General features: G+C 47.3%; 56 protein-coding genes, 1 tRNA gene and 1 other RNA gene (1 of these 58 running past the window's edge). 38 read left to right on the forward strand and 20 right to left on the reverse strand.

Going from position 1 to position 56,951, the window contains the following annotated elements; translation table 11 throughout:
* Positions 1-358: 358 nt before the first annotated feature.
* Entirely contained in the window at positions 359-3,733 is a 3,375-nt protein-coding gene (locus tag RBK99_RS12090) for a translocation/assembly module TamB domain-containing protein (protein WP_317504856.1), read from the reverse strand.
* Complete coding sequence (locus tag RBK99_RS12095) at positions 3,730-5,457, reverse strand: autotransporter assembly complex protein TamA (RefSeq protein ID WP_317504857.1); 1,728 nt, start codon at positions 5,455-5,457, stop codon at positions 3,730-3,732. The genes RBK99_RS12090 and RBK99_RS12095 overlap by 4 nt, the downstream gene beginning before the upstream one ends.
* An 86-nt stretch (positions 5,458-5,543) precedes the next feature.
* Here RBK99_RS12095 and RBK99_RS12100 point away from each other — a divergent pair, with 86 nt between their 5' ends.
* The 9 genes from RBK99_RS12100 (at position 5,544) to RBK99_RS12140 (ending at position 13,232) form a co-directional block, all read left to right on the forward strand.
* Positions 5,544-6,401: an HDOD domain-containing protein gene (locus tag RBK99_RS12100; RefSeq protein WP_317504858.1), complete on the forward strand. Its 858-nt coding sequence runs from the start codon at positions 5,544-5,546 to the stop codon at positions 6,399-6,401.
* Between the two features lie 95 nt (positions 6,402-6,496).
* Positions 6,497-6,573: transfer RNA gene (locus tag RBK99_RS12105), tRNA-Trp, on the forward strand.
* 67 nt (positions 6,574-6,640) lie between these two features.
* A complete protein-coding gene (locus RBK99_RS12110) occupies positions 6,641-6,961 on the forward strand; it encodes a hypothetical protein (RefSeq protein ID WP_317504859.1) in 321 nt (106 codons plus the stop codon).
* Positions 6,948-7,391: a ribosomal protein S18-alanine N-acetyltransferase gene (rimI, locus tag RBK99_RS12115; RefSeq protein WP_317504860.1), complete on the forward strand. Its 444-nt coding sequence runs from the start codon at positions 6,948-6,950 to the stop codon at positions 7,389-7,391. Before RBK99_RS12110 ends, rimI begins: the two co-directional genes overlap by 14 nt.
* 16 nt (positions 7,392-7,407) lie before the next feature.
* Entirely contained in the window at positions 7,408-8,154 is a 747-nt protein-coding gene (deoC, locus tag RBK99_RS12120; protein ID WP_317504861.1) for a deoxyribose-phosphate aldolase, read from the forward strand.
* Between the two features lie 4 nt (positions 8,155-8,158).
* The gene (deoA, locus tag RBK99_RS12125) at positions 8,159-9,499 is read left to right on the forward strand and encodes a thymidine phosphorylase (RefSeq protein ID WP_317504862.1); all 1,341 of its coding nucleotides are present in this window, start codon (positions 8,159-8,161) and stop codon (positions 9,497-9,499) included.
* A complete protein-coding gene (locus RBK99_RS12130; RefSeq protein WP_317504863.1) occupies positions 9,496-10,695 on the forward strand; it encodes a phosphopentomutase in 1,200 nt (399 codons plus the stop codon). Before deoA ends, RBK99_RS12130 begins: the two co-directional genes overlap by 4 nt.
* Before the next feature lie 144 nt (positions 10,696-10,839).
* The gene (gene prfC / locus RBK99_RS12135) at positions 10,840-12,429 is read left to right on the forward strand and encodes a peptide chain release factor 3 (protein WP_317504864.1); all 1,590 of its coding nucleotides are present in this window, start codon (positions 10,840-10,842) and stop codon (positions 12,427-12,429) included.
* Positions 12,430-12,434: 5 nt separating this feature from the next.
* Positions 12,435-13,232 (forward strand): TatD family hydrolase, encoded by a 798-nt coding sequence (locus RBK99_RS12140; RefSeq protein WP_317504865.1) that lies wholly within the window; start codon positions 12,435-12,437, stop codon positions 13,230-13,232.
* Here RBK99_RS12140 and RBK99_RS12145 read toward each other — a convergent pair.
* Positions 13,189-13,740, reverse strand: a complete 552-nt coding sequence (locus RBK99_RS12145) for a YtjB family periplasmic protein (protein ID WP_317504866.1) — start codon at positions 13,738-13,740, stop codon at positions 13,189-13,191. The genes RBK99_RS12140 and RBK99_RS12145 overlap by 44 nt on opposite strands.
* 108 nt (positions 13,741-13,848) lie before the next feature.
* Here RBK99_RS12145 and serB point away from each other — a divergent pair, with 108 nt between their 5' ends.
* Complete coding sequence (gene serB, locus RBK99_RS12150; RefSeq protein ID WP_317504867.1) at positions 13,849-14,511, forward strand: phosphoserine phosphatase SerB; 663 nt, start codon at positions 13,849-13,851, stop codon at positions 14,509-14,511.
* Here serB and RBK99_RS12155 read toward each other — a convergent pair.
* Positions 14,485-16,989: a PilZ domain-containing protein gene (locus RBK99_RS12155; protein ID WP_317504868.1), complete on the reverse strand. Its 2,505-nt coding sequence runs from the start codon at positions 16,987-16,989 to the stop codon at positions 14,485-14,487. The two genes, serB and RBK99_RS12155, sit on opposite strands and share 27 nt — an antisense overlap.
* A 64-nt stretch (positions 16,990-17,053) precedes the next feature.
* Here RBK99_RS12155 and radA point away from each other — a divergent pair, with 64 nt between their 5' ends.
* Positions 17,054-18,418, forward strand: coding sequence for a DNA repair protein RadA (gene radA, locus RBK99_RS12160; protein WP_317504869.1), 1,365 nt, complete (start codon positions 17,054-17,056; stop codon positions 18,416-18,418).
* A 45-nt stretch (positions 18,419-18,463) separates the two neighbouring features.
* On the opposite strand, the gene ettA is transcribed toward radA, so the two are convergent.
* On the reverse strand, positions 18,464-20,128 hold the full coding sequence (gene ettA, locus RBK99_RS12165; RefSeq protein ID WP_317504870.1) for an energy-dependent translational throttle protein EttA: 1,665 nt from the start codon (positions 20,126-20,128) through the stop codon (positions 18,464-18,466).
* 159 nt (positions 20,129-20,287) lie between these two features.
* Between ettA and glyA the strand changes: the two genes are divergently transcribed.
* The 4 genes from glyA to ribBA are packed head-to-tail and all read left to right on the forward strand — an operon-like array spanning position 20,288 to position 24,279.
* A complete protein-coding gene (gene glyA / locus RBK99_RS12170) occupies positions 20,288-21,544 on the forward strand; it encodes a serine hydroxymethyltransferase (protein ID WP_317504871.1) in 1,257 nt (418 codons plus the stop codon).
* Positions 21,545-21,580: 36 nt separating this feature from the next.
* The gene (gene nrdR / locus RBK99_RS12175) at positions 21,581-22,030 is read left to right on the forward strand and encodes a transcriptional regulator NrdR (protein WP_317504872.1); all 450 of its coding nucleotides are present in this window, start codon (positions 21,581-21,583) and stop codon (positions 22,028-22,030) included.
* Positions 22,023-23,150 carry a bifunctional diaminohydroxyphosphoribosylaminopyrimidine deaminase/5-amino-6-(5-phosphoribosylamino)uracil reductase RibD gene (gene ribD / locus RBK99_RS12180; RefSeq protein ID WP_317504873.1) on the forward strand — a complete coding sequence of 376 codons (1,128 nt, stop codon included), beginning with the start codon at positions 22,023-22,025 and terminating at the stop codon, positions 23,148-23,150. The genes nrdR and ribD overlap by 8 nt, the downstream gene beginning before the upstream one ends.
* A gap of 13 nt (positions 23,151-23,163) precedes the next feature.
* Positions 23,164-24,279: a bifunctional 3,4-dihydroxy-2-butanone-4-phosphate synthase/GTP cyclohydrolase II gene (gene ribBA, locus RBK99_RS12185; protein WP_317504874.1), complete on the forward strand. Its 1,116-nt coding sequence runs from the start codon at positions 23,164-23,166 to the stop codon at positions 24,277-24,279.
* Here the strand turns inward: ribBA and RBK99_RS12190 are convergent.
* From RBK99_RS12190 to RBK99_RS12205, 4 genes are read right to left on the reverse strand one after another with little or no spacing between them, the layout of a single operon-like run.
* The gene (locus RBK99_RS12190) at positions 24,276-25,181 is read right to left on the reverse strand and encodes a ketopantoate reductase family protein (protein ID WP_317504875.1); all 906 of its coding nucleotides are present in this window, start codon (positions 25,179-25,181) and stop codon (positions 24,276-24,278) included. The two genes, ribBA and RBK99_RS12190, sit on opposite strands and share 4 nt — an antisense overlap.
* The gene (locus tag RBK99_RS12195; RefSeq protein ID WP_317504876.1) at positions 25,168-26,511 is read right to left on the reverse strand and encodes an AmpG family muropeptide MFS transporter; all 1,344 of its coding nucleotides are present in this window, start codon (positions 26,509-26,511) and stop codon (positions 25,168-25,170) included. The genes RBK99_RS12190 and RBK99_RS12195 overlap by 14 nt, the downstream gene beginning before the upstream one ends.
* Positions 26,512-26,516: 5 nt before the next feature.
* Positions 26,517-27,101 (reverse strand): peptidylprolyl isomerase, encoded by a 585-nt coding sequence (locus RBK99_RS12200; protein WP_317504877.1) that lies wholly within the window; start codon positions 27,099-27,101, stop codon positions 26,517-26,519.
* 2 nt (positions 27,102-27,103) lie between these two features.
* On the reverse strand, positions 27,104-27,649 hold the full coding sequence (locus tag RBK99_RS12205) for a YajG family lipoprotein (RefSeq protein ID WP_317504878.1): 546 nt from the start codon (positions 27,647-27,649) through the stop codon (positions 27,104-27,106).
* Between the two features lie 129 nt (positions 27,650-27,778).
* On the opposite strand from RBK99_RS12205, the gene RBK99_RS12210 reads away from it, so the two are divergent.
* The 3 genes from RBK99_RS12210 to ffs all read left to right on the forward strand — a co-directional run bounded on the left by RBK99_RS12210 (position 27,779) and on the right by ffs (position 29,817).
* Entirely contained in the window at positions 27,779-28,870 is a 1,092-nt protein-coding gene (locus RBK99_RS12210; protein ID WP_317504879.1) for a ketoacyl-ACP synthase III, read from the forward strand.
* Between the two features lie 17 nt (positions 28,871-28,887).
* Entirely contained in the window at positions 28,888-29,637 is a 750-nt protein-coding gene (locus RBK99_RS12215; protein WP_317504880.1) for an enoyl-CoA hydratase-related protein, read from the forward strand.
* A gap of 83 nt (positions 29,638-29,720) precedes the next feature.
* An RNA gene (gene ffs, locus RBK99_RS12220) (signal recognition particle sRNA small type) lies at positions 29,721-29,817 on the forward strand.
* Between the two features lie 18 nt (positions 29,818-29,835).
* Here ffs and RBK99_RS12225 read toward each other — a convergent pair.
* Genes RBK99_RS12225 through RBK99_RS12235 form a run of 3 tightly spaced genes read right to left on the reverse strand, consistent with a single transcriptional unit; the run spans position 29,836 to position 31,567 of the window.
* Positions 29,836-30,111 (reverse strand): late competence development ComFB family protein, encoded by a 276-nt coding sequence (locus tag RBK99_RS12225; RefSeq protein ID WP_317504881.1) that lies wholly within the window; start codon positions 30,109-30,111, stop codon positions 29,836-29,838.
* Complete coding sequence (locus RBK99_RS12230; protein WP_317504882.1) at positions 30,112-31,050, reverse strand: histone deacetylase family protein; 939 nt, start codon at positions 31,048-31,050, stop codon at positions 30,112-30,114. It lies immediately after the preceding gene.
* Complete coding sequence (locus tag RBK99_RS12235) at positions 31,037-31,567, reverse strand: primosomal replication protein (RefSeq protein WP_317504883.1); 531 nt, start codon at positions 31,565-31,567, stop codon at positions 31,037-31,039. The genes RBK99_RS12230 and RBK99_RS12235 overlap by 14 nt, the downstream gene beginning before the upstream one ends.
* Before the next feature lie 465 nt (positions 31,568-32,032).
* Between RBK99_RS12235 and RBK99_RS12240 the strand changes: the two genes are divergently transcribed.
* The 18 genes from RBK99_RS12240 to RBK99_RS12325 all read left to right on the forward strand — a co-directional run bounded on the left by RBK99_RS12240 (position 32,033) and on the right by RBK99_RS12325 (position 48,201).
* The gene (locus RBK99_RS12240; RefSeq protein ID WP_317504884.1) at positions 32,033-32,821 is read left to right on the forward strand and encodes a DUF3450 domain-containing protein; all 789 of its coding nucleotides are present in this window, start codon (positions 32,033-32,035) and stop codon (positions 32,819-32,821) included.
* On the forward strand, positions 32,818-34,185 hold the full coding sequence (locus RBK99_RS12245; protein ID WP_317504885.1) for a MotA/TolQ/ExbB proton channel family protein: 1,368 nt from the start codon (positions 32,818-32,820) through the stop codon (positions 34,183-34,185). Before RBK99_RS12240 ends, RBK99_RS12245 begins: the two co-directional genes overlap by 4 nt.
* Before the next feature lie 3 nt (positions 34,186-34,188).
* A complete protein-coding gene (locus RBK99_RS12250) occupies positions 34,189-34,713 on the forward strand; it encodes a MotA/TolQ/ExbB proton channel family protein (protein ID WP_317504886.1) in 525 nt (174 codons plus the stop codon).
* Positions 34,714-34,725: 12 nt separating this feature from the next.
* Positions 34,726-35,127: an ExbD/TolR family protein gene (locus RBK99_RS12255; protein WP_317504887.1), complete on the forward strand. Its 402-nt coding sequence runs from the start codon at positions 34,726-34,728 to the stop codon at positions 35,125-35,127.
* Position 35,128: 1 nt separating this feature from the next.
* The gene (locus tag RBK99_RS12260; RefSeq protein WP_317504888.1) at positions 35,129-35,740 is read left to right on the forward strand and encodes an energy transducer TonB; all 612 of its coding nucleotides are present in this window, start codon (positions 35,129-35,131) and stop codon (positions 35,738-35,740) included.
* A gap of 3 nt (positions 35,741-35,743) precedes the next feature.
* The gene (locus RBK99_RS12265) at positions 35,744-37,042 is read left to right on the forward strand and encodes a tetratricopeptide repeat protein (RefSeq protein WP_317504889.1); all 1,299 of its coding nucleotides are present in this window, start codon (positions 35,744-35,746) and stop codon (positions 37,040-37,042) included.
* A gap of 71 nt (positions 37,043-37,113) precedes the next feature.
* Positions 37,114-37,923 (forward strand): HvfB family MNIO-type RiPP peptide maturase, encoded by an 810-nt coding sequence (locus RBK99_RS12270; protein WP_317504890.1) that lies wholly within the window; start codon positions 37,114-37,116, stop codon positions 37,921-37,923.
* A complete protein-coding gene (locus tag RBK99_RS12275; protein WP_317504891.1) occupies positions 37,916-38,671 on the forward strand; it encodes an HvfC family RiPP maturation protein in 756 nt (251 codons plus the stop codon). The genes RBK99_RS12270 and RBK99_RS12275 overlap by 8 nt, the downstream gene beginning before the upstream one ends.
* Positions 38,672-38,895: 224 nt before the next feature.
* Positions 38,896-39,273 carry a response regulator gene (locus tag RBK99_RS12280; RefSeq protein ID WP_317504892.1) on the forward strand — a complete coding sequence of 126 codons (378 nt, stop codon included), beginning with the start codon at positions 38,896-38,898 and terminating at the stop codon, positions 39,271-39,273.
* Between the two features lie 14 nt (positions 39,274-39,287).
* Positions 39,288-39,821, forward strand: coding sequence for an adenine phosphoribosyltransferase (locus RBK99_RS12285; RefSeq protein ID WP_317504893.1), 534 nt, complete (start codon positions 39,288-39,290; stop codon positions 39,819-39,821).
* Between the two features lie 25 nt (positions 39,822-39,846).
* Positions 39,847-41,763 carry a DNA polymerase III subunit gamma/tau gene (gene dnaX, locus RBK99_RS12290; RefSeq protein ID WP_317504894.1) on the forward strand — a complete coding sequence of 639 codons (1,917 nt, stop codon included), beginning with the start codon at positions 39,847-39,849 and terminating at the stop codon, positions 41,761-41,763.
* Between the two features lie 31 nt (positions 41,764-41,794).
* Positions 41,795-42,121, forward strand: coding sequence for a YbaB/EbfC family nucleoid-associated protein (locus tag RBK99_RS12295; RefSeq protein ID WP_011235080.1), 327 nt, complete (start codon positions 41,795-41,797; stop codon positions 42,119-42,121).
* A gap of 18 nt (positions 42,122-42,139) precedes the next feature.
* Positions 42,140-42,745: a recombination mediator RecR gene (gene recR, locus RBK99_RS12300; RefSeq protein WP_317504895.1), complete on the forward strand. Its 606-nt coding sequence runs from the start codon at positions 42,140-42,142 to the stop codon at positions 42,743-42,745.
* A 65-nt stretch (positions 42,746-42,810) separates the two neighbouring features.
* Positions 42,811-44,724 carry a molecular chaperone HtpG gene (gene htpG / locus RBK99_RS12305; RefSeq protein ID WP_317504896.1) on the forward strand — a complete coding sequence of 638 codons (1,914 nt, stop codon included), beginning with the start codon at positions 42,811-42,813 and terminating at the stop codon, positions 44,722-44,724.
* A gap of 118 nt (positions 44,725-44,842) precedes the next feature.
* Positions 44,843-45,490, forward strand: coding sequence for an adenylate kinase (gene adk / locus RBK99_RS12310; RefSeq protein WP_317504897.1), 648 nt, complete (start codon positions 44,843-44,845; stop codon positions 45,488-45,490).
* 88 nt (positions 45,491-45,578) lie between these two features.
* On the forward strand, positions 45,579-45,986 hold the full coding sequence (locus tag RBK99_RS12315; protein ID WP_317504898.1) for an MAPEG family protein: 408 nt from the start codon (positions 45,579-45,581) through the stop codon (positions 45,984-45,986).
* Between the two features lie 9 nt (positions 45,987-45,995).
* A complete protein-coding gene (locus RBK99_RS12320) occupies positions 45,996-46,784 on the forward strand; it encodes an alpha/beta fold hydrolase (protein WP_317504899.1) in 789 nt (262 codons plus the stop codon).
* 28 nt (positions 46,785-46,812) lie between these two features.
* On the forward strand, positions 46,813-48,201 hold the full coding sequence (locus RBK99_RS12325; protein ID WP_317504900.1) for an MATE family efflux transporter: 1,389 nt from the start codon (positions 46,813-46,815) through the stop codon (positions 48,199-48,201).
* Here RBK99_RS12325 and hisIE read toward each other — a convergent pair.
* From hisIE to hisG, 8 genes are read right to left on the reverse strand one after another with little or no spacing between them, the layout of a single operon-like run.
* Positions 48,198-48,806 (reverse strand): bifunctional phosphoribosyl-AMP cyclohydrolase/phosphoribosyl-ATP diphosphatase HisIE, encoded by a 609-nt coding sequence (gene hisIE, locus RBK99_RS12330; protein ID WP_317504901.1) that lies wholly within the window; start codon positions 48,804-48,806, stop codon positions 48,198-48,200. The genes RBK99_RS12325 and hisIE overlap by 4 nt on opposite strands.
* Entirely contained in the window at positions 48,803-49,600 is a 798-nt protein-coding gene (gene hisF / locus RBK99_RS12335) for an imidazole glycerol phosphate synthase subunit HisF (protein ID WP_317504902.1), read from the reverse strand. The genes hisIE and hisF overlap by 4 nt, the downstream gene beginning before the upstream one ends.
* Entirely contained in the window at positions 49,582-50,319 is a 738-nt protein-coding gene (gene hisA / locus RBK99_RS12340; protein WP_317504903.1) for a 1-(5-phosphoribosyl)-5-[(5-phosphoribosylamino)methylideneamino]imidazole-4-carboxamide isomerase, read from the reverse strand. Before hisA ends, hisF begins: the two co-directional genes overlap by 19 nt.
* Positions 50,313-50,903 carry an imidazole glycerol phosphate synthase subunit HisH gene (hisH, locus tag RBK99_RS12345; protein ID WP_317504904.1) on the reverse strand — a complete coding sequence of 197 codons (591 nt, stop codon included), beginning with the start codon at positions 50,901-50,903 and terminating at the stop codon, positions 50,313-50,315. Before hisH ends, hisA begins: the two co-directional genes overlap by 7 nt.
* Positions 50,900-51,994 carry a bifunctional histidinol-phosphatase/imidazoleglycerol-phosphate dehydratase HisB gene (hisB, locus tag RBK99_RS12350; RefSeq protein ID WP_317504905.1) on the reverse strand — a complete coding sequence of 365 codons (1,095 nt, stop codon included), beginning with the start codon at positions 51,992-51,994 and terminating at the stop codon, positions 50,900-50,902. The genes hisH and hisB overlap by 4 nt, the downstream gene beginning before the upstream one ends.
* Positions 51,991-53,049, reverse strand: coding sequence for a histidinol-phosphate transaminase (gene hisC / locus RBK99_RS12355; protein ID WP_317504906.1), 1,059 nt, complete (start codon positions 53,047-53,049; stop codon positions 51,991-51,993). Before hisC ends, hisB begins: the two co-directional genes overlap by 4 nt.
* Positions 53,046-54,359, reverse strand: coding sequence for a histidinol dehydrogenase (hisD, locus tag RBK99_RS12360; protein WP_317504907.1), 1,314 nt, complete (start codon positions 54,357-54,359; stop codon positions 53,046-53,048). Before hisD ends, hisC begins: the two co-directional genes overlap by 4 nt.
* Before the next feature lie 2 nt (positions 54,360-54,361).
* Positions 54,362-55,255, reverse strand: a complete 894-nt coding sequence (gene hisG, locus RBK99_RS12365) for an ATP phosphoribosyltransferase (RefSeq protein WP_317504908.1) — start codon at positions 55,253-55,255, stop codon at positions 54,362-54,364.
* A gap of 331 nt (positions 55,256-55,586) precedes the next feature.
* Here hisG and RBK99_RS12370 point away from each other — a divergent pair, with 331 nt between their 5' ends.
* Positions 55,587-55,865, forward strand: coding sequence for a hypothetical protein (locus RBK99_RS12370; protein ID WP_317504909.1), 279 nt, complete (start codon positions 55,587-55,589; stop codon positions 55,863-55,865).
* A gap of 49 nt (positions 55,866-55,914) precedes the next feature.
* Positions 55,915-56,951, forward strand: partial view of a DNA repair helicase YoaA gene (yoaA, locus tag RBK99_RS12375; RefSeq protein ID WP_317504910.1) — the 5' portion only. 916 nt of this gene lie beyond the right edge of the window; only the first 1,037 of its 1,953 coding nucleotides appear in the window; its start codon is at positions 55,915-55,917; its stop codon lies off the right edge, out of view.

Below are 56,951 nucleotides of genomic sequence, written 5' to 3' on the forward strand. Positions count from 1 at the left end.
TTTCCCCATGCGAGAGTAGGTCACCGCCAGACTACAAATAAAACGACCCCGGTGCTAACGCGCCGGGGTTTTTTTATTTCTGGTTGTGACCTACGGCGACAAAATCGCCGGGAGCGGTTTTGAACGCACTTTAGTGCGACCCGAAGGGCGGAGGGCAGGAGCCCGGAGTAAAGTAGGGTGAAGCGGGTTCCTGGTAAAGCCAACCGTTTGGCTTTGCCCCGCTGAACAGGTTGAGCTCTGCGAAACCTTGCCAGACTACAAATAGAGAACCCCGGTGCTAACGCGCCGGGGTTTTTTTATGCCTGTCGGGAATTTGGTAGCCTGGTTAAGCACGATAAACACTGCTTAAACTTGGTCGTTAGTTCTCTATTGTATAAATCAAATCGCCGCCTTGACTCTCGGTTGTTGATTTTGACTCGAACAATAGGTTTTCAGTTAATGAGTAACGTATAATAAAAGTAGAAGTGGACTCCAGTAATCCAATCCCATACTTGATATATAGGCGTGGTGACAGGTACTTACCAATATAGAGTGAAGTGTCATTGATATCATTGGTTGTGGACTCTAGAGCCACTTCATCCAAATCAAATGTGCTTTTTATTTCTTCAGTCAGGAATTCAGTACCGCGACCTCCGACTAGAAGTGCAGCCTGAAGTTCTAAGTTGTTTACGTCTCCCTGGCTGCCGGGAGGTTTTCCGAATAACAGGTAAGAAAGAATCGTGCTATCAGGTAGTGGTGGTGTCGAGAATAGAGTTAACTCTGGCTGCTCTATTGTGCCTGTAACGCGTGCGCCAATTTTCTCTGGGACGTCTTGCTGGAAAGCCGTTTGCTCGATATTGCGAGTGACTCGTAAGTTTAAAGAGGGTGAGTACAAAGGACCGCCATTAAAAATAAGGTCACCATTTTCTATGGTTAATTTTTGCCCATAAATTTCATATTTACCCGACACAACCCCAATACGGCCAGTGCCTCTGGCTATTGAGTTAGGTTGCCGTGTGATTTGTAATTTTCCTTGTAAATTTCCCGTGAAACCAAGGGCTTCTAGCCGAACGTTTTTCCCCAAATTCACCGTCACATCAACTTTTGTTTTTAATAAAGACTTCTGTCTTTCTTCATTTTTCAAAACGACATCGTCGGATACCGTGACGGCCTGGTTGAATTCGAGTGGGGTCACTAACGCTTTTGGCACCGTTAGATCACCAGTAACACTAATGAGATCCTTTTCTAATTCGACGCTGATATCTGGGGAGGCCATCAACATAAGGCTTGGTGTGTCTAAAACCAATAAATCATTTCCACGGATAGTAAGTAACCCAGTTTGGCTAAAAGCATTCAGCTGGCCTTGTATAACAACGTCACCTGCTCCAACCTTCCCGTCTGCGTTAATAGTGAACTGCCCTGCATTAGCATTTGCGGTTAAATTTGCTTGTAGATCACTTATTAAGGTTCCAGTAGGCAATAGAACGACTTGGTTCGCTGAAAGAGTTATTTCGCCTGATACAGAGGGGTTATTTAGTCGACCCGCTATATCGAGCACAGTGTTTGCGTGACCGTCCTCAATATCCACTTGAGGAAAGAGTAAGTTAAAGGGCTCCAGGCTTTTAGAGCTAAAGTGTACATTTCCTGATATTGGACTATCAGAAGCAATATGTGCGATGTCGAGTTGTCCGTCGAGGTTTAAACCTAGTTCGTCCGCTTTAGCGAATAGTTGAAGTGTGATACCACGCTTGTCTTTGCTTTCAGCGGTAGCCTTAAGTTGATCAAAAGTAATGCTTTCCCCTGCCGCGTTAACACCGCTGTTATCGGCATTAATGAAGCCGGATAGCTCCTCTAAAGCCATTTCCCGATAATTAAATGCCCCGTCAATATTAATCGAAAGATGGCCATTAAGTTTGTAAGGCGCATTAGGCAGAGTGAGGGACTGTACTAGACCCAATGGCACCTTATCGGCATTAGTCTGAAATATTACGAGAGCCCCTTGTTGTTCAGCCTTCAGGCAAAACGGCGCGGAAAGTCCTGTGTAGGTCATGCAAACAGGACTAATTTGAAAGGTGAAATCTTGATAGTTTATGCTGGCAGTGACTGGCTGTTTTAAACTTATGGGTTCGTAATTAGCAGGTTGCAGCTGGAATTGGTTAACGTCGACTTTTAGTTCTGATCGATTTAAAGCCCCAGCAATACTTCCAGCAGCGGATGCGCTGCCATTAATGGACGAGATAGTGCCTAAATTGTCAGATAGCAGCTTCCAGTTTAATTGATTGCCAGGGCTTAAAGAGCCCTGAGCAGTCAGCGATTGTTTCCCCCAGCGAGCACTGAATTGCTCCACAAATAAATAAGGGTTTACTATGCGGAAATCAATGTCACCATCGACCGGCTTTTGTTGGTAATTACCTGAAAACTGGCTCGATACAGCGATTCCATCTTGCCAGTTTATTACGGCTGTGCCCTTAACTTGCTCCTTTTGCTGAGAAAGTTTCCAGCCGGAAATACTGAGTTTATCAGATTTCAATTGGGCGTCAGCAACCACCGAGATTTCTTGTTCTAAAAGACCTGAGACCTTACTACTTAACTGAATAGCCAAATTATCTAATGAGCCTGCCGCTATTAACTTGCCATTATCACTAGTGATTTCACTTGGTTGATAGGTAACTTCATTCCAGGCCAAAGTGGCATTGACAACGGGAGACGTGGTAAGCGACGAAACATTTCCTGTTAAGGTGAATTCGCCGGTCACCTCACCCTTAGGTTTTATGAGAATAGGATCAAAGGTTATCGCGTGGTTCTGATAATGCAGGTCACCATTAACGTCAGTGCTTCGGCCGTTAACTCCCACGGTAAGGTCGGGATTTAAATCTGCCCGGTTTAAGGTGCCGTGGCCTTTTAATGAGCCGTTGAAGCTAATTGTAAGCTCATTCTCATCAATCGCTTTTAGCCAGCCATTTAGCTGGTTTTGCTGCCATTGACTATCTATTCGCCAACGGAGTTCTTTTAACGGGTTATTTATCTTACTTTTAAGGGTCCCATTTAAGCTTTCGGAAAATGTACTCTCGGTAATGAGGGTTTCAATGTCACCAGATATCTGGCTGACGATAGTAAGCTTAGGATAGTCTGGCGAATGGAACTGTGTGTCGTTCTTTAGTTTACTTTTAAAAGGGTAAGCTAATTGCGTTGTGCCTGAAATAGAAGTGGTTAGATATTGATGCTCAAGGTGAAACCGTTTTAGGTTTAATCGGCCACTAGCGCTCGCTATGGCAGACGCGGAAATGTCGAGCTCTTGTGCTGGATTACCTAAGATAAAAAAGCGACTGTCGCGAATGAGCAGTTGTGTTAACTCTATTCTCAGCGGTAATTCAATATTGATATTCTTAATTGAGTCAGAGTCAGCAGCGCTGCTTTGTTTTTCCGAGGCTCTTACTCTAACTTCCCCCTGGATACTTTCAATTTTATTTATGTGTAGAGTACCGGATAGCAACGCGAGCGGCTGCCAATCTACTTTTAGTCTTTTGGGGGTGTATGAAAAACTGTCAGCTTCAAAGACAAATCCCTCGAACTGGAATTCGTTCAGCAGTGTGCCGCTAAACTCATCGTAACGAATGTCGACTGGGAGGTATTTTTGTCCCTGTGATAATAACCAACGGCTTCCGGTTTCGCTAGCGACAAGACTGATCGCGATTGCGGGAATAATAAAAATTAAAATAAGAATGATACTGGCGAACCAACGATAAAAACTCATAAGTCAGGGCCTAAAGTGAAATGCAGTCTCCAGGGTTTATCCGGCTCGTCGATGGCCTGGGCTAAATCAAGTCGAACTGAACCAATCGGTGAAATCCAGCGAATACCCAAGCCGATGCTTTGTTTCAGTTTTTCATTGGGCTCAATCATGGCATTACCGATATCTGTAAATAACGCGATACGCCAATTCTCTTTAAAGCGGTAATCGACTTCTGCACTGGCAACTGCAAGGTATCTGCCACCGATAACGGTCCCGGTGCTGTCTACAGGACCTAATTGTTCATAAGCATACCCCCTGACACTATTGTCGCCACCGGCAAAAAAGCGTAAGGAAGGGGGTAATTCACTAAAATCATTTATATAAGTCGCTCCTGCCTCTGCCCGGCTAAGAAAGCGTATATTGTCTGTTATTGGTATTATCGCTTTAAAACCTAACTCCAGACTGGCCATGTCGGCATCGGAGAGCAATGTTTCATTCGCGGCTTTTATGGTGAGATCAAAACGGAAGCCGCTGTCGATGTTAAGCTGGCCGTCTGTGGTCATAAAGTTCCAACTAGCCTGAGGAATAAGAAATTGGCTTGTTCCAACACTTTCCCCAATTTCAAACTTATCGCGTTGCCAGTGTATACCGTATTCGCGCCGCCATTTCCCGAAAGCAACAATACTTGATGCCCCAAGTTGGTAGAGTCGGTTATTTTGTCCTTCATTATTTTTGTCTGAGGCTTCCACACGAATTTGATAAAAGTCGGTTTGCGGATCTTTGCCCGGAATAATGTAGTCTGCGCCAACTTGGCTCTCAACTTCCGATAGTTGCATGAGACCACGCAGCTGGTGACCCTGAGTGTTCACCCAGCGCCTATTCAGACTCGCACTGATGCGCGCACCTGTGTCCGTACCATAGCCAATACCATACTGATATTGATTCCTGGAATTGGGCTCAGAGTCGACGTTGATGGGGACGAATTGATTTTCTTTTTCATTCCACTGTGGGCTGACCTGAACATGAGAAAAATATCCGCTATCACCTAATGCAATCTGCAGCTGGCTAAGTTCTGTTGTACTGTATCCTTCGCCGTAGTCAAAAGGGACATAACGTTCCAGTAAGTCGTTATCGAGTATGTCCTGTTCAAAAGTCACCTCGCCAAATTTGTAACGAGGCCCCGAGTCGAAGATAACTTCGATTTCAGCACTGTTTTTGTCGACATCAATTTCGACGCGACTTTTTACGAAGTTCGCATCATGGTAACCGCGCTGAACTGCGAGTGATAGCAAGCGTGACTTTACCTTTTCGTACGCACTGTGAATAAACCGCTGCCCTTTATCTAGATTACTTTTTTCAATAACGTTCCGGAACACGGCATCATTTGCTGCATCTCCATTGATCTCCCAATTGTTTTCCGAAATTATTACCGGTTCATTCAAGTTAACTTGATAAGAGGCGGACCAACCGTAGTCGACAGTTTCTAGTTGAGCATTCACCTCAACCTGATAATATCCGTAGGGGCGCAGTGCTTTTTTGATATCTTCTGGTGCTTGCCGATGCAAATACCTGACTCGATAAGCGGCGTAACTTTGATTTTTGTTCAGACGAGCGATTTGCAAAAGCGCCATGACATTGGCGTACTTGTCCCCCTCAACACCGGAGACCTCAACTTCTACGGAAGCCTGAGCCAAGGTGCTAAAAATTAAAGTACAGCAAAAAAGAATACGTCTAAAGTAATGCATTGAAATGTTACACCAGCTAAAAGATAAGAGCATAATCGCATGCTTTAAGATTTAGTGTAAATCATTAGGTTCAACTTGGAGATACTATGGCGATAGAAATTACGACAGCAGAAAAACAGTTGTTACAAAGGGTTAGTATTCCACCACGTCCACAAACACTGTTAACTGTCAGTAGTGAAGCCAAAAAAGATGAGCCTGATGTTGCCGTAATTGCCCAATCTATTTCTGCAGATATGAGCATCGCTGCGGCAGTTTTGCAGGTCGTTAACTCCGCTGCTTATCGTCGGGCAAAAGAAGTCGACTCAATACAACAGGCGGTCATGACGCTGGGTTTCCGACGAGTATTTCCTATTGTTCGTGCGGTAGCGCTTAAATCAGCGTTAACTTCCGATTACGACCTCAATGAATTTTGGCGCTATAACGAGTGGGTTGCCAGTGCATGTGTGTTGGTGGCGGAGTCTATTGGGCGCCCGGAGCTTAGAGATCACGCATATATGCTGGGTTTATTTCAGAGCTCCGGAATTCCTGTGATGTTGACTGAGTTTGAAGATTACGCTGACCTGCTGAACGCCTCAGCCAGCACGCCATGGCCCAAAGTGCAGGAGCAAGAACTCAAGTTATTTAATACCACCCACACCACGATAGGTGCACTGCTGGCACAGCAGTGGAAGTTGCCAAAAATTGTCGTTGAGGTCATTTATTACTTATTTGAAGACAGCTCGATATTCACTCACTCGAATGAGCTAGATAGTTTAACGCTCGATTTGCTGGGAATACTAAAAATAGCGCGTTATTCCGTTGATATGAGGACGCGGAGCCTGGCGGGAGAAGAGGAGTGGCAACAAGTTCAGGATGGAGTGCTCGAGCACTTTCAAATTGATGAGTTTAAGGTGGAAGATATTATGCAAATTGTCCACGAAGAGCTTTTTGATGCGGAAACCTAGCAAGAATTGTCTAATTTATCCGCAAACGGTCAGTTAACCCGTAAATATCGCTTGTCTGAATAGTGGGTGTCGGTATAATTCTTCGCTCAAGCGTTAGGGGCGTAGTTCCAATTGGTAGAACAGCGGTCTCCAAAACCGACGGTTGGGGGTTCGAATCCCTCCGCCCCTGCCAGTTTCTGACTGGCTATCCTTCCTAAGCTTGAGTAAACTGCCTATATCTGTTTTCAACGGTAATCGCTATGCTCCCAGAATGGACCAGTCAACAACGCGCTGCATTGCAGGTTATGGGTATTCCCGTTTGGGAAAGAAAAGCCGAGACCCCAACGGTATTCTACTACCGCCTGGGCCCACTCTACCTCTGCGGGCCGAAAGAATTACCAGTTCCTGTGCCTAATTGGTTGAATGATCTTTGCCTTTATTTTGAGCAAAGGCCCGTCGCGGTTAAAGCGCCTGCCCAAACACCGGATTTTTGTTTTAATTATGCTGATTGGTTGGAAAGCCCCATTACCGCACAAATGAAGCAAACGTTCTGGCAAACGCTAGTAAATGCAGAACGTTAGTCTCGAAAATTTTCAACCAGGAGCACTTGAGTTTGCGGTTGAAGAAAAGGCACACGGTAAGCCTTGGTCTTGGCCGGTATTCTCTCAAAGCTACGGCGGTCAGTATCGCTGTCGTCGGCTCATGGCGGATGGTCGGGTTATCGGTTTCACTATCAGCCAGTTAATAGTTGATGAGTTGACGTTGCACAATATTGCAGTGGATCCTGCCTACCAAGGCCGGGGCTTTGGCAACTTCCTCATAAAGGACTTACTAGACTACGCTAAAGAAAAGCAGTGTATTGTTTTTCTTGAGGTTCGTGCATCGAACCTCTCTGCTATTCGCTTATACGAGCGCAACGAATTTGATACGGTAGGGCGCAGAGTGAATTACTATCCAATGGAAGGCGGGCATGAAGACGCTTTAGTCATGCGTTGGGCCTGCCAAAAATAATAGGAATGGAGTGATTATGCCATCAACGCAACACGTACGAGCGCTACAAGTTTTGTCTCTTATGGACTTAACCACGTTAAATAACAATGACACCCGAAAAGTTATTGAAGACTTATGTCACAAGGCTTCTGTTAGTGGGCAGAGCGTGGCTGCGGTTTGTGTTTTTCCAGAGTGGGTGGCGTTAGCTAAACAGTTTATCGACGAGCAGGGCCTGAGTGCCAAAGTCGCTACGGTTACTAACTTCCCGGATGGCAGTGGCAACGTGGAAAGAGCCGCAGCTGAAACTGAACGTGCTATAGCCGCGGGTGCTGACGAAGTTGACGTAGTGTTGCCTTATAGAGCACTGCTGGAGGGCGACGAAAGTACACCCGCTGAACTGGTGCGAGAATGCAAAGATATCTGCGGTGACTCTGCTCAGTTAAAAGTTATTATTGAGTCTGGTGCGTTAGAGCAGCATGACAAAATTGTTTTGGCCAGTGAGCTGTCCATTGCCAATGGCGCCGATTTTATTAAGACATCCACTGGCAAAGTCTCGGTCAATGCCACGCTAAAGGCTGCGGAAGCTATGTTGGGCGTCATAAAAGCCAGTAAAACGAATTGTGGTTTCAAAGCTGCCGGTGGTGTCCGGACGGTTGAGGATGCGGTGGAGTATATCGAGCTTGCCGAGCAGTTGCTGGGTGAGGACTGGGTCACTCCGGATAATTTCCGGATTGGAGCAAGTAGCCTGCTGCAGGATATTCAAAGCCTGCTCGTTAAGGCTTAATCGGATGTTTCTGGCTCAGGAAGTTATTCGTAAAAAACGTGATGCCATTGATTTGTCCGATAGTGATATTCAACAGTTTGTCAGCGGCATATGCGATGAGAGTGTCAGCGAAGGGCAAATTGCGGCACTGGCCATGGCGGTTTATTTTCAGGGAATGTCGGCTCGCGAAAAGACCGCGCTGACCGTCGCCATGAGGGACTCCGGTGATGTTATGGACTGGTCTCAGGAAAATCTGAATGGACCGGTGCTGGATAAGCATTCAACGGGTGGGGTTGGCGATGTAGTCAGTTTAATGCTGGGTCCTGTTGTGGCCGCTTGTGGCGGTTATGTTCCGATGATTTCAGGAAGAGGGCTTGGACATACCGGCGGTACGTTAGATAAGTTTGACGCCATTCCGGGTTATCAGACGACTCCGGACAATCAGCGTTTCCGCGATACGGTAAAGCAGGCTGGCGTTGCTATTATCGGACAGACCGGGCGTCTTGCGCCGGCCGACAGCCGCTTTTATGCAACTCGAGACATCACGGCAACAGTTGAGTCTATTCCTTTAATAACAGCCTCTATTTTGGCAAAGAAGCTAGCTGAAGGCCTGGACGGCTTGGTAATGGACGTAAAGTCTGGTAACGGTGCGTTTATGTCGACGCACGAAAAGTCGCGGGAATTGGCACAAAGTCTGGTGGGTGTTGGCAGTGAGTTAGGAGTGAAAACAACGGCGCTTATTACTGATATGAATGAACCTCTCGCATCAGCGGCTGGCAATTCGGTAGAAGTTCAGCTCGCTGTCGACTACCTGACCGGAAAACACAGAGATCCCCGTTTACATCAGGTAACAAAAGCGTTATCGGCCGAGCTGTTGGTGTCGGGTAAGCTGGCGGACACGGCTGAGGCTGCCGAAACTATGGTGGAAAACGTGTTGCAAAATGGCCGCGCCGCCGAGTGTTTTGGAAAAATGGTCCGAGCTTTGGGAGGACCGGGTGACTTTTTGGAAAGAAGCGGCCAACACCTGCCTAAGGCAAGTTTGGTCAAACCACTGATAACGCCCGCTGAGTATCATGGGCAATATTTGTCCGCAGTGGACACACGTGAGCTGGGGATGGCCGTTGTCTGTCTGGGCGGAGGCAGGCGTAAAGCGGATGACAGACTAGACTTGAGCGTTGGCATTACGGATATCTTAACCCGCGGCAAGAAAGTGGAGTCGGGTACGGTTTTAGCAACTATACATGCAAGCAATGAAACCGGCTGGAGAGAAGCCGCTGAGCGTGTGTTGAGTGCCTTGACTTTCTCTGCCGACAAATCGGAAAAGACCGCTGTTATTTATGAGCGCATAGCCGGAGAAACAAAATGAGCAGAGCCATTGTTCTCGTTTTAGATTCATTTGGTATTGGTTCCGCTCCGGATGCCGCAAAGTTCGGCGACGAGGGGGCTGATACCTTTGGCCATATTGCTGAGTACCGGCAGCAACAGGGACGGCCTTTGCAGGTACCTAATTTGACGCGTTTAGGCTTGGTAGAAGCGCATAAGGGCGCAACGGGTGTGCAAGCTAAAGGTGTTAACCAAGCTGCAGTGAACGGCGCCTATGCCTATGCCGCAGAAGTCTCTTCTGGGAAAGACACACCGTCAGGTCACTGGGAGTTAATGGGCGTGCCGGTTCACTTTGAGTGGGGATATTTTAGGGATAAGGAAAACAGCTTCCCTGATGAGTTGCTGGCTGAAATTACTGAAGCTTGTGAGCTGGAAGGATACCTCGGGAACTGCCATGCATCGGGAACGAAGATTATAAAGCAGTTAGGTGAACAGCATATCCGCAGTGGGCGCCCTATTTTTTATACTTCCGGCGATTCCGTTTTTCAAATAGCCGCGCATGAAAAGTATTTTGGCTTAGATCGTTTATATAAGGTGTGTGAAAAGGTTCGTGCGCTGTTAGAACCCTATAACATTGGTCGTGTTATTGCTCGTCCGTTTCTGGGAGAGGATGCCGGCAGCTTTGAGCGTACCGGCAACCGCAAAGATTACTCCGTTTTACCACCGAAGCCCACGGTTTTAGACAAGCTGCAGGAAAAAGGCGGGGAGGTTATCGCTATAGGCAAAATAGACGATATATTTGCCAGTCAGGGAGTAACTCAGGCGATCAAAGCGTCCGGTCTGGACGGGCTGTTAACGGCTACATTAGCGGCAATGGGCAAGGCCCCGGATAAGACCTTAGTTTTTACAAACTTGGTCGATTTTGACACGCTTTATGGGCACCGGAGGAACATAGAAGGTTACGCAAAAGAGCTGGAAGCGTTTGATCAGTGGCTGCCGAAAATTGAATCAGCAATGAAACCCAACGATGTTCTGGTATTAACGGCTGATCATGGTTGTGACCCGACCTGGGAAGGGACCGACCATACGCGCGAGTATATTCCTCTGTTGCTTTCTGGACCGAAAGTGTTGGCTGGTGACCGCGGCAAGCGAGACAGCTTTGCCGACTTAGGTCAGACCTTGTGCCGTCTGTTTGAGTTGTCGCCAATGGAAGAAGGTGAGGCAATTAAGCTTCGTTAACACAGTAACTCGTGTGCCGTTTATTATCAGCGCTGAGCTAGCGGTGAAGTTTCCGAAGTTTATCGCAATCCTTGGTTTGTGTATCAGCACCAGATAAGCGAAAATAAACAGTATGATCCACTTTAACCGATAAGAGCCGTATTGATGTCTGAATCCAGTTTGCAGAACGAAGTTGCAAAACGCCGTACCTTTGCCATTATTTCTCACCCTGATGCCGGTAAAACCACGATTACCGAAAAGGTTTTATTGCACGGCCATCAGATCCAGAAAGCCGGTACCATTAAAGGCAAAAAATCTGGTCAGCATGCAAAGTCAGACTGGATGCAGATGGAGCAGGAGCGTGGCATATCTGTAACAACGTCGGTCATGCAGTTTCCTTATAATGAAGCCTTGGTGAACTTACTGGATACGCCCGGGCACGAAGATTTCTCGGAAGATACTTATCGCACATTAACGGCAGTAGATTCTTGCCTGATGGTCATTGATGGCGCCAAAGGGGTTGAAGACCGGACCATTAAATTAATGGAAGTCACTCGCTTACGTGATACGCCTATTATTACCTTTATGAACAAACTTGATCGCGACATCCGTGATCCGCTTGAGTTGCTGGACGAAGTCGAAGACGTTCTGAAAATCATGTGTGCGCCAATTACCTGGCCAATTGGTTCTGGGAAGAACTTTAAAGGGGTTTATCACTTACTTAAAGATGAAACGATTTTATACAGGACCGGGCAAGGGCATCGCATTCAGGAAGAAACGATTATAAAAGGACTGGATAACCCGGAACTGGATGAGAAGCTTGGGGCATGGGCTGATGAGCTACGCGAGCAAATTGAACTGGTGAACGGCGCTTCCAATCCTTTTGATAAAGAATTGTTTCTTGCGGGTGAGTTGACGCCGGTATTCTTTGGTACGGCACTCGGGAACTTCGGTGTTGATCACATGCTGGATGGCTTGGTTGAGTGGGCGCCGAAGCCTCAGGGCAGAGAAACGGATCAACATGAGAATATTAGTGCCGCAAGTAACAACTTTTCCGGTTTTATTTTTAAGATTCAGGCAAATATGGATCCCCGACACCGCGACCGCGTGGCGTTTTTGCGTATTGTCTCCGGTAAGTATGAAAAAGGCATGAAAATGCGCCAAGTGCGTACGGGCAAAGATGTGCGTATTAGTGATGCACTGACCTTTTTAGCGGGTGACCGTTCACACGTGGAAGAAGCTTATCCCGGCGATATTATTGGCCTGCATAACCACGGTACCATTCAGATAGGTGATACCTTCACTGCCGGAGAAGACTTTAAATTTAGTGGTATTCCTAACTTCGCACCTGAACTATTTCGTCGTATTCGCTTGAAAGATCCGCTGAAACAGAAGCAGCTTTTGAAAGGTCTGGTGCAGCTTTCGGAAGAGGGTGCAGTGCAAGTTTTTCGTCCGCTTATTAGTAACGATTTGATTGTTGGCGCGGTCGGTGTGCTGCAGTTTGACGTGGTGGTTCACCGTCTGAGAACTGAATACAAAGTAGATGCTATGTATGAGAATATTAATGTTGCCACCGCGCGTTGGGTGAGCAGCAAAGACGAGAAAAAACTCGATGAGTTTCGTCGTAAAGCGGAAGCTAACCTGGCATTAGACGGTGGTGATAACTTGACTTATATTGCTCCAACTATGGTGAACTTGAGTTTAGCAGAAGAGCGCTATCCTGATATTGAGTTTACCCATACACGCGAACACTAAGGTTTATGCAAAAGCTCTACGACACTCATTGCCACATTGATTTCAAGGCGTTTGACGATGACCGGGCGGAAGTGATCAAAAAAGCCCGTGAAGCGGGAGTAGGGCGCTTTATGGTGCCGGGTGTCAGTGTTGAGCAGTGGCCTCGGTTACAGCAGTTGGCAAATAACTACTCAAGCTGGCGCTTTGGGCTTGGTCTTCATCCCTGGTTTATTGAGCAGCATAGTCAGGACCAACTGAGCAAACTGGAACAAGCACTGGATGAAAAGCCGAAGCATTTATTGGCGATTGGTGAAATTGGTCTGGATGCAACCTGTGAGCATTCAGAACTTCAGCGTGATCTATTTATCGCGCAACTGAAGCTGGCAAAAGAGTACCGCTTACCCGCTATTATTCATCACCGTAAGACCCTCGAAACAACGCATCCACTGGTTAAGCAGCATGGCCCGGAGTCGGGAGTTATACACGCATTTAGCGGAAGTTATGAGCAAGCGATGAAGTTTGTTGACTGTGGCTACAAGCTCGGTGTTGGCGGAGTCATTACTTACACACGGGCTCAGAAAACGCGGCAGGCAATAACGGAAGTCCCATTGTCTGCGCTGGTACTTGAGACCGACTCTCCGGATATGCCAACCTGTGGCTATCAGGGGCAGCGTAATGAGCCCGCTAAAGTTGTGCAAGTTCTGGATGTTCTGGCTGAACTCAGAGAAATGGGTAAAGAGTCGCTCAGTGATACTTTATGGCGAAATAGCTGTGAGCTTTTTAATGATTCTCAGTCTGCCAGTAGCGATCACGTATCCGATTAAAGCCCAGCATAATAAAAACACCAGCTAACATTGCCAGAAGCAACAAAAACTTGCCTTGTTGCATGAGCCCCTCGTGCGCGGTCTGACTTTGCTTGAGCAAAAGGTTTTTATCGAAAACAACCTGCAAATAGCCGCTGACGTTGCTGTCGCGGCTGATTTCTTCTATCAACACCCAGGGGTCAGATGAATTTTTTGCTTCGGGCCAGTCAATAATCGAAGAACTCACGCCGCTGTGAACCAGCAGCTCGCCAAAGCGGTTGCGAATGGTGGCTGATAGTATTTCCGGTTGTCCGGCAAGGTGTTCGGTTAGTGCGGTTAAGCGCTCGGTATTCTGGTGCTCCAGCCAATAGTAGGCTTCATGTTCGGCTTGTTCCATCATGAGTTGGGTAACGGATTGAGTTTGCGAGAACAGTTGCTGTTGTGACTGGACACTGGCAATATTCCAGACATTAATAATGATCAACAGTAACCCACCGGCCGCGGCTAAACGCAGAGCACGTTTTGTCATTATACGAACCATTGCTTTGGTTCTGTTGCTCAGTAAAGCATTTTTTAATTGATGCCAGTGCCTAAATTCAGTCAGTCGCATGGGCTCAGCTCAGGAGTTTTCCGTTAAATGAAACACAGTTCAGGTTTAATCGTATTCGACATGGATTCTACCTTAATTGGTATTGAGTGTATCGACGAAATTGCACGATTAAATAACCGTTATACTAAAGTCTCTACAATAACGGAAGCCGCAATGAGGGGCGAAATTGATTTTGGTGAGAGCCTGAAGCTGCGGGTTGCTTGTTTGGCAGGCATTGCTGAAAGCCAATTAGAGGCTTTGTTTAATCCCATTCCATTTAACCCCGGGGCCGCAGAGCTCATTCATACTTTAAAAGCCGCTGGCTGGAAAACGGCGCTAGTTTCCGGAGGCTTCACCTGGTTTGCCGAAAAGGTTCAATCAGCGTTGAATCTGGATGCAATTGTCGCTAATCAGCTTGAGGTTATCGACGGTTATTTAACGGGAAACCTGCTGGGTGACATCGTTGATGCTAACGTGAAAGCACAACGTCTCAAGTCGCTTGCTGAAAAGTGGAGTATCCCTCCTGAGCGAACCGTAGCTGTGGGTGACGGTGCAAATGACGCGCTGATGCTGGAAGCGGCGGCTGTGGGGGTTGCTTATAATGCAAAGCCTGCGTTGCAGGCTGTCGCAGACTACTCAGTCAATTCAAGTAACTTACTGGAAATTATTGGCTGTCTCCAGCAATCAAAACTTATTGACCCAGTCATCTAAACGTTGCTGCTGTTCCTGAATTGTGTCGGTTCCGGGAAGCGCAAACTCAAGTAAGCTTTCTGTCACATCAACGGTATCGGCAATCGCGTATACCTGCCATAAGTCTTCCTCAATTTCTTGCGCGCGATAAGCGGCGTAGCGACTAATATAATTCAGCTCTGCCTGAATAAACTGGGTGTCAGGACGGCCAGTTCTGGATAGAGTCACAGTTATAGCCCTGAAAATAGAGTTAGGCAAACATTGCTCAATAAACGATTCGATAGCGTGATTATCATTACTTTTTAGCCATTGAGTCTGAACAATGTCCTCGCCACTTTGACGGTAAAGTCGGAGCAATAATAGCAAGGTTGCGGGTTCCGATGTGCGGTCCATGTCATCCAGCCGGGGGAGAAGCTTTTTAGTCACTGAAGAGCCTCGCAGTAAAGGCTGCAGGTTAAGCGTATTTTTCTGGCTGCCCGGAAATTTTGATAACAATTGCCCCCAACCTGAAGACCAGTTAGACAGGCCTGCACGGCGTACCGATGTTCTGCGCTTTTTATTCCTATAAAAGAAAACAGGGAGTGAGCCTGGTGCGTCGCAGTATAAATTACGAAGGCAAAGGGCGAGACCGTTGATCGATGTATTTTCGACTTGTAACTGAAGCATGTCACGCTGTTCCCGAATTAGGTAGCGTATGAATTCCGAACCCATGTGCTGTTCCTGGTCGTTATCAACTTTTAGACGCAGTGTCGTGTGGGCGTCGTCGATAGAAGCAATGGTATAAGACAGATGTTCTAATTTGGCTTTCTTATACAGCTTCTTAAAGCCCGTCATGGAAATTTCAACATGCTCGCCCCTTTCTGCTGCGACTGGCGTATCAATCTGTACTTGTAAGCCACTAACGGAAAGATCAATGATCATACCGTCGCGGACGAGCTTCCCAACTTTAACCCGACAGCGGCTGCGATAATTGAAACGTTTTTCACTGCGTAAATTAATAAACTCAAGGCGAGCTTCTTTTGTGCGAATCGGCACTGCCGGAGGGTGGGCGAATGCTTTTAACGATGGCAGTTGATCCTTATTAAGCTCAGTATCAAAAAAGCCGTTTAAGCTGTCCGTAATATCGTTTACTACGCCCATGTACCTCAATGGCGAAATCGCTCTTTTAACTTCTGCCGTAGGAGGGTTTAATCGAAACGGGACTTGCACATTCTGAGGGACACTCTGAGGCTGCCAAGCATTATTTAAGTCCACCGGCCTCAAGTCTACCTGGTAGACTCGCCAGGAAGCTTTTTGACTACCAAAAGCAACGTAAGTATCCCACAGTCCTGATTTTTGCAGTTCTTCAACGGTGGCCGAGTAATTGTATATTTTTCCTCTTGCCGTAATTGAGAAGGTCAAAACCAGTAACCGGGCACTGTGGCTTTGAGCCAGGTTTTGCAACAACCAACGGCTCCGGCGAAGATTAAAAATTGAGCCAAAGCTTATTTGATTTAACTCATTGATCCAGTTATTTAAAATGAAACGATTATTATCGGTTGTTAACACGTAATCAGCGATCAGTTGCCGGTTTGATTCAGAGAAAAACACCGGTAATTGCTGCATTCGTGGCAGCAGAAACTGCTCATGTCCTTTACTAATAATCGTGTTATAGGTGTTGTCTATATTCACCCGATAGCGCTTTTTATAGCCGTTGATAAAGCGATGGAAGAATTTATCGAGCTCTGCCGACTGATAGTCTGGGTCACGGTTTAAACTCAGATAACTTTTACCGTCAGCCGTTTGCACCGCAACAACGCGATATGGAATTCGAGTGCTGGAGTCGATTGTGAACTCTTTAGCCAGACCAGTGAAATAGAGCGATAAAGTGTCGTCGTATTTGAGGTTATGGTTGTCATCGACTCGCACACGCATACCGGTGATAGAAATATCGGTTGTTACCGCCTGATAACTTTGCCCATTGCTGTCTTCAAGCGCCACTTCGATGGTAAAATTCATTCGTTCTTCAGCGCGGTATGGATACCGGCCAAAATGGAAAGTTTCTAAAAGATAGGATTCTGCTTCATTATCTGAATTTGTAAATGGCGACTGGCCACTTAACGGCTCGGCATTGTGGTCCGCTAAACTTTGAGCAAAGGCTCTTTCTTCGTCGCGAGCCTGGCGTAAGTGATTGTCGGCATCCAGTATCTGTTCGAACGTATCTTGCGTAAAAACGCCTTTATAAGTTTCAAGGCCCCGCTCAAAAATTTCGACGGCCACGTCGTCAAGCTGATGCCGGCGGCCATTGTATTCGTATGGATGACAGTCACCATCCACTTGGTTGCGTAGATCAACCGTACGGTGACAAGGAGCGGCTAAACGTCTAAGCTCCATTTTTAGTTTGAAGCGAGTGGGACCATCTTCATTTTCAGTTAATGACTGGAACAGTGTGTCAAAGTCGGTATCGTACACGACAGGCTTTAACTGCTCGATAAGTTGGTCAAAATAATGGTTCGGCATCGAAGTCTACTATTTTTATAATTATTCTTGAATATTACCTCATCATAAAACGAGAAGCAGACGAATGGCAAAAGCAAAAAGTGCGTATGTGTGTAACGATTGTGGTGCAGACTTCCCGCGTTGGTTGGGGCAGTGCCCGGAATGTAAGGCCTGGAATACGCTCACTGAAATTCGTTTGACGTCAAAAACAACAACGAATTCAACTGATCGTCGCGGGTTTAGTGGTATCACTGACGCCAGAGTACAAACCCTTAACGAGGTGGACTTACAGGAAGTACCGCGTTTCAGCTCCGGATTTCAGGAGTTTGACCGAGTTTTGGGTGGGGGCGTGGTACCGGGCTCGGCAATCTTAATAGGCGGCTCACCCGGGGCTGGTAAAAGTACGCTGCTTTTACAGGCGCTCTGTAAGTTGGCTGAACGTATGCCAGCACTGTACGTGACCGGCGAGGAGTCATTGCAACAGGTCGCAATGCGTGCGCAACGGTTAAATTTGCCGACGGATAAGCTGCGTATGTTATCGGAAACGTCGGTCGAAAGTATTTGTCAGCTGGCGGATAAAGAAAAGCCCGCCATTATGGTCATCGATTCCATTCAGGTGATGCATATGGCCGACATTCAGTCAGCACCCGGCAGTGTGTCGCAGGTACGTGAATCGGCTGCGTTTTTGACTCGTTACGCAAAACAAAAAAATGTCGCCATTATTATGGTCGGTCATGTAACGAAAGAAGGGCATTTGGCCGGGCCAAAAGTACTTGAACACTGCATTGACTGCTCGGTTCTCCTGGATGGCTCTTCAGATTCTCGTTATCGCACCTTGCGCGGAACGAAAAACCGCTTTGGTGCCGTTAATGAGCTCGGTGTTTTCGCTATGACAGGTGGCGGGCTCAAAGAAGTATCAAACCCTTCGGCTATCTTCTTGCAGCGAGCGGAAGACCAGGGAAAGGGCTCGGTTGTTATGGTGATTTGGGAAGGTACCCGACCGTTGCTGGTTGAAATTCAGGCCTTGGTGGATTATTCCGCGCTCGCGAATCCCCGAAGAGTAGCCGTGGGGCTTGAGGCAACACGACTGGCGCTTTTGCTGGCGGTTTTGCATCGCCATGGCGGCTTACAAGTGTCTGATCAGGACGTATTTGTGAATGTGGTCGGGGGAGTGAAAGTTTCGGAAACCTCAGCGGACTTGGCCTTATTGCTGGCCATTGTTTCCAGTTTTAAAGGAGAACCGCTGCCACGTGAGTTGATCGTATTTGGGGAAGTTGGCTTGGCGGGTGAAATACGTCCTGTTCCCAATGGCCTCGAACGGCTGAATGAGGCCGCTAAACATGGCTTCAAAAAAGCCATTGTGCCTATCGGGAATACACCGAAAACATCACCCAAAGGTATGGAAGTCATTGGTGTGAAGAATCTTCAACAAGCACTGGACGTTATGTAACTCTTACATAAAAAAGGGAGCCAAAAGGCTCCCTTTTTCACTTTACTAACCAATTGGTTTGTATTTAATGCGGTGCGGCTCCATAGCCTGCTCACCGAATTTTTCTTTCATGTAAGCTTCGTAGTCGCTGTAGTTACCTTCGTAGAACACCACTTCGCCTTCGTCACGGTAATCCAGAATATGCGTGGCAATGCGGTCAAGGAACCAACGGTCGTGCGAAATAACCATAACAGAGCCAGGAAACTCGAGAATGGCTTCTTCCAATGCTCGTAAGGTTTCTACGTCTAAGTCGTTGGTCGGCTCATCGAGTAACAATACGTTGCCACCAGCTTTTAACAGCTTGGCTAAGTGCACGCGGTTACGTTCACCACCCGACAACTCACCAATGCGTTTTTGCTGATCAGTACCACGGAAGTTGAAGCGGCCTACATAAGCGCGGCCGTTCACTTCAAAGCTACCAATTTTCAAAATATCGTTACCGTCGGTTATTTCCTGGAATACGGTTTTGCTGTCATCCATGTTGTCACGGAACTGGTCAACACTCGCCAACTGAACCGTTTCTCCAAGCTCGATAGAACCGCTGTCAGGTTTTTCCTCGCCGCTTATCATTCGGAATAAGGTTGATTTACCGGCACCGTTTGGACCAATAATACCGACAATAGCGCCTTTCGGAACGCTAAAGCTTAAGTTATCAATGAGCTGACGTTTTTCGTAAGCCTTGCTGATGCCATTAACCTCAATGACTTTATCACCCAGACGAGGACCTGGCGGGATAAACAGTTCATTGGTTTCGTTACGTTTTTGGTAGTCGCCGCTTTGCAATTCTTCAAAGCGGTTAAGACGCGCTTTGCTTTTCGCCTGGCGGCCTTTCGGGTTAGTACGCACCCACTCCAACTCTTGTTTGATAGTGCGCTGACGAGCTTTCTCTGAACGCTCTTCCTGTTCCAGACGCTTTTCTTTCTGTTCCAGCCAGGACGAGTAATTACCTTCCCATGGAATGCCGTAACCCCGGTCAAGTTCCAGGATCCAGCCCGCAACGTTATCAAGGAAATAACGGTCGTGGGTAATAGCCACTACGGTGCCGTTGTAGTCGTGCAGGAAGCGTTCCAGCCAGGCGACCGATTCAGCATCCAGGTGGTTGGTCGGCTCATCCAGAAGTAACATGTCAGGCTTCGATAACAATAACCGACAAATGGCTACCCGGCGTCTTTCACCACCCGATAAGTTGCCTATTTTGGCATCCCATTCAGGCAGACGAAGTGCGTCAGCCGCACGCTCTAGAATATTTTCAATATTATGACCGTCTTTTGCTTGTAACAAAGCTTCTAATTCACCTTGTTCTTTTGATAACGCATCAAAGTCAGCATTTTCGTCGGCGTAAGCGGCATAAATTTCATCAAGCTTTGCAAACGCTTCTTTAACGTCGGCAACGGCTTCTTCAACGGTTTCTTTTACCGTTTTATTCTCGTCCAGTTGTGGTTCCTGCGGTAGGTAACCAATTTGAATACCGGATAAAGCACGAGCTTCACCCTCATATTCGTTATCAATGCCTGCCATAATGCGCAGCAAGGTTGATTTACCCGCACCGTTAACACCCAAAACACCAATTTTGGCGCCGGGGAAAAACGATAGAGAGATGTCTTTTAAAATGGTTTTCTTCGGTGGAACAACTTTGCTCACCTGGGACATTGAATAGATATATTGCGCCATAGCGACGTAAAATCCTTCTTATCAACAAAAAAGTTACCCCATAGTTTACTGTTATTTACGAACATCCCCAAACTTTGTTGTGCTGAACTAGGCATGCATTTGTGTTTTAAGGTAAAATGGCGGGAAAATTAAGACCATTTAATGATTTGGAGAGCTGTAATGCTGAAATCTGAGATGAACATTGCCGACTTTGATGCGGACTTATGGCAGGCGATGCAAGGCGAAGTTGAACGTCAGGAACAACACATCGAACTGATTGCATCAGAAAACTACACCAGTCCGCGGGTTATGCAAGCTCAGGGCTCGCAGCTAACGAACAAATACGCTGAAGGTTATCCACATAAACGTTATTACGGTGGTTGTGAGTTTGTTGATAAAGTTGAAGATTTAGCTATTGAGCGTGCGAAACAGCTATTTGGCGCTAAATACGCAAACGTACAACCGCATTCAGGTTCTCAGGCGAATACAGCTGCTTTTATGGCGCTGATGGAAGCTGGCGATACGTTTTTGGGCATGAGTCTCGCTCATGGCGGTCACCTGACTCACGGCTCCGGTGTTAATTTTTCAGGTAAATTGTATAACGCGGTTTCCTACGGTCTGGATGAAGCCACAGGCGAAATTGATTACGTCGAAGTTGAAAAGCTGGCGCAGGAGCATAAACCTAAAGTTATCGTTGCTGGTTTTTCCGCGTATTCAGGTATTGTCGACTGGAAAAAATTCCGTGAGATTGCGGACAAGGTTGATGCTTACTTAATGGTGGATATGGCTCATGTGGCGGGTTTAATTGCTGCAGGTGAATATCCGAATCCGGTGCCTTATGCGCATGTTGTCACAACGACTACTCATAAAACCCTGGCAGGGCCTCGCGGTGGTTTGATCATTTCCGGTAGCGACGACGAGAAATTACATAAAAAATTAAACAGTGCGGTCTTCCCGGGGAATCAAGGCGGTCCTTTATGTCATGTTATCGCCGGTAAAGCTGTGGCTTTTCAGGAAGCGTTACAGCCTGAATTTAAAGAATATCAAAAGCAGGTACTGCTGAACGCTAATGCAATGGTTAAAACGATGCAGGCGCGAGGTTATAAAATCGTATCCAATGGCACACAGAATCACTTGTTCCTGGTTGATCTAATCGACAAAGACATTACCGGTAAAGACGCCGATGCTGCGTTAGGTAACGCATTTATTACCGTGAACAAGAATGCGGTTCCTAATGACCCCCGTTCTCCGTTCGTGACATCCGGGCTGCGTTTAGGTACGCCGGCTATTACTCGCCGTGGTTTTAACGTGGCAGAGGCTGAGCAAGTGGCTAATTGGATTTGCGACGTTCTGGACGATATTTCTAACGAAGATAAAATTGTTGAAGTTCGCGAGCAAGTTAAAGCGTTATGCGCTAAGTTTCCGGTTTACGGTTAGTTACCAGTAACAAAGCGCACTTAAAGGAGTCAGGCAATGCATTGTCCATTTTGCGGCACACAAGATACTAAGGTTATCGATTCGCGATTGGTTGCGGATGGTGCCTCTGTTCGTCGCAGGCGTGAGTGTAATCATTGCAAGGAGCGCTTTACGACCTTTGAAACTGCTGAGCTGGTTATGCCGCGAGTTATAAAAACTGATGGCTCGCGTGAACCGTTTAACGAAGATAAGCTGCGCAATGGCTTGTTAAGAGCGCTTGAAAAGCGGCCAGTAAGTCTGGAACTTATGGAGCAAGCTATTAACAAAATTAAGTCGAGCATCCGTTCAACCGGTGAGCGCGAAATCAGCAGTAACTTTATCGGTAGTCTGGTTATGGAGAATTTGAAGCAGGTCGATAAAGTGGCTTATGTTCGTTTTGCTTCCGTTTATCGCTCCTTCGAAGACATCCGTGAGTTTGGTGAAGAAATAGCGCGCCTGAATGACTGACTTAGAACAACAACGGTTTGATCATCAAATGATGCACCGGGCTCTCGTATTAGCGCGGCGCGGGCTGATGACAACTCGTCCTAACCCGGCTGTAGGCTGTGTCATCACAATGGGTTCTGACCTTCTTGCCGAAGGTTGGCACCATCAAGCCGGCGAACCTCATGCGGAAGCCCATGCTTTACGTATTGCCGGACAACGAGCCAAAGGTTCTACCGCTTATGTCACACTGGAACCCTGTAGCCATATTGGACGAACGCCCCCTTGTGCGGACGCACTAGTTGAAGCCGGAGTTGCGCGGGTGGTGGTGGCTATGCAGGATCCCAATCCACGGGTTAGCGGTAATGGTGTTAAGCATCTGCAACAAGCCGGAATTCGCGTCGATGTCGGAATTTTGCAGTCCGCAGCCGAGCGTTTAAACCCAGGCTTTATTTCCCGAATGACGCGTCAGCGTCCTTGGTTGACCCTGAAGATGGCGACATCGCTGGATGGAAAAACGGCCTTGTCTGATGGTCGAAGTCAGTGGATTACCTCTGCTGAAGCTCGTAGCGACGTGCAATTTTTCCGAGCACAAGCGGATGCTATTTTAACCGGCGCGACCACTGTTCTGGCTGATAATCCGAAGTTAACCGTGCGCGCCGAACAGTGGCCAAAGTTGCGTCAATTACCTGAACCACTTAAACAACCGGTGCGTATTATTATCGACAGTCAACATCGAGTGACTGATGAAGCAACGCTATTTGAATCTCCGGCACCGGTTTGGTTGGTGCGGACAGTAGCGGGTCAGGGTAGCCGGCATCCGCACTGCCACGAACTGCTTATCGACGCTGATAACGACGGCAAGGTTTGCCTGAAAGCGTTGATGATCGAACTAGCGAGACGAGAAATTAATCAGGTATGGACAGAATGTGGCGCGAACCTGGCAGGCGCCCTTATTGACCAGCAGCTATGCGACAGACTTATGATTTACAGCTCGGGTCAGATATTAGGCCACCACGGTCGCTCGGTGATCGACATGAGCGAACCAATGAATTTAGTGTCAGCACCAAGGTTTAAGGTTATTGATCGTCGGCAGGTAGGGCCAGATCAACGCTTGGTTGCCGTACCTCATACACAAGAGTAAAGGGTAAAGCGTTATGTCACTGCATAGCACAGAAGAAATTATCGAAGACATTCGTCAGGGTAAAATGGTTATCCTGATGGACGACGAAGATCGCGAGAACGAAGGCGATATTATTATTGCAGCCGAATGCGCAACGCCTGAGTCTATTAATTTTATGGCCCGTTATGGTCGTGGACTTATTTGCCTGACACTGACAGAAGAACGTTGCAAGCAACTCAACCTGCCATTAATGGTGGATAAGAACAACGCACCTTATGCTACAAACTTTACTGTTTCTATTGAAGCGGCAGAAGGGGTGACGACTGGGATTTCAGCAGCCGATAGGGCAAAAACGGTGTTGGATGCTGTAAAGAAAGACGCTAAGCCAGAAGATTTAGTGATGCCCGGCCATATCTTTCCGTTAAAAGCCAAGTCCGGTGGGGTACTGAATCGTGCAGGTCATACCGAAGCGGGATGCGATCTGGCGCGTTTAGCCGGGTTTGAGCCTGCGTCTGTTATTGTGGAAGTGCTGAATGAAGACGGCACCATGGCCCGTCGTCCGGATCTTGAAGCCTTTGCACAAGAGCATGATATTAAGGTCGGTACTATTGCCGATCTCATTGAGTACCTTTCCATACGGGAAAAAACCGTAGAACGAGTAGCTGAGTGTGACCTGCCTACTGCCTTTGGTAAGTTTCGGTTAATTACTTATCAGGACACTATTGATCAGCAGGTGCATTATGCGCTGGTTCACGGAGATCTTTCGGAAGACAAAGCAACCAATGTAAGGGTTCACTTACAGGATACCTTCCACGATACCTTTCTGACCGAACGCGCTGCTAAGCGTAGCTGGCCAATTCAAAAGGCTATGTCCTATATCGCTGAGCATGACGGGGTGTTGGTGATTATTGGTCGTCAGCAAACAGCGGACAACATTATTGCTCAGGTGCGAGAATTTGAAGCGCAGGACAGAGGTGAGCACAAACCGACAGCATCAGCATCGAATGCGTCTCGTAACGTTGGTTTAGGCTCTCAGATTTTGGCGGATCTTAACATTCATCAAATGCATTTAATGAGTTCGCCAAAACGGTATTCCGCGTTGTCTGGTTTCGGTTTGGAAGTGGTCGACTTTATTGAAGATAAAGATTAAAAAGTATAACGCTTCTGAAATTCATTCAGAAGTGCCTGGTGAGTTGGTGTGGCAATACCCTCTGACTCACCGGCGCTAATCAAATAGCCGGTTAATTGCTGTATCTCAGTACGACGATGCTGCTCAACGTCTTGCAGCATGGACGAATGGTTCAATGCAGTTTCCTGGGCCACACGAATAACTTCCTGGTAACAACCCTCTACTGTCAGCGGTATTTTTTTTTGCTTGGCCAGAGAAACCGCTTCTTCAACAAGACGATAAATTTGCGATTGCCATTTTTGCTCCAGTAATTCACCGTTGGGGCATTGGTTAATGGCCGTTAGCGGGTTAATAACGCTGTTAATAACAAGTTTTAGCCACCGTCTTTCCGTGAGATCGTTCTCAAAATGCATTGGCGGAAAAGCGTGTTGTAAAATTGAGCCATATAGCGGGATCTGTGGTGTTTTCGCTACTTCCAGCCAACTGCGGCCGACACCCCTGTGCTCTATGCAAATGCCCCCATTTTCATCTTGGCTTTTGACCGCACCGTGAGTGGTCACCATATGGTGTAAATTCAGTGTTTGTAATGATTTTGGTAATACCACCATGCCATTATGGCTCAGTACAATGGGCATGGATTTGCGAAAGCCGTCGAGTTCCGATATTCGCTGTAATGCATCAATAACGTCAAAGGCCTTAACCGCAACAATAAAAATGCTATTAGCGGGCAGCGGAAGTTGGACAGCGGTAGCTCGATAGTCACGAGTTGCATCAGAGCGGATAACTCGCCAGTTCAGTTCGCGAGGTGCAGTATGACGGGGCAGCAGCGAAACGGTCTGGCTTTGTTCAAGTAAACCTCCGGCAATAAGCCCACCGATGGCTCCGGGGCCAAGTACCACCCAGTTCAGGTTATCCTTCGTCACGCTTTTTCTCCAGAGCTATTAACGGCTTACGTATTACCCAAAGAAAAATAAGGCTGGGAATAACCATCACAGCGGTAAGCACAAAGAACAGTGTCCAATTGCCGTTCATCGAATCGACAATAACACCACTGTAGGAGGAGAGCAGAGTTTTTCCTAAAGTTCCCAGTGAGGCCATGAGAGCATATTGAGTCGCGGTAAAAGTGCGGTTGCAAAGTAAACTGATAAAAGCAACGAAGGCAACAGTTGACCAGGCACTGGTAAATCCGTCAATTAAGACAGCACTTAAGAATAGGTTGGTGTCAGGACCGACCATGGCTATCCAGGAAAACATGAGGTTAGAGGATGCCATGGCCAAGCCACCCACCATTAAACCTTTAACAATGCCGACCCGCAAATTGACGAGGCTGCCAAGAAGGGCAAAAACAATGGTTACCCACCAGGTTACTAATTTAGAATAAGTCCCTATTTCTGCGTTGGTAAACCCAACTTCTTTATAAAAGACAATCGACATTCTGCCCAAAAAAGCTTCTCCTATTTTAAATAGGAAGATAAAAGCAAGAATTGAAAATGCCAATTTGACACCATTACGAGAAAAGAACTCTCCAATGGGCTGAATAACGGTAATACTGACTCTTTCTTTCATTGCCGGCCAGAAGTTAACCAGCTCAGTCTTTATCGTCGGATCTTGATGATAGGTGGTTCGCCGGACAAAAAGTACGATTACCGCCAATCCGAGCATGACGCAACCTAAACCGAAATAAGCATGTTGCCATTGCCACGTCACCCCATCGACAATGAAAAAGGGTAAAGCCCCTAAACCGCTGTAACCTGTCCACCAGCCAGCCGTTGTCATTGCCGCGCCTGCGTTTTGTAAGCGTCCCTCAGCTTCAGAAAATGACTCGATGCGATAAGCATCAATGGCAATATCCTGAGTGGCTGAACTAATCGCTATGCCCAGTGCAATTAGCCCAACAACATGCAGGTTGTTGGTGATATCGAGGCTGGCTAATGAGAAGCAGCCGCCGGCGATAAGCATCTGGCAGAGGAATATCCAGCTTCTTCTCTGGCCTAACCAGCGAGTCAGTAGAGGGAGCTTCAGATTATCAATGAGAGGTGACCACAAGAAGTTAATGGAGTAGGCACCAAAAACGGCGCCAAAATAACCAATAATCGATCGGGTGAGTCCAACTTCCTGCAGCCAGGCGGATAGTGCTGAGCCAATCATCACCCATGGGAAACCACTGGCAATGCCCAGCACAAAAATAACCCATACGCGCGATTGACGGTAAACTTGCAGGTCTTGCCAGAACGTCGGCTTCACTGATTTCATTCGCTCTAGGGTATCACTTCAATGCGTTGTAAAACAGGTGGATTAACCGGTACATCGGCCCAGCCAATCTCATCACTGAATGGTTGAGACTCTATTGCCGCCATGGCCTCCAGCACATCCAGACCTTCAACGATATGTCCAAAAACCGTATACCCCCAGTCGCCCTTGCCAGGGTCAAGTGAGGTGTTTTCATTTAAGTTAAAGAAAAACTGACGGGTAGCTGAGTGGGGCTCGCGTTCACGGGCCATCGCGATGGTACCGTATTCGTTTTTTAAACCGTTACCCGACTCATTCACAATCTTTTCAAAGACCGGTTCGGGTTGAAACTCCTGGTTGTACCCACCGCCCTGAATAACGAAGCCCGGGACCAGACGATGGAATATGGTGTTGTTATACTGTGCTTTTTTTACATAGCGAAAAAAGTTTTTAACGGTTATCGGTGCTGCGTCCCGGTTTAATTCAACCACGATATTCCCCATTGATGTCACCATCTTGACGCGTGGGAAGGGGTTGTCTGGCTGGATTTCGGCATAGCTCAGGTTAATAAATAAAACAGCAATAATTGCCGAAAAATAACGTAGCCATTTCATCTTTAAAAGTCCTCTTGTTCCGGTAACCGCAGTTTAGGATCTTTCGCAATATCCGTCAGTACTGAGTTTAACAGTTGCTTGAATTGACGCTCGATGGTGGCCTGAGCCGGCTTCATCGCTCCGGAAGAGTTGTAGGTTCCGGAGTAAAAGTTGCTATAGCGGCGATTATCACGAGTGGCTTCTACCCGAAGAGTGATGTTGTGTTCGAGCTCGTATTTCAAGGTATGTAATTCTGCTTCGATAAGCGCTTTTTCAATAGTGACATACCAGGTGAGTCCGGTGTTGCTGTATGAGCCGGTCACTGGTTGTAATGCTTCTTCAACGATACTGGTTAAAGGTTGCTGAGGTGCTGCAAATACCGCTTTGTCCTGCTTTTTCTTATGACGGTATAAGTAGGAATACGTGCGTTTATCCGCAACCTTTAACTGGTTAACCTGAGTATTTAGTGTATCAACAACTGTGTTGGCACTAATGATCAGTGGGTCAGGCTGACTCTGGCAAGCGCTAAGAATAAGTGTAAAACTTACGGCAACTAATGTTCGAAACATGTGAGTTATCCTTTTTTCTGGCAGTCATTCACCTGACGTCGATTCGTGCTATTATACGGTGAAACGGTATTGTCATAAAACACCCTATCATTATGCCGATACTAGCCGACAGAAGTAAAAGGTTTTGCCGTGACTAAATTTGCTGAAATTACCGGTTGGGGAAAGTGTCTGCCGCCGGCTGTAATGACCAATGATGATCTTGCAACCTTTCTGGAGACATCCGACGAATGGATTGTGTCGAGAACAGGAATTTCCGAACGACGAGTGAGCCATGTCGGTACCTCCGAGTTGGCTACTGTTGCTGCGCGGAATGCGCTGGCAGCCGCAGACTTAGATCCAAATGAATTAGATTTAATTATTGTGGGCACTTGTACTGCCGATGAAATTATTCCTAATGTTGCCTCTGCAGTACAACGAAATATTGGCGCAAAAGATGCCGCGGCATTCGATTTGAACGCTGCCTGTAGTAGTTTTTTATATGCTATGCACGTTGCTACGCAAGGGATAAAAACAGGTGCGCACAAAAAAGTATTGTTAATTGGCGCTGAGCGACTAACTCGTATTCTTGATTGGACCAAGCGTGAAAGCGCGGTGCTGTTCGGTGATGGAGCTGGCGCTATGGTGCTGGAAGCATCTGATGAAGAGGTTGGTCTTTTGGCTAGCCACATTAGTTGTGATGCGGATGCGCGCGATGTCCTGAGTCTTGATTTTGGCTTGAGCTTTGACCGGTTCGGCTTTGACGGCATTATGCAATTTGATTTTGTCGGTCAGGAAATTTTCAAACGGGCTGTGAAAGGGATGAGCGCAGCCGTCGAAAATGTTTTCCAGCAAACTGGCATGACAACCAACGATATTGACGCGCTGATCCCTCATCAGGCAAATAAGCGACTCATCGACTTTCTTGGCAAAATGTGTAAAGTGCCGAGTGAAAAAACCGTGATCAACATTCAGAATTATGGGAATACGTCTTCAGCCACGTTACCTATCGCTTTTGCTGAAGCGGCTGACAATGGCATTATCAAACCCGGCGACAGTATTATGTCAGCGGTCTTTGGTGGAGGGCTGACCTGCGGGGCAGGGCTGATTAAATGGGGGCAAAGGGTAACACCTAAGCGGCCTAACCAAATGGAATTGCCAGCTGGCGATAAAACAGCCCTGGAGTTAATTGTTCCAATGCACGAAGCGACCAAAAAAGCGTGGAAGAATCGCGGTCAGTCGTAGATGACGGGAGGCAGACTTTGAGTACTGAAGAGCTTGTTCAAATTTCAGAAGATAATGGTATTGTTCGGATACGGCTGAACCGACCGGAAAAGAAAAACGCCTTCACTCAGGACATGTATACCGCCTGCAATGAGGCGTTAAAAACGGCGGATAAAGATAACTCGATTCACGCGGTACTTTTCGAGTCTAGCGGCGACAGCTTTTCCGCCGGTAACGATTTAAACGACTTTTTATCGATTGAAAACTTAGATGAGTCGGCACCACCATTTCAGTTTCTTCATACGTTAGCTCGCGTTGAAGTGCCGGTAGTAGCGGCTGTTAATGGTCTGGCTATTGGTATCGGTACCACGCTTTTGCTGCACTGTGATATTGTCTATTGTAGTGACGATGCCGTCTTTGCGTTGCCTTTTGTGCAATTGGGGCTGCTACCCGAAGCGGCATCCAGTTTATTACTGCCGCAAATTTGTGGTTATCAGAAAGCGGCAGAATTATTGTTATTAGGCGAAAGTATCGACGCGCAGTCGGCTCAACAAGCGGGATTCGTTAATCATGTCTCTTCTGTTGAACGCTTGCCGATTGTTGTGAATGAAACGCTTGATAAGTTACGTAAGCAATCAAGCAAGTCGCTAAGAGTCTCCAAACACTTACTAAAACAGCCTGCTGAGTCTGTTGCTGACCGCATTAGTCGGGAAGCGACATTTTTTGCTAAAGCGTTAAGCTCTGACGAAGCGCGTCAGGCAATCGCGTCAAAGCTGCAGAAAAAGTAAGCAAAAGGTTCACTGCGGGTTGTGTCAGGCGGGCAACTGGTTCATAATGCAGCCCGCTTTGAATAAAGCGTTTATGGTGACTCTGCGGGTCCCCTCGCAACGCTAACTGGTGAACCCGGTCAGGCCCGGAAGGGAGCAGCCGTAGTCAGGGATGTGTGTGCCGAGGTGTGGCTGGTAGAGTCGCCACCCAAATTTTTATTAATCGCCGTCCGGGCGTTTTCTCCCCTTAAGAAACTCTAATGCTTCCGTTATTGCTTTGTGCACTTGCATTTCCATGTCTAACCGTTTGGAAGGTGGCAGGAAAAAAGCCATATCCACTTCGTGACGAATGTAGCGGGGAGGCAACTGATTAAGCACTAAGCAGCAAAGGTCAGAAAGAAACTCCTGATTGTACTGCTTTTCAAGCTCAAGCTCTTCGACCCGGTCTGCAACTAAGCGTTCGTAATAATTGTGAATGTCATCGTCAAATTTCATCTACGCCTCCTTCTCCTGATTGTCATCAGTATAAACATAATAGCCCGCTCTGAGTAACTGAGCATGTGCTCTTATTAAACGAGTTAAGTTGCGCTGGTAACCGCCCCCAATGACAGCGGCCAGGGGAATTTCATGCTGCTTAGCAAAGCTTAGTACAGAAAAATCCCGTTGAAAAATGCCCGCCAGACTAATGTTGAGATGACCCAGTTCGTCGCGCTGATAAATATCGACGCCGGCATCGTATAGAATGATGTCAGGTTTAACTTCTTTCCTTATAAATGTCAGAACTTCACCTAAAGCACTTAAATACTCACGGTCAGAAGTGTTTTTACTCAGCGGTCGATCTAAATCAGACTTTACTTTAGAGAAAGGAAAGTTTCGTTCTCCATGAAGTGAGCACGTAAAAACTCGACTGTCTTTCTCGAATAGCGTTGCAGTGCCGTCACCTTGGTGAACATCGGTGTCTAACACGGCCACCTTTAAGTGTGGATATTTTCGTAAAATCTCGTTACAAGCTATGGCTAAATCATTGAGTAAACAAAAGCCACTTCCCCAGTCTTTGTGCGCGTGGTGATAGCCGCCGGAAAAGTGTATTGCAACACGGTGAGTTAATGCCAGCTCCATTGTTCGGAGCGTTCCACCGGCCGATGTGAGGGTGCGTTGTAATAATTGTTCTGACCAGGGGAAGCCAATTCGGCGCCATGCGACCTTATCGAGGCTGTTGGTACTCAGCCTGGTCAAGTAATCGGTACAATGCGTGCGTGCAACTTGTTCCCAGTTAACGGGCTCTGGCGTGTACCACTGACTCGCTTTTGCACCATGTTTTAGTGCCCAATCTTTCAATAGACGATATTTTTCTATTGGATAACGATGCCTGGGCGGTAAGTCTAGTTGACTGTATAAAGGTGAATAAACAAAAGGAACTTCAACCTTCTTCATAGCGACTAATCTTCTTCTCTAAATTATCGATAGCCATCTGGCAGCGATTCAGGCGTTGTTGAGCACTGTGAATAAGGGTAGGGTTATTGTTGTTTACCGCGTTGTCCAAGTTTTCTTTTAGGCGCCTTTCATAGTCTCGATATGTGACCAGTTGTTGGTGCATTGATTGAAGTTGATTTTGGGCTGTAATTCGATGGTCTTGTTTTTGACTGGGGAGCTTATTTGCACGGAAAGCGGTGTTTAGTGCTTCGAGTTGAGCCCCTAACTTTTCCGCAAGATATTGCTGCGCTGCTTGATTTTGACTATGTTGAAGCTGTTCAAAAATCCGCCTGGCCTCCATCACATAATCAACGGCAAGATTTGAGCGTTGGTTAAAAAGGGATGTGCTGAACCAATTTTCGCTCAGCTCACGCTTTTTCTGTCGGTTTTCGCCGTCAATATGCTCCGCACGCGCTATTAAAGTCGTTAGTAGCTGCTCAATATGTTGTATTGACGTTATATTTAAAATCTCTTTCATGCCTTTATAATAAAGGAATTTGGAACTTAGGTCACGAAATAGGGTCTGTCATTACATATAGGTTAATAAATTAGTTGTTTAAAAAACGTTGAAATTAGAAAGTCAGTGTTGTTAGAAGATCAAAAAGTGATACTATTCTAGCAGGAGTAATATTCAAAGTTAGGTAGGAAAGCACCTAAACTGGGGTATGAAAAGAGTTGACGACAGGATGTTGTCCGAGAAAATATCTGGAAATTACACAGCTCCAGATCCGTGTTCTACACTGGATATAAAACGACAGTTATAGCGCGGTTGACTCGGTTTACTTGGTTGACAGCGTATAGCCATCGTGGGAGTATTCTTTGGTATTGCTGCATTTCTAGCAATAGCAATCGCATGTAGAACTAGATCTTTTCGTCATTCAAACAACTGGTGTTTCGCGCCTTAGGCGTTGAAGCGGAAGTTAAGTCAAATTGGTTGGGAACTATGACCAAAGTAATTAAAAGAACCAAACTCGCTGCAACCCTTATGGGTGTGATGGCGTTTGCTGGCACCGGCGTAGCCGCTGCACAGCAAGTAGACGTAGCAAAGCTACAAAACGAAGAGCAACAAATCCTGAAAGCTGGTGCTCAGTCTCAGGAAAAAATTAACTCTTTGTTTGAGCAGAGCCAGGATCTTCTCATCGAGTATCGCTCAGTTGTAGCTGAGTACGAGAACTTGAAGATGTATAACGATCACGTTCAGCGCTTGGTTAACGACCAGGAAGCAACGCTGGATTCACTGCAGAAGCAAATCGATGGTATCGAACGCACTAAGCAGGGCGTCGTTCCACTAATGTATGAAATGATCGATGCGCTTGAGCAGTTTGTGAAGCTGGATGTGCCTATCCATCGTGAAAAGCGTATGGAACGTGTTGACGGTTTACGCGACACCATGGGCAACTCTAACGTTTCTACATCAGAGAAGTTCCGCCAAATCATCGAAGCTTATCAAGCGGAAATGGATTATGGCAGCATGCTAAATTCTTATCAGGGCAACCTGGAAGTTGACGGTGAACAAGTTGCTGTTGATTATTTCCACATGGGTCGTGTTGCGTTCTTAGCTCAGTCTTTAGACTTACAAAATGCTTGGATCTACAACGACGATACCGATGAGTGGACTGCTTTGGAAGACGAGTTTATCCGTCCTCTGACCCAAGCGATTCGTATGTCACGTAAGCAACTTGCTTACGATCTGGTGAAACTTCCAGTATTCGCAGCGGAGAGTGCAGAATGAATAAATTAGTTAAATCGTTAATGATTGCAGCAGCAGTCACCCTTTCTGCAGGTACGACTCTCGCTGCACAAGCTCAGGATAACACCGAAGCTAAAAATCTTGATGAGCTGATGCAGCTTGTTGAGAAAAACCGTGTCAGTTCTCGCCAGTTAAATGCTGAACGTGAACGTGAGTTCACCGCAGCGCGTGCCGATAAACAAGCTTTGTTAAATCGTGCTGAGCAGCAACTGAAAGAAGAGAAAGCTCGTGGTAAACGTTTACAGGAAGAGTTTTCTGAAAACGAAGTTAAGTTAGCGAACAAAGAACAAGAACTAGAGAACGCTAAAGGTACTCTGGGAGAAATGTTCGGTGTTGTTCGTGGTGCTGCTACAGAAACCATTGGCCGTATCGCAACTTCAATCATCAGTGCGCAATATCCAGGTCGTGAAGACGTTCTGGAAAGCCTGTCAGAAGCAAAAGAACTTCCTACTCTGGAAGAACTTGAAGAACTTTGGCAAGCACTGCTAACTGAAATGGTCGAATCAGGCAAGGTTGTTCGTTTTAATACCGATGTTACGTTACTTGACGGTGGTGTCGAAAACCGCGAAGTGATTCGTCTTGGTACGTTCAACTTAATTTCAGGCGATGAGTACCTGATATACAACGATGTAACCGAGCAAGTTCAGCCGTTACCTCGTCAGCCGGAAGGTGGCGCAACCAGCCAAGCGCAAGAGTTTTACAACACAGAAAGTGGTTATGCAGGCGTATATCTTGATCCGTCTAAAGGGCAAATCTTAAGTCTGTTGACTCAAAAAGCGACTATGATGGAGCGTTATCATCAAGGTGGCACTGTTGGTTACGTTATTACCGCAGTATTAATTCTGGGTCTGATAATCTCTGTTTTCAAACTGGTTACATTGACTGCAGCAGGCGGAAAAATTCGCTCTCAGTTGAAAAATGTAGGCCAACCTAAAGACAATAACGCCTTAGGCCGTATTCTGAAGGTTTATCAGGAGAACAAATCTGCTGATGCTGAAAACCTTGAGTTAAAACTGGACGAAGCGATTTTACGCGAAACTCCGCGAATTGAGAGTGGCATTAACGTCATCAAGATTCTTGCGGCTATCGCACCACTGCTTGGTCTGTTGGGTACGGTTGTTGGTATGATTGGTACTTTCCAGTCTATTACACTGTTTGGTACCGGTGATCCGAAGATCATGGCAGGCGATATCTCTATGGCGTTGGTGACAACAGCTATGGGTCTAATTGCAGCTATTCCATTGATTTTGGCTCACAGTATTGTGGCTTCTCGCGGCAAGTCTATTGTTCATATTCTGGACGAGCAGGCTGCGGGTATCGTAGCTGCGCATTCGGAGAAGGAGTAACCCATGCTTTACCTGATGGAACTTTGGGAATCTATCAGGGATTTTCTGGCTACCGGTGGCGATGTTTTGTTCATCGTCATGGGGGTGCTCTTTCTAATGTGGGTACTGATGATTGAGCGTTATTGGTACCTTATCGGTGCGTTTCCAAAACTTCGCGACGATATTATCGCTAAGTGGGACGCCCGTAAGGACACCACCTCATGGTACGCCCATAGAATCCGTGAAGCATGGATCTCCGAAGCGAACGATAAACTGAATGCACGTATTCTGTTGATTAAAACTTGTGTTGCCTTATGCCCACTCGTGGGTCTATTGGGAACAGTAACTGGTATGATTACAGTGTTTGAAATCATGGCAGTACAAGGGACGGGTAACCCTCGTCTGATGGCATCGGGTATTTCGATGGCAACAATCCCGACAATGGCGGGCATGGTTGCAGCATTATCCGGTATGTTCTTCGCTACACGCCTCGAGAGCAGAGTGCGCAGAGCGAAAGAAGGCCTTGTTGACAGTTTGCCACATCACTAAGAGAGTAAAACTATGGCACGTAATCGTAATCGAGAAGAGGAAGATGCGTCGATCGACATGACGCCGATGCTCGACATCGTCTTCATTATGTTGATCTTCTTTATCGTGACGACCTCGTTTGTTAAAGAAGCTGGTATTCAGGTCAATAAGCCTGAAGCGAGTCAGGCGACAAAAGAACCGTCGGCAAACATCTTTATCGCAATTCGCGATACGGGTGAAGTCTGGATGGATAAACGTCAAGTGGATGTTGAGCGTGTAGGAGCGAACATAGAACGTATGTTAGCTGAGCAGCCAACAGACATTGTTGTTATCCAGGCAGACAAAGAAGCTGAGCATGGTCGCGTCGTCGAAGTTATGGACCAGGTTAAGGAAGCGGGTATCGATAAGATATCCATAGCTGCGGAGAATAACTAATATGGTGCGCTTTTTAGTATCTTTACTACTAGGTGCCGCCGTTACGTTTGCTCTGTTTGCTTTCATGGCTTACTTAATCGGTGGAGGGGCGAAACGTAATGAAGCGCCGCCTCCAACGCCGGTTATTGACATCGTAACGTCGCCACCAGATTCAAACGTTCAAGAGCGTCGGCGTACTCCGCCGCCGCCACCGCCGCCGCCTGAGCAACCACCTCAGCAACCACAGTCTCAGCCTGATACGTCAGATGCGAATCTGAATATGAATATGGGCTTTGATGTGAATGTTGGTGGAGCTGATACTGGACTATCTGGTCCGGGTGGCATGCTAAACAGTGATGGCGATGCAACGCCAATTGTTCGTATTGAGCCACGTTATCCGCCATCAGCGGCCAGAAATGGCACGGAAGGTTGGGTGCAACTGCGCTTTACTATCACTCCGCAAGGTGGTGTGACGGACGTTGAAGTCATTGACTCTGAACCTCGTCGAGTATTTGATCGTGAGGCTCGTCGCGCCTTATTGCGCTGGAAGTATAAGCCTAAGGTTGTTGACGGTAAGCCTGTCAGTCAGGAAGGCATGACGGTACAGCTCGACTTTTCAATGAGCGGGGACTAAGAAATGAAATATACAGCAAAAGCATTTGTTAGTGCCCTGGCCTTTATTTCGGTCATGTTGACGACCTCGGTGCCAGCGAAGGCACAGGATCTTGGTTTCAATATTCCGGATAAAGAGACCGTTGAGGCGCAGAAAAAGGCTCGTGAAAACAAAGCCGCATCTCAAAGTATTGGTCGAGCGATAATGGATGCGTTTGAACTGTATGAGCAGGAAAAAATTAAGGAAGCGATAGCGGTTCTTGAAGAACAAGATCCGGAGCCGGGATACGACTCTGCCTATTTGGCTCGTTTCCTTGGTAACCTGTATGCAGCTGACGAACGTATGGGTGACGCTCTTCGTATCTTAAAAGATGCCGTTGACCAGAATGTACTGGGCTGGAATGATCAAGCAGCAGGATTGAAACTGGTAGGGCAAATTAGTCTACAAGAAGAAAAGTACGAGCAAAGCCTTGAATACCTAAGAAAGTGGGTTCAATTCACAGGTCAGCGCGATGCTGGAGTCTTCGAGTACATGGCTAATGCGCATTATCAGCTGAAAAACTTTGCGAAGATAATTCCTTTTGCCAGAGCTTCTATGGCAGCTTCTGAAGAGCCGAATAAAAACATCTACAATCTTATGATGGCGTCTTATTACGAACGTAAAATGTATTCAGATGCTATTCGGATTTTGGAAGAAGGCTTAAATAAGCTTCCTGAAGTGACGAGCTGGTGGCCCCAATTGGCACAGTTCTATATGTTAGAAGAAAACTACGGAAAGTCTCTTCAAACCATGGAAGTTGCGTATTTGGCCGGATACCTTGATAAAGAAAACCAATACAAAATGTTGGTGCAACTTTATGACAATGAAGGTATTCCTTACAAAGCTGCAGCGACTATGGAAAAGCATATAGAAGCGGGTGATATTGAAGACACCGCTAAAAACTATGCGACAGTAGCGAACAGCTATCACAGAGCTAAAGAACTTGAAGAAGCGGTTGCTTGGTATGGCAGAGCCGCAGAATTAAGTGATGATGCAGAAGACAAGGGTGAGTACTACCGTAAGCAAGGCGATTTAATGATTTTAAACCAGCAATATATCGCAGCAACGGATCCTTTGAAGAAAGCGTTAGACTTTTTAGCTCGTGACGAAGAAGGTCGTATTTATATGTCATTAGCAGAAGCGTATTTCTACGGAGGTGATTATCGCCAGGCAATGCGTTATGTTGATGAAGCCGCGACTTTTGACGGACAGCGTCGCAGTGCTCGTAGTTGGAAAGGCTATATTCAATCAACTGCGAAGAGGAAAGGCATCGAACTTGATTGATTGCTTTTTGTTCTTACTGCATAGTAAAACCCGACCTTAGTGTCGGGTTTTTTGTTTTATCAGGGGGCATAATGAGAGCTAATTCGGCAGGTCTTGGATTAAGGAATGAGTTAGTTGATGCGGCACTTGCTGGCGACATAAATGCTGATTTTCTAGAACTCGCTCCGGAAAACTGGATCCCGTTTAAAGGGAAGCGTTTAGAGACGTTGGCTAAAATTGCTGAAAACTACCCACTAACCACTCATGGGCTGTCTTTGTCTATCGGTAGTCAGGATCCTTTAGACATTGTTTTCTTAAATGATCTAAAACAGTTCTTAGCAGAGTTTAAAGTGGATATTTACAGTGAGCACCTGAGTTATTGTTCCCATAACGGGCAACTGTATGATTTACTGCCGATACCTTTTACGCAAGAGGCTGTTTCTTATGTCAGTTCTCGAATTTTGGATGTTCAAACTCACCTTAATCGGCCCTTGATTCTTGAAAATGTCTCCTACTATGCCAGCCCCGCTCCTGAATTGACTGAACTGGAATTTATCAAGAGAACGCTCGAAGCTGGCGACTGCAATCTCTTACTGGACGTCAATAATGTGTTCGTGAACAGTGTTAATCATGGTTATGATCCTTATCAATTTATCGAGGACTTACCTTCCGAACGAATTATTTATGGGCATATCGCTGGACACCATGAGGAATACGATGATCTTTTCATTGATACCCACGGTGCAAAGGTAAAAGATAAAGTGTTTGAATTGCTTGATTACGCCTATCTGCATCACGGGGTTTATCCAACTCTATTGGAGAGAGATTTTAACTTTCCCTCTCTGGCAGAATTAAACCAAGAGCTAGAACAGATAAAAGCGATACAAGCACGCTATGAGTAGCCAAACACTAAAGCAAATTCAGAACCGCTTCGTAGAGCAGTTGAAGACACCAGAAAAGGCGGTTGAAGAAACCTGGCTTAAGGATATTGAAGGTCGTCGTCTTGCCATCTACCAGAGGCTTCTGCGCAATAACCTTTTTCGTTTTATTGATAATGCTTTCCCGGTACTTAAAAAGCTGTCGAGAGAACAGGCCTGGTCAGAAGTAAAAGAGCGATTTTTTCGTAACTTTTCATCTCAGTCTCCTTACTTTACCGGTATAGCGGAAAGTTTCGTTGAGTATTTGAGAGAGCATGACGAATTATTTGTTTTCGCTGCGGAGCTTGCTCACTATGAGTGGGCTGAGATAGCCGCAGAGCAAAAGGCGTGGCCTCAGAACTATACGTGTTTTCAACAACCGCTTAATGAGAATCATATCGTTGGGCTTAATCCGACAGCGATAGTGGCTTCATACGAGTATCCCGTTGATGAAATAGGCTCTGACTTCCAACCAGAAAAGCCACTTACGGCACCCCGGTTTTTAGTTGTTTTCCGCGATACGGCGAGTAGCGTTCGTTTTATACGCATAAATGCTATGACCTATCTGTTGTTAACGGAGCTTCAAAATAGCAATGGAGTGGTATTAAGAAATTTTTTGCAACGACTACCTGAATTGCTTCCCCAGTGGCCTGCAGAACAACTGCAACAGGGAGCATTACAGACGTTACAACGTTTTTCCGAGCAGCAATTATTAATAATGGTAAAGAATTGATTTCAACTTTTATCGTTGTGGAGGATCGAGTATGATCAGCACCGATTTCACTGAGAGGTAAAAGTTATGTCATCAGGAACCTTTAAGGAACCCGCAGGGAAAAGATTTTTGCTTATAGCTGTTGGCTTATTTTTAGTTGCCGGCTGTTTGCCATTAATATTGCGCTTAGTACAAATACTTTCTGCTTAAATAAATCCTCATTAACTATCAGGTAAGCGACATTTATGTCAGTCACTTTGCTCGTTGTCGAGGATAAAGACAAAACTCTTGAGTCTATTTGCCGCACGATAGAACCGCTTGGTTTCGATGTGACCATCGCACGTGACGGGCTGGATGGCCTAAGTAAGGCAAAACAAACGTATTTTGATATTGTCCTGCTTGATCACAAAATGCCGGTTATGGATGGCTTGTCTTTATTGAAAAACTTACGTGATTTAGAAGCCTATCACCACAGCCCATTATTATTTATGTCAACTCAAGACATGGTGGAAATAGAGCCTAAAGCGTTAAAAGCAGGAGCGACGCAGTGCCTTGCGAAACCTCTCCAGGAAGACTTTCTTCTTGATACGTTAAAGGCATGGGCTGTTCGTTTTGTTGCTTAATAAAAGGGTAAGACATGGATTCAACTGTAACTGACATCCGGGACGCCATTGGTTCTATTAAGGACTATCCCAAACCTGGCATCATCTTTCGTGATATAACGCCTTTATTGCAAAATACTGACGCTTTTCAGTTAGCTATTAATACGTTAAGGCAACGCTATAGCGGGCAAGGCATAACTCAAATCGCAGCAATTGAAGCGCGAGGTTTTATTTTTGGTTCTGCATTAGCTTACGCAATGGGCTGCGGACTCACGCTTTTACGTAAGCCAGGAAAACTGCCTGGCGAAGTTGTAAGCCAAAGCTACCAGTTAGAATACGGTTCGGATGAACTGCAAATGCATCAAAACGCACTCACGGAAAATGACCGGGTGTTGATCGTCGATGATCTGCTCGCAACGGGCGGAACCGTTGTTGCAGCAAACCAACTCATTGCGTCCTCCGGAGCCGAGGTTATCGAAGCGGCTTTTGTCGTGTCGCTGCCTGAGTTAGGTGGTGAAGATAAATTGCAGCAGAGTGGCGTTGCATGCTATACCTTATGTCAGTTTTAACTAGACAGAGTCAAGAATCGGCCTTATGAGTTATCAGGTACTGGCAAGAAAATGGCGGCCTTCACAATTTGCAGAAGTTGTGGGGCAACAGCATGTTCTGAAACCGCTTGAGCATGCGCTTGCTAAGCAGCGGCTGCATCATGCCTACCTGTTTACAGGAACCCGGGGAGTGGGGAAAACCACGATTGCCCGTATTCTGGCCAAAGCACTTAACTGTGAGCAAGGTATTACGGCAACTCCATGTGGGCAATGCAGTGCCTGTCTTGAAATAGAGCAAGGACGATTTGTCGACTTGCTTGAAATAGATGCCGCATCAAGAACAAAAGTTGAAGATACCCGGGAGTTACTCGATAACGTTCAGTATCGTCCAACCCGAGGTCGTTACAAGGTGTACCTTATTGACGAAGTACACATGCTGTCGCGGCACAGTTTTAACGCCTTGCTTAAGACCCTTGAGGAGCCGCCGGAGCACGTAAAGTTCCTATTGGCGACGACCGATCCTCAAAAGCTTCCTGTCACTATTCTGTCGCGTTGTCTGCAGTTTAACTTAAAAGCTTTGTCGAAGGATGACATTAGTCAGCAGCTTGATTATGTATTGGCGCAGGAGCAAATTCAGGCTGATGCTGAGGCTCTGCCATTGCTGGCACGATCTGCCCGCGGCAGTATGCGCGACGCCCTGAGTTTGACTGATCAAGCCATTGCACAAGGTGGCGGTTCGGTGAACATTGACAGTGTCAGGCGCATGCTGGGCAATGTTCCTGTTGCGGATATTGCGGCATTGCTGAACAGTGTTCTCGAAGGCGATGCAGAATGGGTCATGCAGCGGGTCGATGGCATGGTATCCATGGTTCCTGACTTGAGCTCTGTGCTGGTCGAGCTGCAAAGCTTGTTACACCAACTGGCTCTGGTTCAGCAAGTTCCGGGAGCTGCGAATTCATTTGAAAACAGCGACGTACTTAAACCGTTACTACGGCGTATGCCTGCCGAATTGATTCAGGTTTTCTATCGCATTGTACTAGAAGGTCGCCGGGAGCAACCTTTTGCTGTCGATGCTCGCAGTGGGCTGGAAATGACCTTACTGCGTTTATTGAGCTTTCGGCCGGCTGAGAGTGTGAGCCTTGACCATAATGATATTGCAGAATTAGATTCATCTCAGGCTAATGATATTCCCTCTTCGGAATTGACTGACTTCGAGCAGGAAGTGCCACAACCTGAGCCTCAGCTCGCAGAGCCTGAACAGCCTGAATATCCGGTAGAGCCAGAAACATACGATAATGAGCCGCCTTCATATCATACTGGAGAGCAGAAAGAGGAGCCGGCTCAATACGATTCCTGTGTCTCTGATCTGCTGCGCGTTCGTGAGCAATTAACTGAAAAAAAAAATCTAAATAAAGACAGCCAGACAGTAGAAAAACCTGCGGTTGATGAGAGCATCAATACGCCAGCCCCGCAACCAGAACCAGAACCAGAACCAGAACTAATAGTAGCAACTGAAACTACCTCAGCCTCAGGTAACAATCACGACGTGTTTCCTGAGTTAAATGATGATATCCGTGAAGCTGCTGAAGTGGATAAGTGGAGTGCTATGATTGCGGGGATGGACATTTCCGGTTTGGCCCGCCAGGTCTTATTAAACTCAGAACTCCAGAAGATGGGTGGGGATGAGTGGTTAATATTGGTTGCAGAAGAACAGAAAAGTTTATTGAACGATTCGACCAGTCAGGCCGTCAGAGAGTCTTTATCTGAATTATTAGGGCCCGGCGCTAAGGTCGAGTTTACTATCGGCGTACCGACTCAGCCAACGCCTCTTATGGTGCAACAACACATTAATGAGTTCCGGCATCAACGTGCTTGCCAAATATTACAAGCCGACGAGGGTGTACAGGAATTACAGCAACGGTTTCAAGCGCAAATTGATGAGTCATCAATTCAGGCGCGTTAATTTTTGAGAAGCTTAAACGAGGAATAAAATTATGTTTAAAGGTGGAATGGGTAACATGATGAAGCAGGCGCAACAAATGCAGGAGCGCATGCAGCAAGCACAGGAAGAAGTCGCGAACATGGAAGTCACTGGTGAAGCTGGTGCGGGGTTAGTGAAAATTACCATGCTCGGCAATCACAATGTTAAACGGGTCAGTATCGACCCAAGCCTGATGGAAGATGACCAGGAAATGCTGGAGGACTTAATTGCCGCAGCCACCAATGACGCTGTGCGCCGTGTTGAAGAAACCAGTAAAGAGCGTATGTCAGAAATTACCGGCGGCATGGGTTTGCCCCCGGGTTTTAAGATGCCGTTCTAAGAATTGGGATAGGTAGTAATGAGTATTAGTCCGGCAATCGATCAGCTTGTTGATAATCTAAAACGTCTACCGGGGGTTGGCCAAAAGTCAGCACAGCGTATGGCGTTTCATTTGCTTGAGCGTGATCGCGGTGGTGCCTCAAGGCTTGCTGAATCTTTGCAGTCTGCTGTTGAAAAGGTAGGACACTGCGAATGTTGCCGGACTTTAACTGAAGAACCATTGTGTCGAATTTGCAGTAACCCGATACGCCGCGAAAACGGTGTACTTTGTGTTGTTGAAACACCGGCCGATGTTCTGGCTATTGAGCAAACCTCTCAATTTCAGGGGCGTTATTTCGTACTGATGGGGCATTTGTCACCTTTGGATGGTATAGGTCCTGCGGATATCGGGCTAGATGAGCTTGAGCGACAATTGCAGAATGAACCGGTTGAAGAGATTGTACTGGCAACCAATCCGACCGTAGAAGGTGATGCTACAGCGCACTACATTGCTGACATTGCTGCCCAACAAAATATTAATACCACCCGTATAGCTCACGGGGTGCCGGTCGGCGGTGAGCTCGGTTATGTTGATCAAACCACATTAGGTCATGCCTTCAGCGGCCGAAAACAATTTTCCCGATGACTTGAAAATGTCTCCTGCGCCCCCATTGTTATTGGCATAGGTAATAACAGCAGGAGAAATATATTATGGCGGAAGCCGGTCAAATGGAAAAACATGGATTTCAGACAGAAGTAAAACAATTGCTTCACCTGATGATTCACTCTCTGTATTCCAATAAAGAAATTTTCTTACGCGAACTGGTCTCTAATGCGTCCGACGCAGCGGATAAGTTGCGTTTTAAAGCATTAAGCGACAACTCTCTGTACGGAGACGACAGTGACCTTCATGTTCGTGTCTCTGTTGATAAAGACAGCCGGACCATCACTATCAGTGACAATGGGGTTGGCATGACCCGCGACAATGTGATGAATAACCTGGGGACCATTGCCAAATCGGGTACCGCAGAGTTTTTCGGTCAGTTATCCGGTGACGAGGCAAAAGACAGCAAGTTAATCGGTCAGTTTGGTGTTGGTTTTTATTCAGCTTTTATTGTTGCCGACGAAGTCACGGTCAGAACGCGCTCTGGGCTGGAAAAAGACGCATCAGCAGTTGAGTGGCGCTCGCAAGGCGAAGGCGAATTCGAAATAGCGGATATTGAGAAAGCCCGCCGTGGAACCGACATTATTTTGCACCTGAAAGACGATGCCGATGAGTTTTTAGATGAAAATCGTTTGCGCGGCATTATTAACAAATATTCAGAACATTTGAGCATACCGGTTCAAATGTGGAAAGAACCAGTACCGGAGTCAGAGGACGACGAAGGCAATAAAGTAGAAGGTCAGCCGGGTGAATGGGAAACCGTTAACTCAGGCCAGGCACTGTGGACTCGTGAAAAGTCAGATATTACTGATGAAGAGTACAAAGAGTTCTACAAAACGGTCGCTCACGATTTTGATGAGCCTTTGCTGTGGAGCCACAATAAAGTTGAAGGCACAACCGAATACACTAACTTGCTGTACATTCCCAAACGCGCTCCGTGGGATTTATGGAACCGCGAACAACAACACGGCGTTAAGCTTTATGTGAAGCGGGTCTTCATCATGGATGACGCCGAGCAGTTAATGCCGACCTACTTACGTTTCGTGCGCGGTTTGGTGGATTCAAACGATTTGCCGTTGAACGTTTCGCGTGAAATTCTGCAGGATAATAAAATTACCCGTGCTATGCGCAACGGTAGCACCAAAAAAGTGCTGCAAATGCTGAAAAAGCTGGCAAAAGACGACAAAGAACAGTATCAACAGTTCTGGGATACCTTCGGCAACGTACTGAAAGAAGGTCCGGCAGAAGATCACACCAACCGTGAGCGCATTGCTGAGTTGCTGCGTTTTGCATCAACTCATAATGAAGGCGCGGTTCAGTCTGTGAGTCTGGATGATTACATTGAGCGCATGAAAGAAGGTCAGGATAAGATTTTCTACATTGTGGCCGACAGCTACGAAGCGGCCAGAAACAATCCTGCGTTAGAAATTTTCAATAAGAAAGGCATTGAAGTACTGCTGCTTTCTGAACGTATAGATGAGTGGTTGATGAGCCACTTAACTGAGTTTAAGGAAAAGCAACTACAGTCGGTCACCCGGGGTGATCTGGACTTGGGTGAGCTGGACGACAAAGAAGACAAAGCTGAGCAGGAAAAAGCGGAAGAAGCCTTTAAGGAAAACCTTGAGCGTTTCGAAAAGGCCCTGGGTGATAAAGTGAAGAAGGTGCGTGTCACCAATCGCTTAACTAACTCCCCAGCGTGTATCATTACCGATGATAATGATATGAGCACGCAAATGGCTAAGCTTATGGAAGCCGCCGGTCAAACGGTGCCTGAAACTAAGTATATCTTCGAAATTAACCCGGAGCATCCATTAGTTCAGCGTATGCTGACCAAAGAAGAAGATACCTTTAAAGAGTGGGCCGAAGTATTATTGGATCAGGCGACTCTGGCAGAAAGAGGTAATCTGAAAGATCCGGCTTCTTTTGTTACTCGCCTTAATAAATTAATGCTTAACGCATAACTTTAGAGCCTGCCGCTGTGGTCAATTCATTGCCTGCAGCGGCTTTCTGAGCTTGTAATAGCCTGCCTGTCAGGGTAAAGTTCGGAGCAGACTTTTGAATCATGCAAAGAGGTTTTCTATGCGCATTATTTTGTTAGGCGCCCCGGGAGCTGGAAAGGGAACTCAGGCACAGTTCCTGATGAATACTTTCGGGATCCCTCAAATTTCCACGGGTGATATGTTGCGTTCAGCAATTAAATCCGGATCGGAAATGGGAAAAAAGGCCAAGCAAGTTATGGACGCCGGACAGCTAGTGTCCGACGATATCATCATTGAACTGGTCAAAGAACGAATTGCAGAACCAGATTGTCAAAATGGTTTTTTGCTCGATGGCTTCCCAAGAACCATTCCGCAAGCGGATGCCATGCGTGATAATGGTATTGAGATTGACTATGTACTGGAATTTGATGTTCCGGATGAAATCATTGTTGATCGTATGAGCGGACGCCGTGTTCATCCGGGGTCTGGTCGTGTTTATCATATTGAGCACAACCCGCCTAAAGTGGACGGCAAAGACGACGAAACCGGGGAAGAACTGGTTATCCGTCCGGACGATCAAGAGCAAACGGTTCGCAAAAGGCTGTCGGTTTACCATGAACAGACAGAACCATTGGTGGAGTACTACCGAAAGCTGTCTGAAGAAGGTAAAACGGAGTACCATAAAATTGATGGTACACAGCCGGTTGAGAAAGTCAGTGAGCAGCTCGGCAGTTTGCTTAGAAAATAGCAGTTTTAGCAAAAGGCTCACATGGTGAGCCTTTTTTGATGAAGCCAACCTTTATAAAGCCAAAAAAACAAAGTAAAAGAGGCACCCAATGACATCTCAATTAACCATTACCGGCTTGTATGCCGGCATTTTAACGCTTATCTATCTTGCGTTAGCTGCACATATTATTCGCTTGCGCTGGAAGCACAGAGTGGGCCTCGGTACTGGCGAAGCAGAAGAATTGAAAATCGCCGTACGCATCCACGGTAATTTTATTGAGTATGTGCCATTAGCACTGATTCTTTTTGCTATGATGGAAATGCAAAACGCCTCCGCAGGTTTACTTCATGGTTTGGGTATTGCTTTAATCATTGCTCGTTTATGCCATGCGGCAGGGTTAACCCGTAGTGCGGGAGTGAGTCTACCGAGAACTATTGGGGTATTAACGACGTTTGCCGTTCTATTATTAGCTGCTGGCTACGGTATTGGCCAGTTTGTTGGTGTCAGTTTATCTTAAAGTGAAGCTATGTCTGAATTAGAGTCAGGAATCCATTTGTACGGAGAGCAACAAAATACTCCGGTGATTTTGTTGCACAGCTCACAAAGCGCGAGTACGCAATGGCGTGCATTAATCAGAGAGTTGGCCGGTAGCCATTTTGTTATCGCGGTTGATTTACTCGGTTACGGTCAGGCGCCTAAAGTTGAACATACGGCTAACTTTCGTCTGGAGCAGGAGTTACCGCGTATCATTTCTGCGGTTGAACAGTTGCAGTTATCGCAGCCTGTTCAATTGGTCGGTCACTCCTATGGCGGTGCCGTTGCGCTAAAGCTTGCCTTAGAAAAACCGTTTAAAGTCGCGGATGTTGTGGTGTATGAGCCGGTTGCGTTCCACGTGTTGCCGGATGACTCTCCGGGAATGCTGGAAATTCAGGAAATTAGTCAGGCTATGCACGGAAAAGACGCGATTGAATGCACACGGACCTTCGTCGACTACTGGAACGATGCCGGTTACTTCGACGCGTTGCCAGAACGCATTCAACAGCTAATGACTGGCCAGGCGGATAAAGTGGCTCTGGACTTTGACGCGCTGCTGAATGAGCCGCGGCGTCTGGAAGACTACCGTGGCATTGAACAACCGGTTCTGTTACTTCAGGGCGAATATACTCGCCGCAGTGCAAAAGCGGTAGCTGAAGCATTGTCGACCGTACTTCCACATCTCCAAAGAAGCGCAGTGGGTGCAGGCCATATGGGGCCCTTAACTCATCCGGCTGAAGTGAATCAGCGCATTATGCAATTTTTGCGTAACTCACGCTAACCAACCCTAACCCAGAGAATGACAGCGCGTGAATTGGTGGACTAATAATAAAGACGAATGTCGCAAACTGGCCAAACTGACCGGTCCTATTCTGGTGGCTCAACTCACTCAAATGTTAATGAGTGTGGTTGACACTGTTATGGCCGGGCGCAAAGGAGCGCTCGATCTGGCCGCCGTATCGGTGGGGGGCAGCATCTTCGTACCGGCAACGCTGTTGGTCTTCGGACTGGCTCTGGCACTCGCTCCGGTCATTTCTCATCTCGATGGCTCAGGATCGCATCGGCGTGTAGCCAACATATTACAACAGGGCTTTTACGCCTGCGCCATTGTGGGGGTTATTACCTTAATTGGCATGTCATCGGCCCCCTGGCTACTTGATATTATGGCGGTCGAAGATGACTTTCGGGCCATCACTCTGGACTACTTATTCTACATTGCCTGGGGAATACCCGGCTTTGTTATTTACGCTGTACTGAGAAATTTCTGCGAAGGTATGTCCAATACCATGCCGTCGCTCATCATTGGCTTTATTGGGCTGCTCATTAACATACCGGCAAACTACATCTTTGTTTATGGTGAGTTTGGTATGCCGGAGCTCGGCGGGGCCGGCTGCGGACTGGCGACCGCCATGGTACTTTGGGGTATGGCTATTTCTATGGCTATTTATACCTTTACAGCTAAGCGTTATAAACGATTAAGGTTGCTGCGCCGTTGGTATCGTCCAAACTGGGATGACGTGACGTATGTCATTCGTATTGGCTTTCCTATTTCCATGTCGTTGTTTTTCGAGGTGAGCTTGTTTGCGGCGGTAGCCTTACTGATTGCGCCCTTGGGTCCGACTGTGGTTTCCGCGCATCAAATTGCACTGAACATTAGCTCCTTGGTGTATATGGTGCCGCTGAGTATTTCTATGGCAGTGACCTTACGAGTTGGCTTTGCTTTAGGGGCGGGCAACCCGAAAAACGCTATGCTAAGTTTTAAAATAGCGATGTTATTTGGCGGTGTATTTGCAGCGGTTAACGGGTTAATTATGTATCTGGGCGGCAGTTGGTTAGCCAGTCTTTATACGCCGGACACGGCCATTATCAACTTGGCTGCGACGCTCATGGGGTTGGCGGCTATTTTCACCATCTCAGACACATTCCAGGCAATCTCAATTGGCACCCTGCGTGGCTACAAAGACACCAAGTACCCCATGATACTTGCCTTTATTTCCTACTGGCCATTTGGCTTGACCGTTGGATTTATTCTGGGTCGAACCGACTGGTTGGTGCCTGCAATGGGTGCGGCCGGATTCTGGATTGGCTTTATCAGCGGCTTAAGTGTTGCGGCGGTACTGTTATCATTGCGCTTACGCCGCGTATCCCGAAAATACGAGCGTAAGCACTTTCGTGAACAGCTCAATAGTGCCGCTTAACTGCGGCGCTTAGCTAGTACCTCTAATACATCTTCCAGGCTGAGCTCGCTAGCCTGAAGCACAACTAACAAGTGATAAAGCAAATCGGCGCTTTCATTCACTAATTCATTTTTGTCTTCGGTGGCGGCAGCCAGCGCCACTTCAACACCCTCTTCACCGACCTTCTGAGCTGCGCGTTTTACCCCTTCGGCAAAGAGGCTGGCGGTATAGCTTTCGCTGGCTTCAGCGCCTTTACGGCTGGCAATTAAGGCATCCAGTTCATGCAGTAACGGTTTAGGGGCGTCAGTAAAGCAGCTGCGGTTACCTAAGTGACAGGTGGGCCCGTCGGGTAACGCCTGAACCAGCAGGGCATCGTTATCACAATCTGAGTAAATACCTTCCAGATGCAGATAATTTTTTGAGCTTTCACCTTTGGTCCATAAACGCGTTTTGCTGCGGCTGTAAAAGGTGGTTTTGCCGGTCGACAGGCTTTCTTTAATGGCGTCTTTGTTCATATACGCCTGCATCAGAACTTCGCCAGTGAACGCGTGTTGAACGGTACAGGGCAGTAGTCCCGACATTTTATCCCAGGCCAGCTGGTCGATAGTTTCTAATTCGATTTTCATCGTGTCTCCTGAAGCGCTTCGATGGGACGAACGGCAACGCCATTAGCCGCCATAGCCGCTTTGACGTCGGCAATACTGAATAGGTTTTTGTGGAAAACGGACGCTGCCAGCGCCCCATCCACCTGCGCCATTTGGAACGCATCAACAAAATGCTGAATGTCACCGGCACCACCGGACGCTATCAGGGGGACCGAGCAGTAGTCGCGTAAAGCAGACAGCTGCGCGATATCATAGCCATTGCGAACACCGTCTTGATTCATGCAGTTGAGTACAATTTCACCCGCACCTCGTGAAATCACTTCCTGCAGCCAGTCTTTTGTCTGCCAGGCTGATTTATGCGATTTACTCTCGTCACCGGTAAACTGGTGCACTTCGTATTGATCCGACTGTTCATTATAAAAACTGTCGATACCAATAACGATACACTGCTGGCCGAACTCCTCAACCAGAGTATTTATTAAATTAGGGTTAAGCAGGGCAGGCGAATTAATCGAAATTTTATCCGCGCCCATGGAAAGCATGGTCTGTGCCTGCTCAATTGAGCGAATACCACCTGCCACAGTAAACGGAATATTGATTTCACGCGCAACACGCTCAACCCAGGATTTATCTACCGTACGACCATCGGCTGAAGCGGTAATATCATAAAATACCAGCTCGTCGGCACCGCTTTCTGCGTAGCGTTTTGCTAGTGGCAGAATGTCACCAATAATTTCGTGGTTACGAAACTTTACGCCTTTTACGACTTGTCCGTCACGAACATCCAGGCAGGGAATTACGCGTTTTGCCAGCATGCTAATGCCTCCTGCATAGTGAAAGCTCCGGTAAGTAAGGACTTACCCAAAATAACGGAATCGCAGTTAACGGCTTTTAAATCTGTCAGGTCGTCTAAGCAGCTGACCCCACCGGATGCCTGCCAGACCACCTCTGGGTAAAGCTGCTTGTAGCGTTTATAAAGCTCAACATTGGTTCCTGTCATTGTGCCATCCTTGCTAATATCCGTGCACAATACATGACGACAACCCAAATCCAGATAGCGATTCAGAATGTCCTCCAGTGTGTGAGTGCTGGCCTGCTGCCATCCGTGAGTTGCCACCATGGCGTTGCCGTCTTGGTTAATATTCACGTCCAGCGCCAGGACAATTTTTTCGTGACCGTACATTTCGAACCACCGTGCTACTTTTTCGGGCTGGCTAACGGCGGTTGATCCAATAACAGCACGTTCAATACCGGCTTCAAACAATGTTTCTATATCGGCTGTTGTGCGAATACCGCCACCGGCCTGGCATTTCATACCTGAGGCAGCTGCCAGCTTTGCAAGCAGCTGCTGTTGACGCCGTTCAGGGTCTTTAGCACCGTCTAAATCAACCAAGTGTAACCACTCCGCTCCGGCTTCCGCATAAAGCTGAGCCTGCCCCAGTGGGGTTAAGTTGAACTCGGTTTTTTGAGCAAAATCCCCCTGATAAAGGCGTACAACTTTGCCGTCGATTAAATCCAGCGCAGGGATCAACATAACTCTAACTCCAGAAAACGTTTTAACAGGGCTTCGCCGGTTTTACCTGAGCGTTCGGGGTGAAACTGAGCACCAAAATAGTTGTTGTGGCGTATCATTGAGGCAAATTTCTCACCATATTCGCTGCTGGCAATTGTGTACTCGTCCACCGCAACGGCAAAGCTGTGGACGAAATAGCAGTAGTTATTGTCTTCGTCAACCAATGGGTTGTCGGGCGTCGGCTGCAGCGTATTCCAACCCATATGGGGCAAAGGCAGACCACAGTCGCGTAGGCGCTGGGTTTTTGTCGGAATCAAATTAAGGCAGTTAACGTTGCCTTCTTCTGAATGAGACGTCAGCAACTGCATACCCAGACAAATCCCCAATACCGGCTGCTTTAATTCGCGCAGGGGCTGAACCAGTTGCTTACGCTGCAAATTACGCATCGCCGCTGCTGCGGTTCCCACTCCCGGTAAAATGACCCGGTCAGCTGTCCGTATCTGCTCTGCATCATCGGTAATAAGCACTGAGTAGCCCAGGCGCTCCACTGCAAAGCGTACCGAAGTGAGGTTGGCACACTCAGTATCTACAATGACCACCTTCATGCCAGCATCCCTTTACTTGAAGGAAGTTGATGATCGCCTGTTTTGGTAATAGCCTGTCGCAATGCACGGCCAAACACTTTAAATAGGCTTTCTACCTGGTGGTGCGTATTGCCTTCCGTTGTTGACAAGTGCAGGCTCATTGCCATCGCATCGGTTAACGACCGGAAGAAGTGCTCGACCATTTCAGTTGATAGCTCTCCCACTTTATCGCGGGTGAAATCTGCTTCCCATTTCAAATAAGGACGGCCAGACAAATCAATCAGGCATTCCGCACGGCATTCGTCCATAGGTAGCGCAAAACCGAAACGGCCAATACCGCGTTTGTCACCCAACGCAGTGCGCAGAGCCTGACCTAACGCCAGAGCAGTGTCTTCAATGGTGTGGTGGTCGTCAATGTGCAAGTCACCCTGTACTTTCACCGATAACGAAAAGCCTGCATGAGTCGCTATTTGCTCCAGCATGTGGTCGAAGAAGCCAATACCAGTATCAAATTCACGTGGTGACTGGCTGTCTAAATCGACCTTAATGTTAATGTCCGTTTCGCGTGTGGTGCGAGTCACTGCCGCAGTACGAGGGTTATCCAGTAGTTGGTGAACAATCGCATCCCAGTTAAACTCGTTACGGCTGTAACGAAGGCCTTCAATGCCCATATTTTCCGCCAGTTGCAGATCGGTCTCGCGATCGCCAATGACGTACGAGTTGGTAAAATCAACGCGACCTTCTTTCAGATAAGAACGGACCAACCCAAGGGCCGGTTTTCTACAACTGCAGTTATCACTGTCGAAGTGAGGGCAAATTAACACGTCGTCAAAACGGATGCCTTGTGATTCAAATACCGCCATCATCAAATTATGGGGTGCATCAAAATCTGCCTGTGGGAAGCTGTCGGTTCCCAGACCATCCTGATTGGATACCATAACCAGTTGATAGCCTGCCTGTTGGAGCTGTAACAAGGCAGGTACCACGTTAGGCTCAAACACTAACTTATCAATGCTATCCAGCTGCTTATCACTAACGGGCTCTTCGACCAGAGTCCCGTCACGGTCAATAAATAAAATAGCTTGTGGGTTCTTAACTACGCGTTGGTTCATAAAAAGTAATCCCGTAACTGTTGGATCAGTTCATCATTTTCTGTCGCGCTACCGATGGTAATGCGAACTACATTGTACAGGCCTCGTTGCGCTGACTGGTTGCGTATTAGCAGGCCGTTGCCTGCAAGCGCAGCGACTAAAGCAGCAGCGTCCTCACACTGGTACAACAGAAAGTTAGTCTCACTTTCGGACACAAGCTTAAGCGGTGTTTGCTGCAAGGCGCTCTGCAGCCGCTCACGCTCTGTCAGCAGAGTAGTGACTTGCTGCTGAAGCCGCTTGAGTGAGCTCGGCTGCAATGCCTGAATGGCAATTTGCACTGTTGGATCCGGTAAAGGGTAAGGTGCAAGAACTTTCTGCAGCAGTTCGATAATGTCGTCGTTAGCTAATAAAAAGCCACAGCGAATGCCGGCCAGAGCAAAGGCTTTTGACAGGGTGCGCAAGACCACCAAGTTGGGGTAGCGCTCTAACCAGTTGGCTACGCTGTTGCCTGAGCTGAACTCAATATAGGCTTCATCAACCACCACAATAGAGCGTGGAGAGTGCTGCAGAACCTGCTCAATATCATCGGTGTTCAGCGCATTTCCCAGCGGGTTTGACGGTGAGCACAGGAAAATGACTTTGCATTCCGCCGAGGCTTCTATCACTGACTCAGTGTCTAGTTGCCCGTTATTCACCAAGGGCACCTCGGTAACACCCACCGCAAAAGTTTTAGCTGAAATGGCGTACATACCGTAAGTGGGTGGACAAATCAGTACCTTATCCGCAGCAGGTTCGCAAAAGGCTCTTATCAGCAGTTCGATGCCTTCATCTGATCCACGGCTGCTTAATACCTGCGACGCTTTAACACCCGCGTAATCAGCGTATGCCTGGTTCAGTGGTTGAGACTGAAACTCCGGATAACGATTAAGTTTGCCGTCATCAACAGAATACGAATTACAGTACGGCGACTCATTAGCGTTCAGCCAGATGTTACCGCCACTCATACTACGTCGTGCCGATGCGTAGGGTGTTAATTGCTTTAAGTGCTGGCGCTGTAATTGATCAACAATACTCATAGTTGACTCTCTGTACGAATAGTAACGGCACGTTTGTGCGCATCTAAGCCTTCGACGTCGGCCAGGGTGGTAATGGCGTCTGCTAGCTGACGCAACCCGTCCTGACTGGCCTCTTGTACCGTATACCGACGATAAAAATCGACCAGCCCCAGGCTGCTGTAATTACGCGCATAACCGTAGGTCGGCAGCACGTGATTGGTGCCGGTGGCATAGTCGCCACCGGACTCCGGAGTGTAGTGCCCCACAAAGATTGAACCTGCCTGGGTTAACCGGGGTAAGAGTTCTCGTGCGTTGTCGGTTTGAATAGAGAGGTGTTCAGGGGCATAGGTTTCGCTAATGGCTATAGCTTCATTCATGTCAGCCACCACCAGCAAGCGGCTTGCCTGCAATGCCTGCTCAGCGATATTCGCACGGCTTAACTGTGCACATTGCTCAATGAGCGCTTCCCGTACGTTTTCGGCAACCGTCATCGACGGTGTCAGCAAAATGACCTGAGAGTCTGGGCCATGTTCAGCCTGCGACAGTAAATCAGCGGCTACATAAGCTGGGTTGGCGCTATCATCAGCAATAACCAAAAGTTCTGAGGGGCCTGCCGGTAAATCCATGGCACAGCCGCTGTCATTTTGGCTGACTTGCTGCTTGGCTTCGGTTACAAAGCTGTTGCCCGGGCCAAATACTTTACCCACCGCTGGAGACGATTCTATACCATAGGCAAAGGCACCTATGGCCTGGGCTCCGCCGCATAAAAGAATGTCAGACACGCCGCAGCGCCGTGCCGCGTAGAGCAGAGCCGCCGGTAATTGACCTTGCTTATTGGGTGGGCTGGCCATAACCACACGCGAACACCCTGCAATTTGTGCCGGCACGCCCAACATTAAGGCAGTGGAGGGCAGCGTCGCACTGCCGCCCGGGATGTATAAGCCCACTGCATCTAACGATGCATAGCGTAGTTCACATTGCACGCCTGGTGCCGTTTCAATACTTAAGTTTTGAGGACGTTGCGCCTCGTGGAAACGGTAAATAGTCTGATACGCAGTATCTATGGCCCGCTTAACTTTATCGTCTAAACCCGCAATAGCTGCCTCTATTTGCGCGTCGTCTAACCGCAGTGCTGTTGCATCCGGGTTATCGAACTGGCGGGTATAATTAAGCACTGCGCGTTCACCGTTATCACGCACATCGCTGAGAATAACCGCAACCTTTTCGCGCAGTGACTCAGCCTGCGACCGGCCGGGGCGGGCTAAACGTTTAGCCTGCTCTGTCGTAGTCAGGTTTTGCCATTGCTCAATGGGTATCTGCAATTCGCTCATGATCACCCCATCATTTTTTCAATAGGGAGTACAAGTATGGAGCTACAGCCCATGGATTTTAGATCTTCCATGGTTTCCCAAAACAGCTTTTCGGTACTGACCATGTGCACGGCAACTTGTTCATCGGTGTGGCTTAGCGGCAGAATGGTCGGCGTTTCTGCACCGGGCAATAATTCGACCACTTGCTCTAGTTTGTCTTTCGGCGCATGCAGCATAATGTATTTGCTTTCTCTGGCCATTTGAACGCCATCGATGCGCGGTAGCAATTGGTCAATCATGGCCTGCTTTTCTGCCGACAGGCTGTCAGCGCGTTGAATTAATTGGGCTTGTGAACGGAATATCACGTCTTTTTCGACTAAACCGTTAGCTTCTAGTGTAGCCCCGGTAGATACCAGGTCACAAATGGCTTCAGCCAGGCCGGCGCGAGGTGCTACTTCAACCGAGCCGGTCAGCATCACGGTACGGGCATTAACGTTGTTGTCTTTAAGATAGCGCTTCAATAGCTGCGGGTAGGTAGTGGCAACCCTTAATCCGTTTAAATCTTTCAGCGACTGATACTGGCTTTCTCTCGGAACCGCCAGTGATAATCGACACTGACCAAACTCTAACCCACGCAAAGGTTGGTAAGCGGCAACGGAGTCTGTGGCAATACGCTCTAAACGTGCTTCTTCCAGCACATTTTCGCCAACCAGACCTAAATCAACCACGCCGTCCATGACCAGACCTGGAATATCGTCATCACGAACGCGCAGTAAATCGATAGGGTGACTGGTACTGTGCGCAATTAAACGGGCTTCGTTAACGCTAAATTTCACACCGCAAGCATTCAGCAATGCCATTGATTCTTTACTCAGTCGTCCTGATTTCTGTATCGCAATGGTTAAACGGTCAGTCATAACAGCTCCTAAAATGAAAAACCCCCGAAAGTTAATGCCTTTCGGGGGTTGTATAGTCAATCGAAAGGCTAGCGTTTATACGGCTAGCCAAAACATTCAGTTCACGGCTAGACCATATAATTCAAATGATGGTGGTGATGGCTGTGAACAAAATGCATAATAAACACTCCAAAAAATACGTTTTCTTCGTAAAGTTGTATAGCACTATACCATCTGAAAAATGTAATGCAAGAGTAAACTTATTGGTTATCCAGTCGATATCAGGTTATTATTTAACCAACGGTTGTATAGTCAAATAACAACACCCTTTTGAAAGGCAAAGGACAAAGCGATGGCTAACTTTGATGCAATGGTTCCGCTGATCCCAAAAGACACCCGAGTGCCGGTGGATCACGCCCGTGAGCAAATGAAAGTAAACCAGGTAGAAAAAATACAAGAACTGCGCGCTGTCGACGAAGAAGAAAGCGGGAAAATCGACAATAATGAAAAAAGAGAAAACAGCCAACAGCACCAGCAGCAACAGCAACAATCAACTGCGCCGGCCGAGGCTGGAGAAGCCAGCGACGACGACGGCACCACTCCCACTGGGCATATCGATACCTACGCCTGAGCAAACATCTATGTCATAATGTGCGTCTATTTTTTTGGCGGTAAAGGTTATGGCAACGGTTTTATCAGTATTTAAGCCAACAGGCGAACTGGCGCAGGCAATTACGAACTTCCAGCCACGTGCCGCTCAGCAACAAATGGCAGAGGCCATTGCCGCTACCGTAAAAAAGAAAGGGCAACTGGTGGTTGAGGCTGAAACCGGCACCGGAAAAACCTTCGCCTATCTTGCACCTGTATTGCTGGGAAAAGGCAAAGCCATTATTTCTACCGGTACTAAAAACCTCCAGGAACAGCTTTTTCATCGCGATCTACCCACCTTAAGAAAAGTGTTGGCGCCTGAAAAAGTGGTTGCCCTGCTAAAAGGCCGTTCCAATTATTTGTGCCTGCATCGCATGGAGCAAGCCACTCAGCAAGCCGGCCAATTCAGTAAAGACATTCAAAACCAGCTTATTACGGTAAAGCGTTGGTCTACAACGACCCGTAGTGGTGATATGGGTGAACTCAATGCTTTACCGGAAGACGCGGCTGTACGCCCTCAGGTGACCAGTACGCAGGACAACTGTCTGGGGCGCGACTGTCCGGTTTATGAAGACTGTCACCTGGTGAAAGCCCGTAAAGAAGCCATGGAAGCCGACATTGTGGTGGTCAACCACCATCTGTTCTTTGCCGATATGGCCTTAAAAGATACGGGTTTTGGCGAGCTTATTCCTAGTGTAGATACCGTGGTTTTCGATGAAGCCCACCAAATCCCCGATATTGCCAGCCAGTATTTTGGTGAAACCGTTTCCAGCCGGCAATTAACGGAGCTGTGCGAAGAATTGCAGCGTTTGTGTATGACCGAGCTGAAAGACTTGTCTCAGGCCAGCGCTATGGCGCGTACGCTATTGCAGACTTTAAAAGACTGGCGCCTGTTATTTCCGCGTGACCCCATGCGCGGTAATTGGCGTGACTGGCGTCGAAAGCCCGAGGTTGCTGAAGTGGCCGAGCGTGTGCAGGAACGTCTGACGTTGTTAACGGAAGTAATGAAAACGGCCATTGGTCGTAATAAAGACTTTGATAATTTACATGAACGCGCGGAACAACACCT

Origin of the sequence: Idiomarina solivarensis (assembly GCF_033052755.1) — a bacterium.
Classification (GTDB): domain Bacteria; phylum Pseudomonadota; class Gammaproteobacteria; order Enterobacterales; family Alteromonadaceae; genus Idiomarina.

Bases quoted from the DNA above. Each gene is read 5' to 3' on its own strand.
- RBK99_RS12295 (WP_011235080.1), top strand. From the start codon at position 41,795: ATGTTTAAAGGTGGAATGGGTAACATGATGAAGCAGGCGCAACAAATG.
- adk (WP_317504897.1), top strand. From the start codon at position 44,843: ATGCGCATTATTTTGTTAGGCGCCCCGGGAGCTGGAAAGGGAACTCAG.
- RBK99_RS12255 (WP_317504887.1), top strand. From the start codon at position 34,726: ATGGCACGTAATCGTAATCGAGAAGAGGAAGATGCGTCGATCGACATG.
- serB (WP_317504867.1), top strand. From the start codon at position 13,849: ATGAAACACAGTTCAGGTTTAATCGTATTCGACATGGATTCTACCTTA.
- RBK99_RS12110 (WP_317504859.1), top strand. From the start codon at position 6,641: ATGCTCCCAGAATGGACCAGTCAACAACGCGCTGCATTGCAGGTTATG.
- RBK99_RS12260 (WP_317504888.1), top strand. From the start codon at position 35,129: ATGGTGCGCTTTTTAGTATCTTTACTACTAGGTGCCGCCGTTACGTTT.
- RBK99_RS12270 (WP_317504890.1), top strand. From the start codon at position 37,114: ATGAGAGCTAATTCGGCAGGTCTTGGATTAAGGAATGAGTTAGTTGAT.
- RBK99_RS12155 (WP_317504868.1), bottom strand. From the start codon at position 16,989: ATGCCGAACCATTATTTTGACCAACTTATCGAGCAGTTAAAGCCTGTC.
- RBK99_RS12140 (WP_317504865.1), top strand. From the start codon at position 12,435: ATGCAAAAGCTCTACGACACTCATTGCCACATTGATTTCAAGGCGTTT.
- deoC (WP_317504861.1), top strand. From the start codon at position 7,408: ATGCCATCAACGCAACACGTACGAGCGCTACAAGTTTTGTCTCTTATG.
- RBK99_RS12315 (WP_317504898.1), top strand. From the start codon at position 45,579: ATGACATCTCAATTAACCATTACCGGCTTGTATGCCGGCATTTTAACG.
- RBK99_RS12240 (WP_317504884.1), top strand. From the start codon at position 32,033: ATGACCAAAGTAATTAAAAGAACCAAACTCGCTGCAACCCTTATGGGT.
- RBK99_RS12200 (WP_317504877.1), bottom strand. From the start codon at position 27,101: ATGAAATGGCTACGTTATTTTTCGGCAATTATTGCTGTTTTATTTATT.
- RBK99_RS12250 (WP_317504886.1), top strand. From the start codon at position 34,189: ATGCTTTACCTGATGGAACTTTGGGAATCTATCAGGGATTTTCTGGCT.
- RBK99_RS12145 (WP_317504866.1), bottom strand. From the start codon at position 13,740: ATGACAAAACGTGCTCTGCGTTTAGCCGCGGCCGGTGGGTTACTGTTG.
- RBK99_RS12370 (WP_317504909.1), top strand. From the start codon at position 55,587: ATGGCTAACTTTGATGCAATGGTTCCGCTGATCCCAAAAGACACCCGA.
- RBK99_RS12275 (WP_317504891.1), top strand. From the start codon at position 37,916: ATGAGTAGCCAAACACTAAAGCAAATTCAGAACCGCTTCGTAGAGCAG.
- RBK99_RS12090 (WP_317504856.1), bottom strand. From the start codon at position 3,733: ATGAGTTTTTATCGTTGGTTCGCCAGTATCATTCTTATTTTAATTTTT.
- glyA (WP_317504871.1), top strand. From the start codon at position 20,288: ATGCTGAAATCTGAGATGAACATTGCCGACTTTGATGCGGACTTATGG.
- rimI (WP_317504860.1), top strand. From the start codon at position 6,948: ATGCAGAACGTTAGTCTCGAAAATTTTCAACCAGGAGCACTTGAGTTT.
- RBK99_RS12100 (WP_317504858.1), top strand. From the start codon at position 5,544: ATGGCGATAGAAATTACGACAGCAGAAAAACAGTTGTTACAAAGGGTT.
- hisD (WP_317504907.1), bottom strand. From the start codon at position 54,359: ATGAGCGAATTGCAGATACCCATTGAGCAATGGCAAAACCTGACTACG.
- hisB (WP_317504905.1), bottom strand. From the start codon at position 51,994: ATGAACCAACGCGTAGTTAAGAACCCACAAGCTATTTTATTTATTGAC.
- ettA (WP_317504870.1), bottom strand. From the start codon at position 20,128: ATGGCGCAATATATCTATTCAATGTCCCAGGTGAGCAAAGTTGTTCCA.
- htpG (WP_317504896.1), top strand. From the start codon at position 42,811: ATGGCGGAAGCCGGTCAAATGGAAAAACATGGATTTCAGACAGAAGTA.
- RBK99_RS12195 (WP_317504876.1), bottom strand. From the start codon at position 26,511: ATGAAATCAGTGAAGCCGACGTTCTGGCAAGACCTGCAAGTTTACCGT.
- ribD (WP_317504873.1), top strand. From the start codon at position 22,023: ATGACTGACTTAGAACAACAACGGTTTGATCATCAAATGATGCACCGG.
- recR (WP_317504895.1), top strand. From the start codon at position 42,140: ATGAGTATTAGTCCGGCAATCGATCAGCTTGTTGATAATCTAAAACGT.
- RBK99_RS12280 (WP_317504892.1), top strand. From the start codon at position 38,896: ATGTCAGTCACTTTGCTCGTTGTCGAGGATAAAGACAAAACTCTTGAG.
- radA (WP_317504869.1), top strand. From the start codon at position 17,054: ATGGCAAAAGCAAAAAGTGCGTATGTGTGTAACGATTGTGGTGCAGAC.
- hisH (WP_317504904.1), bottom strand. From the start codon at position 50,903: ATGAAGGTGGTCATTGTAGATACTGAGTGTGCCAACCTCACTTCGGTA.
- hisG (WP_317504908.1), bottom strand. From the start codon at position 55,255: ATGACTGACCGTTTAACCATTGCGATACAGAAATCAGGACGACTGAGT.
- hisC (WP_317504906.1), bottom strand. From the start codon at position 53,049: ATGAGTATTGTTGATCAATTACAGCGCCAGCACTTAAAGCAATTAACA.
- ribBA (WP_317504874.1), top strand. From the start codon at position 23,164: ATGTCACTGCATAGCACAGAAGAAATTATCGAAGACATTCGTCAGGGT.
- hisA (WP_317504903.1), bottom strand. From the start codon at position 50,319: ATGTTGATCCCTGCGCTGGATTTAATCGACGGCAAAGTTGTACGCCTT.
- RBK99_RS12245 (WP_317504885.1), top strand. From the start codon at position 32,818: ATGAATAAATTAGTTAAATCGTTAATGATTGCAGCAGCAGTCACCCTT.
- RBK99_RS12235 (WP_317504883.1), bottom strand. From the start codon at position 31,567: ATGAAAGAGATTTTAAATATAACGTCAATACAACATATTGAGCAGCTA.
- RBK99_RS12095 (WP_317504857.1), bottom strand. From the start codon at position 5,457: ATGCATTACTTTAGACGTATTCTTTTTTGCTGTACTTTAATTTTTAGC.
- RBK99_RS12265 (WP_317504889.1), top strand. From the start codon at position 35,744: ATGAAATATACAGCAAAAGCATTTGTTAGTGCCCTGGCCTTTATTTCG.
- RBK99_RS12225 (WP_317504881.1), bottom strand. From the start codon at position 30,111: ATGAAATTTGACGATGACATTCACAATTATTACGAACGCTTAGTTGCA.
- RBK99_RS12130 (WP_317504863.1), top strand. From the start codon at position 9,496: ATGAGCAGAGCCATTGTTCTCGTTTTAGATTCATTTGGTATTGGTTCC.
- hisIE (WP_317504901.1), bottom strand. From the start codon at position 48,806: ATGAAAATCGAATTAGAAACTATCGACCAGCTGGCCTGGGATAAAATG.
- deoA (WP_317504862.1), top strand. From the start codon at position 8,159: ATGTTTCTGGCTCAGGAAGTTATTCGTAAAAAACGTGATGCCATTGAT.
- RBK99_RS12285 (WP_317504893.1), top strand. From the start codon at position 39,288: ATGGATTCAACTGTAACTGACATCCGGGACGCCATTGGTTCTATTAAG.
- prfC (WP_317504864.1), top strand. From the start codon at position 10,840: ATGTCTGAATCCAGTTTGCAGAACGAAGTTGCAAAACGCCGTACCTTT.
- hisF (WP_317504902.1), bottom strand. From the start codon at position 49,600: ATGCTGGCAAAACGCGTAATTCCCTGCCTGGATGTTCGTGACGGACAA.
- nrdR (WP_317504872.1), top strand. From the start codon at position 21,581: ATGCATTGTCCATTTTGCGGCACACAAGATACTAAGGTTATCGATTCG.
- RBK99_RS12205 (WP_317504878.1), bottom strand. From the start codon at position 27,649: ATGTTTCGAACATTAGTTGCCGTAAGTTTTACACTTATTCTTAGCGCT.
- RBK99_RS12320 (WP_317504899.1), top strand. From the start codon at position 45,996: ATGTCTGAATTAGAGTCAGGAATCCATTTGTACGGAGAGCAACAAAAT.
- RBK99_RS12230 (WP_317504882.1), bottom strand. From the start codon at position 31,050: ATGAAGAAGGTTGAAGTTCCTTTTGTTTATTCACCTTTATACAGTCAA.
- dnaX (WP_317504894.1), top strand. From the start codon at position 39,847: ATGAGTTATCAGGTACTGGCAAGAAAATGGCGGCCTTCACAATTTGCA.